This is a genomic window from Pseudooceanicola nanhaiensis (assembly GCF_020171315.1).
Lineage (GTDB): Bacteria > Pseudomonadota > Alphaproteobacteria > Rhodobacterales > Rhodobacteraceae > Pseudooceanicola > Pseudooceanicola nanhaiensis_A.
On the sequence record NZ_JAIUZP010000007.1, the window covers coordinates 57,451 to 114,125 of the forward strand.

49 protein-coding genes (1 of these 49 running past the window's edge) are annotated in these 56,675 nt (G+C 67.6%); 29 read left to right on the plus strand and 20 right to left on the minus strand.

What is annotated here, in order from left to right; all coding sequences use genetic code 11:
• The first annotated feature begins 10 nt into the window (after window positions 1–10).
• From LCM32_RS12680 to LCM32_RS12710, 7 genes are all read left to right on the plus strand, one after another.
• Window positions 11–781 (plus strand): ABC transporter ATP-binding protein, encoded by a 771-nt coding sequence (locus tag LCM32_RS12680; protein WP_224821448.1) that lies wholly within the window; start codon window positions 11–13, stop codon window positions 779–781.
• Window positions 778–1,503, plus strand: coding sequence for an ABC transporter ATP-binding protein (locus tag LCM32_RS12685; RefSeq protein ID WP_224821449.1), 726 nt, complete (start codon window positions 778–780; stop codon window positions 1,501–1,503). The genes LCM32_RS12680 and LCM32_RS12685 overlap by 4 nt, the downstream gene beginning before the upstream one ends.
• A gap of 91 nt (window positions 1,504–1,594) precedes the next feature.
• Window positions 1,595–2,626 carry a branched-chain amino acid ABC transporter permease gene (locus LCM32_RS12690; RefSeq protein WP_224821450.1) on the plus strand — a complete coding sequence of 344 codons (1,032 nt, stop codon included), beginning with the start codon at window positions 1,595–1,597 and terminating at the stop codon, window positions 2,624–2,626.
• Complete coding sequence (locus LCM32_RS12695) at window positions 2,623–3,681, plus strand: branched-chain amino acid ABC transporter permease (protein ID WP_224821451.1); 1,059 nt, start codon at window positions 2,623–2,625, stop codon at window positions 3,679–3,681. The genes LCM32_RS12690 and LCM32_RS12695 overlap by 4 nt, the downstream gene beginning before the upstream one ends.
• Window positions 3,682–3,729: 48 nt before the next feature.
• Complete coding sequence (locus LCM32_RS12700) at window positions 3,730–4,899, plus strand: MFS transporter (RefSeq protein WP_224821452.1); 1,170 nt, start codon at window positions 3,730–3,732, stop codon at window positions 4,897–4,899.
• Between the two features lie 191 nt (window positions 4,900–5,090).
• Window positions 5,091–6,113, plus strand: a complete 1,023-nt coding sequence (locus LCM32_RS12705; RefSeq protein ID WP_224821453.1) for an aspartate-semialdehyde dehydrogenase — start codon at window positions 5,091–5,093, stop codon at window positions 6,111–6,113.
• 302 nt (window positions 6,114–6,415) lie between these two features.
• Window positions 6,416–8,032: a DUF4139 domain-containing protein gene (locus LCM32_RS12710; protein WP_224821454.1), complete on the plus strand. Its 1,617-nt coding sequence runs from the start codon at window positions 6,416–6,418 to the stop codon at window positions 8,030–8,032.
• Between the two features lie 167 nt (window positions 8,033–8,199).
• Here the strand turns inward: LCM32_RS12710 and LCM32_RS12715 are convergent, their stop codons facing one another.
• A complete protein-coding gene (locus LCM32_RS12715) occupies window positions 8,200–8,850 on the minus strand; it encodes a carbonic anhydrase (RefSeq protein ID WP_224821455.1) in 651 nt (216 codons plus the stop codon).
• Window positions 8,851–9,030: 180 nt separating this feature from the next.
• On the opposite strand from LCM32_RS12715, the gene LCM32_RS12720 reads away from it, so the two are divergent.
• Window positions 9,031–9,414, plus strand: a complete 384-nt coding sequence (locus LCM32_RS12720) for a hypothetical protein (protein WP_224821456.1) — start codon at window positions 9,031–9,033, stop codon at window positions 9,412–9,414.
• A 109-nt stretch (window positions 9,415–9,523) separates the two neighbouring features.
• On the opposite strand, the gene LCM32_RS12725 is transcribed toward LCM32_RS12720, so the two are convergent.
• From LCM32_RS12725 to LCM32_RS12740, 4 genes are all read right to left on the minus strand, one after another.
• Window positions 9,524–9,850, minus strand: coding sequence for a DUF3775 domain-containing protein (locus tag LCM32_RS12725; protein ID WP_224821457.1), 327 nt, complete (start codon window positions 9,848–9,850; stop codon window positions 9,524–9,526).
• 151 nt (window positions 9,851–10,001) lie between these two features.
• Complete coding sequence (locus tag LCM32_RS12730; protein WP_224821458.1) at window positions 10,002–10,745, minus strand: SDR family NAD(P)-dependent oxidoreductase; 744 nt, start codon at window positions 10,743–10,745, stop codon at window positions 10,002–10,004.
• 59 nt (window positions 10,746–10,804) lie between these two features.
• On the minus strand, window positions 10,805–11,560 hold the full coding sequence (locus LCM32_RS12735; RefSeq protein WP_224821459.1) for a DUF1365 domain-containing protein: 756 nt from the start codon (window positions 11,558–11,560) through the stop codon (window positions 10,805–10,807).
• Window positions 11,561–11,568: 8 nt separating this feature from the next.
• On the minus strand, window positions 11,569–12,870 hold the full coding sequence (locus tag LCM32_RS12740; RefSeq protein WP_224821460.1) for an NAD(P)/FAD-dependent oxidoreductase: 1,302 nt from the start codon (window positions 12,868–12,870) through the stop codon (window positions 11,569–11,571).
• 294 nt (window positions 12,871–13,164) lie between these two features.
• Between LCM32_RS12740 and mutL the strand changes: the two genes are divergently transcribed.
• Window positions 13,165–15,093: a DNA mismatch repair endonuclease MutL gene (mutL, locus tag LCM32_RS12745; RefSeq protein ID WP_224821461.1), complete on the plus strand. Its 1,929-nt coding sequence runs from the start codon at window positions 13,165–13,167 to the stop codon at window positions 15,091–15,093.
• A complete protein-coding gene (locus tag LCM32_RS12750) occupies window positions 15,090–16,322 on the plus strand; it encodes a DNA recombination protein RmuC (protein ID WP_224821462.1) in 1,233 nt (410 codons plus the stop codon). Before mutL ends, LCM32_RS12750 begins: the two co-directional genes overlap by 4 nt.
• A 90-nt stretch (window positions 16,323–16,412) precedes the next feature.
• Here LCM32_RS12750 and LCM32_RS12755 read toward each other — a convergent pair whose 3' ends face one another.
• From LCM32_RS12755 to LCM32_RS12765, 3 genes are all read right to left on the minus strand, one after another.
• Window positions 16,413–17,066 carry a ChrR family anti-sigma-E factor gene (locus LCM32_RS12755; protein ID WP_224821463.1) on the minus strand — a complete coding sequence of 218 codons (654 nt, stop codon included), beginning with the start codon at window positions 17,064–17,066 and terminating at the stop codon, window positions 16,413–16,415.
• 9 nt (window positions 17,067–17,075) lie between these two features.
• Window positions 17,076–17,642, minus strand: a complete 567-nt coding sequence (locus LCM32_RS12760; RefSeq protein WP_224821464.1) for a sigma-70 family RNA polymerase sigma factor — start codon at window positions 17,640–17,642, stop codon at window positions 17,076–17,078.
• 189 nt (window positions 17,643–17,831) lie between these two features.
• Window positions 17,832–19,052, minus strand: a complete 1,221-nt coding sequence (locus tag LCM32_RS12765) for a urate hydroxylase PuuD (RefSeq protein WP_224821465.1) — start codon at window positions 19,050–19,052, stop codon at window positions 17,832–17,834.
• Window positions 19,053–19,251: 199 nt separating this feature from the next.
• On the opposite strand from LCM32_RS12765, the gene LCM32_RS12770 reads away from it, so the two are divergent.
• Together LCM32_RS12770 and LCM32_RS12775 are read left to right on the plus strand one after the other, a co-directional pair.
• A complete protein-coding gene (locus tag LCM32_RS12770; RefSeq protein ID WP_224821466.1) occupies window positions 19,252–20,145 on the plus strand; it encodes an MBL fold metallo-hydrolase in 894 nt (297 codons plus the stop codon).
• 26 nt (window positions 20,146–20,171) lie between these two features.
• A complete protein-coding gene (locus LCM32_RS12775; RefSeq protein WP_224821467.1) occupies window positions 20,172–20,552 on the plus strand; it encodes a rhodanese-like domain-containing protein in 381 nt (126 codons plus the stop codon).
• 316 nt (window positions 20,553–20,868) lie between these two features.
• Here the strand turns inward: LCM32_RS12775 and LCM32_RS12780 are convergent, their stop codons facing one another.
• Both LCM32_RS12780 and LCM32_RS12785 read right to left on the minus strand, forming a co-directional pair.
• Window positions 20,869–22,191 (minus strand): ammonium transporter, encoded by a 1,323-nt coding sequence (locus tag LCM32_RS12780; RefSeq protein ID WP_224821468.1) that lies wholly within the window; start codon window positions 22,189–22,191, stop codon window positions 20,869–20,871.
• A gap of 30 nt (window positions 22,192–22,221) precedes the next feature.
• Window positions 22,222–22,560, minus strand: a complete 339-nt coding sequence (locus LCM32_RS12785) for a P-II family nitrogen regulator (RefSeq protein ID WP_222490693.1) — start codon at window positions 22,558–22,560, stop codon at window positions 22,222–22,224.
• 261 nt (window positions 22,561–22,821) lie between these two features.
• On the opposite strand from LCM32_RS12785, the gene LCM32_RS12790 reads away from it, so the two are divergent.
• A complete protein-coding gene (locus LCM32_RS12790) occupies window positions 22,822–25,086 on the plus strand; it encodes a transglycosylase domain-containing protein (RefSeq protein ID WP_224821469.1) in 2,265 nt (754 codons plus the stop codon).
• A gap of 195 nt (window positions 25,087–25,281) precedes the next feature.
• Here LCM32_RS12790 and LCM32_RS12795 read toward each other — a convergent pair whose 3' ends face one another.
• Window positions 25,282–25,899 carry a phospholipid-binding protein MlaC gene (locus LCM32_RS12795; RefSeq protein ID WP_224821470.1) on the minus strand — a complete coding sequence of 206 codons (618 nt, stop codon included), beginning with the start codon at window positions 25,897–25,899 and terminating at the stop codon, window positions 25,282–25,284.
• Window positions 25,880–26,716 (minus strand): VacJ family lipoprotein, encoded by an 837-nt coding sequence (locus LCM32_RS12800; protein WP_224821471.1) that lies wholly within the window; start codon window positions 26,714–26,716, stop codon window positions 25,880–25,882. The genes LCM32_RS12795 and LCM32_RS12800 overlap by 20 nt, the downstream gene beginning before the upstream one ends.
• Before the next feature lie 255 nt (window positions 26,717–26,971).
• On the opposite strand from LCM32_RS12800, the gene LCM32_RS12805 reads away from it, so the two are divergent.
• From LCM32_RS12805 to LCM32_RS12835, 7 genes are all read left to right on the plus strand, one after another.
• Window positions 26,972–28,711 carry a type I secretion system permease/ATPase gene (locus LCM32_RS12805; RefSeq protein WP_224821472.1) on the plus strand — a complete coding sequence of 580 codons (1,740 nt, stop codon included), beginning with the start codon at window positions 26,972–26,974 and terminating at the stop codon, window positions 28,709–28,711.
• The gene (locus tag LCM32_RS12810; RefSeq protein WP_224821473.1) at window positions 28,708–30,015 is read left to right on the plus strand and encodes an HlyD family type I secretion periplasmic adaptor subunit; all 1,308 of its coding nucleotides are present in this window, start codon (window positions 28,708–28,710) and stop codon (window positions 30,013–30,015) included. The genes LCM32_RS12805 and LCM32_RS12810 overlap by 4 nt, the downstream gene beginning before the upstream one ends.
• Window positions 30,016–30,104: 89 nt before the next feature.
• The gene (locus LCM32_RS12815; RefSeq protein WP_224821474.1) at window positions 30,105–30,566 is read left to right on the plus strand and encodes a RidA family protein; all 462 of its coding nucleotides are present in this window, start codon (window positions 30,105–30,107) and stop codon (window positions 30,564–30,566) included.
• 3 nt (window positions 30,567–30,569) lie between these two features.
• Window positions 30,570–31,337 (plus strand): glycerophosphodiester phosphodiesterase family protein, encoded by a 768-nt coding sequence (locus LCM32_RS12820; protein WP_224821475.1) that lies wholly within the window; start codon window positions 30,570–30,572, stop codon window positions 31,335–31,337.
• 76 nt (window positions 31,338–31,413) lie between these two features.
• Entirely contained in the window at window positions 31,414–32,601 is a 1,188-nt protein-coding gene (locus tag LCM32_RS12825; RefSeq protein ID WP_224821723.1) for a GNAT family N-acetyltransferase, read from the plus strand.
• Complete coding sequence (locus LCM32_RS12830) at window positions 32,601–32,897, plus strand: 4a-hydroxytetrahydrobiopterin dehydratase (protein ID WP_224821476.1); 297 nt, start codon at window positions 32,601–32,603, stop codon at window positions 32,895–32,897. Before LCM32_RS12825 ends, LCM32_RS12830 begins: the two co-directional genes overlap by 1 nt.
• On the plus strand, window positions 32,894–33,763 hold the full coding sequence (locus tag LCM32_RS12835; RefSeq protein ID WP_224821477.1) for a mechanosensitive ion channel family protein: 870 nt from the start codon (window positions 32,894–32,896) through the stop codon (window positions 33,761–33,763). The genes LCM32_RS12830 and LCM32_RS12835 overlap by 4 nt, the downstream gene beginning before the upstream one ends.
• A 4-nt stretch (window positions 33,764–33,767) precedes the next feature.
• Here the strand turns inward: LCM32_RS12835 and LCM32_RS12840 are convergent, their stop codons facing one another.
• The gene (locus LCM32_RS12840) at window positions 33,768–34,364 is read right to left on the minus strand and encodes a GntR family transcriptional regulator (RefSeq protein ID WP_224821478.1); all 597 of its coding nucleotides are present in this window, start codon (window positions 34,362–34,364) and stop codon (window positions 33,768–33,770) included.
• 158 nt (window positions 34,365–34,522) lie between these two features.
• Between LCM32_RS12840 and LCM32_RS12845 the strand changes: the two genes are divergently transcribed.
• Window positions 34,523–35,095 carry a hypothetical protein gene (locus LCM32_RS12845; protein ID WP_224821479.1) on the plus strand — a complete coding sequence of 191 codons (573 nt, stop codon included), beginning with the start codon at window positions 34,523–34,525 and terminating at the stop codon, window positions 35,093–35,095.
• A gap of 345 nt (window positions 35,096–35,440) precedes the next feature.
• Here the strand turns inward: LCM32_RS12845 and LCM32_RS12850 are convergent, their stop codons facing one another.
• Complete coding sequence (locus LCM32_RS12850) at window positions 35,441–35,929, minus strand: peroxiredoxin (RefSeq protein WP_224821480.1); 489 nt, start codon at window positions 35,927–35,929, stop codon at window positions 35,441–35,443.
• A 93-nt stretch (window positions 35,930–36,022) separates the two neighbouring features.
• Here LCM32_RS12850 and LCM32_RS12855 point away from each other — a divergent pair, with 93 nt between their 5' ends.
• The 3 genes from LCM32_RS12855 to LCM32_RS12865 all read left to right on the plus strand — a co-directional run bounded on the left by LCM32_RS12855 (window position 36,023) and on the right by LCM32_RS12865 (window position 38,470).
• Window positions 36,023–37,243, plus strand: a complete 1,221-nt coding sequence (locus LCM32_RS12855) for an NAD(P)/FAD-dependent oxidoreductase (protein ID WP_224821481.1) — start codon at window positions 36,023–36,025, stop codon at window positions 37,241–37,243.
• A complete protein-coding gene (gene rsmD / locus LCM32_RS12860) occupies window positions 37,243–37,800 on the plus strand; it encodes a 16S rRNA (guanine(966)-N(2))-methyltransferase RsmD (RefSeq protein WP_224821482.1) in 558 nt (185 codons plus the stop codon). Before LCM32_RS12855 ends, rsmD begins: the two co-directional genes overlap by 1 nt.
• A gap of 361 nt (window positions 37,801–38,161) precedes the next feature.
• Window positions 38,162–38,470, plus strand: a complete 309-nt coding sequence (locus LCM32_RS12865; protein WP_224821483.1) for an I78 family peptidase inhibitor — start codon at window positions 38,162–38,164, stop codon at window positions 38,468–38,470.
• A gap of 3 nt (window positions 38,471–38,473) precedes the next feature.
• On the opposite strand, the gene arfB is transcribed toward LCM32_RS12865, so the two are convergent.
• The 5 genes from arfB to LCM32_RS12890 all read right to left on the minus strand — a co-directional run bounded on the left by arfB (window position 38,474) and on the right by LCM32_RS12890 (window position 43,097).
• Window positions 38,474–38,887, minus strand: a complete 414-nt coding sequence (gene arfB, locus LCM32_RS12870) for an alternative ribosome rescue aminoacyl-tRNA hydrolase ArfB (RefSeq protein WP_224821484.1) — start codon at window positions 38,885–38,887, stop codon at window positions 38,474–38,476.
• A gap of 325 nt (window positions 38,888–39,212) precedes the next feature.
• Window positions 39,213–39,836 carry a queuosine precursor transporter gene (locus LCM32_RS12875; RefSeq protein WP_224821485.1) on the minus strand — a complete coding sequence of 208 codons (624 nt, stop codon included), beginning with the start codon at window positions 39,834–39,836 and terminating at the stop codon, window positions 39,213–39,215.
• Window positions 39,837–39,925: 89 nt separating this feature from the next.
• Complete coding sequence (locus tag LCM32_RS12880) at window positions 39,926–40,747, minus strand: esterase-like activity of phytase family protein (protein ID WP_224821486.1); 822 nt, start codon at window positions 40,745–40,747, stop codon at window positions 39,926–39,928.
• A 74-nt stretch (window positions 40,748–40,821) separates the two neighbouring features.
• The gene (gene mepA / locus LCM32_RS12885) at window positions 40,822–41,679 is read right to left on the minus strand and encodes a penicillin-insensitive murein endopeptidase (RefSeq protein WP_412070687.1); all 858 of its coding nucleotides are present in this window, start codon (window positions 41,677–41,679) and stop codon (window positions 40,822–40,824) included.
• A gap of 71 nt (window positions 41,680–41,750) precedes the next feature.
• A complete protein-coding gene (locus LCM32_RS12890; protein ID WP_224821488.1) occupies window positions 41,751–43,097 on the minus strand; it encodes an MFS transporter in 1,347 nt (448 codons plus the stop codon).
• A gap of 198 nt (window positions 43,098–43,295) precedes the next feature.
• On the opposite strand from LCM32_RS12890, the gene LCM32_RS12895 reads away from it, so the two are divergent.
• The 3 genes from LCM32_RS12895 (at window position 43,296) to yaaA (ending at window position 46,580) form a co-directional block, all read left to right on the plus strand.
• A complete protein-coding gene (locus LCM32_RS12895) occupies window positions 43,296–43,589 on the plus strand; it encodes a YggT family protein (RefSeq protein WP_222490964.1) in 294 nt (97 codons plus the stop codon).
• Window positions 43,590–43,738: 149 nt separating this feature from the next.
• Window positions 43,739–45,781: a DNA helicase RecQ gene (recQ, locus tag LCM32_RS12900; RefSeq protein WP_224821489.1), complete on the plus strand. Its 2,043-nt coding sequence runs from the start codon at window positions 43,739–43,741 to the stop codon at window positions 45,779–45,781.
• A gap of 31 nt (window positions 45,782–45,812) precedes the next feature.
• On the plus strand, window positions 45,813–46,580 hold the full coding sequence (gene yaaA / locus LCM32_RS12905; RefSeq protein ID WP_224821490.1) for a peroxide stress protein YaaA: 768 nt from the start codon (window positions 45,813–45,815) through the stop codon (window positions 46,578–46,580).
• Window positions 46,581–46,803: 223 nt separating this feature from the next.
• Here the strand turns inward: yaaA and LCM32_RS12910 are convergent, their stop codons facing one another.
• A complete protein-coding gene (locus LCM32_RS12910) occupies window positions 46,804–49,017 on the minus strand; it encodes a response regulator (protein WP_224821491.1) in 2,214 nt (737 codons plus the stop codon).
• A gap of 206 nt (window positions 49,018–49,223) precedes the next feature.
• Here LCM32_RS12910 and LCM32_RS12915 point away from each other — a divergent pair, with 206 nt between their 5' ends.
• A complete protein-coding gene (locus tag LCM32_RS12915) occupies window positions 49,224–54,662 on the plus strand; it encodes an alpha-2-macroglobulin family protein (RefSeq protein WP_224821492.1) in 5,439 nt (1,812 codons plus the stop codon).
• Window positions 54,652–56,675, plus strand: the 5' portion of a protein-coding gene (gene pbpC / locus LCM32_RS12920) for a penicillin-binding protein 1C (protein WP_224821493.1). 16 nt of this gene lie beyond the right edge of the window; 2,024 of the gene's 2,040 nt are visible here — the first part of the coding sequence; its start codon is at window positions 54,652–54,654; the stop codon falls past the right edge of the window. The genes LCM32_RS12915 and pbpC overlap by 11 nt, the downstream gene beginning before the upstream one ends.

The window sequence follows — 56,675 nt, forward strand, 5'->3', positions numbered from 1 at the left end:
CGGTCCCCTCATGACGCACGAGATCCTCTCGACCCACGACCTGACGGTCCGGTTCGGCGGCCACGTCGCCGTGGACCATGTAACCTGTGCCTTCCGCACCGGCGAGCTGACGGCCATCGTCGGGCCGAACGGGGCGGGCAAGACGACCTATTTCAACCTGATCTCGGGGCAGATCCCGGCCTCCGAGGGGCGGGTGGTTCTGGCCGGGCGGGATGTGACCCGCGCCTCTGTCTCGGCCCGCTGTCACGCAGGGGTCGGGCGGGCGTTCCAGCTGACGAACCTCTTTCCCGATCTCACGGTGCTGGAGAATGTCCGCCTCGTGATCCAGTCGAAGGCGCGGCGCGGCTTCTCGATCCTCTCCACCGCCGCCTCGCAGGTCGCCCTGACCGAGCGGGCCGAGGCGGTGCTGGACCGGGTGCGGCTGACCGCGCAGGCGGGCCAGAAGGTGAGCGCGCTCTCCCACGGCAACCAGCGCAAGCTGGAGGTGGCGTTGCTGATCGCCCTCGATCCGCTGGTCTACATGTTCGATGAGCCCACCGCGGGCATGTCCGTGGACGAGGCCCCCGTGGTGCTGGACTTGATCGCCGAGTTGAAGGCGCAGAAGGACCGGACGATCCTGCTGGTCGAGCACAAGATGGATGTGATCCGCACGCTGGCCGACCGGATCATCGTGCTGCACAACGGGGCACTGGCCGCCGACGGGGCGCCTGCGGAGGTCATGGCTTCGGACGTGGTGCAGGAGGCCTACATGGGCCGCGATCTGGCGGAGCTGACCGCATGAGCGATCCGATTCTACGTCTCGAGGGCGTGCAGACCGATATCGCCCAGTATCACATCCTGCAGGGTGTCGACCTCGACGTGCCGCGCGGCAAGGTGACCATGCTCTTGGGGCGCAACGGCGTGGGCAAGACCACGACGCTGCGCACGATCATGGGCCACTGGCGGGCCAAGGCCGGGCGGATCACCTTTGACGGCGCGGACATCACCGCGCGGCCCACCCCGGCCATCGCGCGATCCGGCATCGGCTTCGTGCCCGAGAACATGGGCATCTTCGGCGACCTGACGGTGGAGGAGAACATGGTGCTCGCCGCTGTTTCGGGCCGGATCGACCCGGCCCGGCGCGACTGGATCTTCGAGGCCTTCCCGCCGCTGCGCACCTTCTGGAAGGGGCCTGCGGGGACACTGTCGGGCGGGCAGAAGCAGATGCTCTCCATCGCGCGGGCGATGATCGAGGAGCGCAAGCTCTACCTGATCGACGAGCCCACCAAGGGGCTGGCCCCGGCGATCGTGACCACCATGGCCCGTGCCCTGCGGGAGCTGAAGGAGGCCGGTGCCTCGATCCTGTTGGTGGAGCAGAACTTTGCCGTGGCCCGCGCGCTGGGCGATCTGGTGGCGGTGATGGACGACGGGCGGGTGATCTGGACCGGCGAAATGGCGGAACTGGCCGGGGATGCCGGGTTGCAGGAACGGCTGATGGGGCTGTCGATGGAGGGCGGACATTGAAGATTTCATGCCTCCGGCGGGGATATTTGGGAACAGTGGATGAGAGGGGCTGCGCGTCGCTGCGCGGCCTTGCCACGGGGGAGGGCGCCGCATGAGCCTTGCACCGGATCACGCGCCGACCATGGCGCGGAAAGGTCTGGCCGAGCGGCTGGCCCCATGGGCGCCGGTGCTGCTGGTGCCGGTGATGGTCCTGCTGGGCTACCTCGCGATCCCGGCGACCTCGTCGTGGTTGACCCTGACGGTGAGCGGGCTGGCGATGGGGATGATGATCTTCATCATGGCCTCGGGGATGACGCTGGTCTTCGGCCTGATGGACGTGATCAACTTCGGCCACGGGGCCTTTGTCTCCATCGGGGCCTTCGTGGGCGTTTCGGTGCTGATCTGGCTGGGCGGCATGGCCGGCGCCCCGTCGCTGGTGCTGAACCTGCTGGCCATGGGGGCGGCGGCCATCGCCGCGATGGTCGTGACCGGCGGTGTCGGCTGGGCCTTCGAGAAGGTCATCGTGAAGCCGGTCTATGGTGCGCATCTCAAGCAGATCCTCGTCACCATGGGCGGGCTGATCGTGATCGAGCAGCTGATCGTCGTGATCTGGGGGCCGGAGGAGATCTTCATCCGCCGCCCCGAGACGCTGCAGGGCGGGCTGACCTTTGCTGGCGCGGCCATCGAGAAATACCGCCTGCTGGCCGTGGGCGTGGGGCTGGTGCTGTTCCTCGCCATGCGCTTCGTACTGCGCCGGACCAAGATCGGGCTGATCGTGCGCGCGGGCGTCGAGAACGGCGAGATGGTCGAGGCGCTGGGTTACCGGCTGCGGCTGGTCTTCGTGGGCGTCTTCATCGCGGGCTCGGCTCTGGCCGGTCTGGGTGGCGTCATGTGGGGCATGTACCAGGAGCTGATCACCGCCCACATGGGGCAGGAGGTGATGATCCTGATCTTCATCGTAGTGATCATCGGCGGGCTCGGCTCGGTCGAGGGGTGCTTTATCGGGGCGCTGCTGGTCGGGCTCTTGCAGAACTACATCGCGTTTCTCGAGCCCAAGGTGGCGCTGATCTCCAACATCGGGCTGATGGTGGCGATCCTCATGTGGCGCCCGATGGGCATGATCCCGGTGGTGAAGGCAAAATGATCGCGACGCTTCTTTCGGGCGATGCGCCCCGGTCCCGCGTGCTCTCGGTGCTGCTGCTGGTGGTGCTGGTCTGCCTTGCGCTGGCGCCCTTCCTCTTCCCCGGTACGCGGTCGCTGGATACGGCGGCGCGGATCTGTGTCTTCATCCTGCTGGTGGCCTCCTATGACCTGCTGCTGGGCTACGGCGGGATCGTCAGCTTTGCACATACGATGTTCTTCGGCATGGGGGCCTATGGCGTGGCGCTGTCCTGCGAATTCCTCGGACGCAGCTGGGGGGCGCTGGCCTTCGGCATCGGCGCAGGAATCGTGGCGGCCATCGCCACGGCCTTCCTGATCGGGCTTTTCTCGCTGCGCGTGAGGGCGATCTTCTTTGCCATGATCACGCTGGCCGTCGCCTCTGCCGTGGCGGTGCTGGTGAGCCAGCTGTCGCAGATCACCGGCGGCGAGGACGGGCTGAACTACCAGATCCCGCGCGCTCTGACGCCTGCGTTCAAGTTCATGGAGGAGCCGGTCTTCGGCGTGCGGATGAACGGCAAGCTGCTGAACTACTACGTGGTTTTCGTAGGGGCGCTGGTGGGCGTGCTCTTCCTGCTGCGCGTCGTGAATTCGCCCTTCGGCCGGGTGTTGCAGGCGATCCGCGAGAATGACTTCCGCGCCGAGGCGATCGGCTATCGCGTGGTGCAGTACCGCGTCGCCGCCACCTGCCTGAGCGCCGCCATCGCGGCCTTTGCCGGGGCGCTCTACGCGATCTGGCTGCGCTATGTCGGGCCCTCCACCGTGCTCTCGATGGAGATCATGCTGGATATCCTGCTGATGGTCGTCATCGGGGGCATGGGCACGATCTATGGCGCCGTGCTGGGGGCCACGCTTTTCGTCGTGGCGCAGAACTACCTGCAGGAGCTGATGGGGCTGGCTGAAGGCGCCTTCGAGGGGCTGCCGCTCTTGCCCGCGCTCCTCTCGCCCGACCGCTGGCTGCTCTGGCTCGGGCTGCTCTTCATCCTCTCGGTCTATTTCTTTCCGACCGGAATCGTGGGAAGGCTGCGCGACGGGAGATAGAGGAGGAACGCGCGCACCGGCCAGCCGGGGCGTCGCGGGAGGAAGATCATGCGTATCGGATTGGCCCTGCTGTGCTTCGCCTATGTGCTGAGCCAGTTCTACCGCACGTTCCTTGCGGTGCTGACAGGCCCGCTGGCCGAGGACATCGGCGCGGGGCCCGAGGATCTGGCCCTGGCCTCAGGGCTCTGGTTCCTCGTCTTCGCGGCGATGCAGGTGCCTGTGGGCTCCGCGCTGGACCGGGTCGGGCCGCGGCGCACGGCCGCGGTCCTGCTGCTGGTGGGCGGCGCGGGCGGGGCGCTGGTCTTTGCCGTGGCGCAGGCGCCCTGGCATGTCTCGCTTGCCATGGCGCTGCTGGGGGTTGGCTGCGCGCCGGTGCTGATGGCGGCCTATTACATCTTCGCCCGGGTCTATCCGCCCGCGCTCTTCGCCTCGCTGGCGGCGGCGGTGCTGGGGATCGGGACGCTGGGCAACCTCTTTGCCGCCATGCCGGTGACCGCTGCTGCCGAGACGATCGGCTGGCGCGCGACCATGTGGGTGCTGGCCGGCATCAGCGCGCTTACGGCGCTCGGCATCGGGGTGCTGGTGACGGATCCGCCGCCCGCGGAGCAGGGCGCCGGGGGCTCCTTCCTCGATCTCTTCCGGATCCCCGCGCTTTGGCTGGTGTTTCCCATCGCCATTGCGAATTACGCGCCCGCCGCCGGGGTCCGGGGCCTCTGGATCGGGCCCTACCTGCGCGAGGTCTATGGCGCCGCACCTGCCACCGTGGGCTGGGCCGCCACGGCCATGGGGCTGGCGATGATCGCGGGCAGCTTCGCCTACGGGCCGGCGGACCGCTGGTTCGGCACCCGGAAGTGGGTGATCTTCACCGGCAATGCGGGCGCGCTGCTGGCGCTCGTGGCGCTGATCCTGCTGCCGCCCATGGGCACATGGAGCACCACGGCGCTCTTTGCCTTGCTGGGCTTCTGCGCCGCCTCCTACCCGCTGGTCATGGCCCATGGCCGCGCCTTCGTACCCGATCACCTGGCCGGGCGCGGCGTGGCGCTGCTGAACCTCCTGGCCATCGGCACCGTGGGGCTCACGCAGGTCGCCAGCGGGCGGCTCTACAGCCCCGGGATGACCCCGCCCGAGGCGGCCTTCCAGCCGGTGTTGCTGCTCTACGCGGGGCTGCTGGCCCTGGCGCTGGCGATCTATCTGCTGGCGCGCGACCGGACCGACTGAGCGGCGGAGCAGGGCCCCCGATTTGACTTCCCGCCCCTCCGGCCCATTTTCTTGCCTCAAATATCCCGGGGGGTGCGGGGGGCTGGCCCCCCGCGCTCTCCTCAACATGCGTGGGTCCTGCGATGCGCCCTTCCTTCACTGGCGCCTTCGCGGTATAGACCCGCGTCCCAATGCGAAAGGAGTCTATCCAGATGGGCTACAAAGTCGTCGTCGCAGGTGCCACGGGTAACGTGGGCCGCGAAATGCTGAACATCCTCGCCGAGCGGGAATTCCCCGTCGACGAAATCGCAGCACTTGCCTCGCGCAGGTCGCTTGGCACCGAAGTCAGCTTTGGCGAGAAGACACTGAAGACCCAGGATCTGGATACCTTCGACTTCACCGGCTGGGACATCGCGCTCTTCGCCGTGGGCTCGGGCCCGACCAAGGAATACGCGCCGAAGGCCGCCGCCGCGGGCTGCGTGGTGATCGACAACTCGTCGCTCTACCGCTACGACCCCGATGTGCCGCTGGTGGTTCCGGAAGTGAACCCCGAGGCCGTGGACGGCTACGCGAAGAAGAACATCATCGCGAACCCGAACTGCTCGACCGCGCAGATGGTCGTGGCGCTGAAGCCGCTGCATGACCGCGCGAAGATCAAGCGCGTCGTGGTCTCGACCTACCAGTCGGTGTCCGGCTCGGGCAAGGAAGGCATCGACGAACTCTGGGATCAGACCAAGTCGATCTACAACCCGACCCAGGACTACGAGCCCAAGAAGTTCACCAAGCAGATCGCCTTCAACGTGATTCCGCACATCGACGTCTTCATGGAAGACGGCTCGACCAAGGAAGAATGGAAGATGGTCGCCGAGACCAAGAAGATCGTGGACCCGTCCATCAAGGTCACCGCGACCTGCGTGCGCGTGCCGGTCTTCGTCGGTCACTCGGAATCGATCAACATCGAGACCGAGGAGTTCCTCGACGAGGACGAGGCTCGCGACATCCTGCGCGAGGCCCCCGGCATCATGGTGATCGACAAGCGCGAAGACGGTGGCTACGTCACCCCGATCGAATGCGTGGGCGATTACGCGACCTTCATCAGCCGCATCCGTCAGGACAGCACCATCGACAATGGTCTGAACTTCTGGTGCGTCTCGGACAACCTGCGCAAGGGCGCGGCGCTGAACGCGGTTCAGATCGCCGAGACGCTGGGCAAGCGGGTGCTGAAGAAGGGCTGATCCGCGGGATCGGTTCTCTGAAAGGTTTCAGGAAAGGGCGGCGCCTTGCGCCGCCCTTTTCGCGTGCCGCGGCGGGCAGGGGGGCTGTCTGCCCCCCGTCGCGTGCCGCGACTCCCCCCGAGGATATTTGGGAACAGTGGATGGGGTGGGTGGTTTCCTGCCGGATGACGCCGGGGCTGCGGTACCGCTGTTGACCGGGGCGCGGGGGGCTCCCACAAAAAGGTCATTTGATTGTGATGCGGTGGCGGCGGAAGGCTGGCCGTTACCCTGATGGAGAGGTCTTCATGCGTTCTTTTCTGATTTTGCCCCTGATTTTACCCCTGCCCCTGCTGTTTCCCCTCGCCGCGCTGGCAGAGGATTTTTCCGTCTCCGGCACCATCGACGGTGTGACGGTCTATCCGGACGGGGCCAGTATCACCCGCGCCATTCCCTATTCCGTGCCCGCCGGCAGCCATCGCCTGATCGTGGCCGAGATCCCCGAGATCGCCGCGGGCCTGCAGGCGCGGCTGACCGGCGCGGGGGCGGCGACCCTCGGTGCGCTCAGCTATCGCAGTGACCTTGTGCCGCCGCGGACCGCGGAGGACAGCGCGGCGCTGGCCGCCGCCAAGGCCGAGGTGGAGCGGCTGGAGGACGTGGTCCGGGGCCGTGAGGACGCAGTGGAGACGATCCGGCTGGAGGTGCGCGCGGCGCAGGCGCGGATCGCCTTCCTGAGCGGCCTGGGGCAGGCCGATGGTGTCGGCGCCTCGGGAATCGAGGCGCTGCGGGCGCTGTCGCAGATGGTCGGCGAAGAGGTTCTCAGCGCCGCGCAGACGGCGCTGGCGGCCGAGCAGCGCGCAGCGGCGGCCGAGCGGGACATGAAGGACGATCGCGAGGCGCTGGAGGATGCCCGGCAGGCACTGGCCGCGCTGGAGACGGAGCGCGAGGACCGGGTCTATCTGACCGTGGCGCTGGAGGCGGAGGCGCCGTCCGAGGGCGTGCTGGAGCTGACCTACACAACACCGCAGGCGGGTTGGCAGCCGGCCTATGGCTTCCACCTGACCACCGGGGACACCCCCGCGCTGGAGGTGGAACGGGCGGCCTACGTGCGGCAGGACACGGGCGAGAACTGGGAGGGGGTGGCGCTGGTCCTCTCGACCAGCCGGCCCTCCGGCCAGTCGGCACCGGGCTACCTGACGCCGGAACGTCTCTGGGCGCAGGACCCGGATCAGCTGGCGCGGGCTGCCTCGGCGGGCAGCATGAAGATGCTGGACGTCGCACCTGCCCCGGTGATCGCCGAGATGACGGCCGCGGGCAGCTATGACGGGCTGACGATGCAATACAGCTATCCCCAGCCGGTGGATATCGCCAGCGGGGCCGACAACCTGCGGCTGGCGCTGGACCGGCTCTCCATGACGCCGGAGGTCTATGCCGGGGCCGTGCCGCGGCTGGATGAGACGGCCTACCTGATGGCGCGGATCACCAATACATCGGGCGAGATCCTGGCGCCCACGGATCTTGCGGATTTCTACGTCGACGGGGCCTTCGTCGGGCAGAACTGGCTCGATCTCGTGGCCGCCGGGGACGAAGTCGAGCTGGGCTTCGGTCCGATCGACGGGTTGCGGCTGGAGCGTGTCATCGACGGGCGCAGCGAGGGCGGGCGCGGCTTCGTCTCGCGGGCGAACGGCCGGGACGAGCGCGTGACGATCACGCTGCGCAACCTCACCCCGCGCGACTGGACCATCGAGCTGACCGACCGGGTGCCCTATTCCGAGCAGGACGACGTCAAGGTGACATGGGAGGCGGCGCCTGCCCCCGCGCGGCAGGACATGGACGGGCGGCGCGGCCTGCTGGGCTGGGACATCGACCTGCCCGCAGGCGAGAGTGCCGAGGTCACGCTGGACAGCAACGTGAGCTGGCCCAAGGAGAAGGTCCTGCGCTGAGGCAGAGAAGGGGCGCCGCGTAAGACGTGGCGCCGGCCATCTGGATGGCAGGGAAGTGACGAGGAACCCGGGCAGGCCCGCGCAGGCACGGGCGGGCGATCAGGTCTCGCGATCGGGCGCAGGCGCGCCCGACCGCAACGCGCGGGTCCGGGTCCGGGTCTGTCAGGTCAGACGGTCTTGAACGACTTGTCCGCGGGCACGTATTGCTCCACCCCGCCTTCGCCGATGTCGTTCCACAGGCCGTGGAGCGTCAGGTCGCCGGAGTTCACCGCCGCCTCGACGAAGGGGAAGGTCATCAGGTTCTCGAGGCTGACGAGCACCGCTTCCTTCTCCAGCGCGCGGCGCTGCTGGTCGTAGTCGGGCAGGTCCTTGACCCGCTCGTAGCCGGGGCGCAGCAGGTCCATCCAGCGACCGACGAAACTGGATTTCTCTTCCAGTTCCGGCGCGTGGCCCGAGCACATGTCGAGGCAGCCCTGAACGCCGCCACAGTTCGAATGGCCCATGATGACGATATGCGCCACCTTCAGCGCGGTCACCGCGTATTCCACCGCGGCCGAGGTGCCGTGCTGGTTGCCATCGGGCTCATAGGGCGGCACGAGGTTGGCGATGTTGCGGTGGATGAAGAACTCACCCTGATCGGCGCCGAAGATCGAAGTCACGTGGACCCGGCTGTCGCAACAGGAGATGACCATCGCGCGGGGGCGCTGACCCTCGTCCGCCAGTCGCTTGTACCAGGACTTGTTCTCGGAGAATGTCGTGGCTTTCCAGCCGTGGATCCGCTGGACGAGATAGGACGGCAGGGGCTTGGCGTGTTGCATGGGATATCCTTCTACGGGGGCCTTGGCGAGGCTCTGGCGCAGAGCTTATAGGATGCCGCGCGGCGGAGTGAAAATAATTTGCCGCGAAATAAAGAGAAAGCCCGGCTTTGCTGCAATGTTTTGGGAAGACCTGACCCGCATTCTGCGCCTGCCGTGGGGGCGATCAGGTGGAAGGCTGCGATGGTGGGAAAGGTTCTGAGTCTGTCACAGAGGGAGCAGATCGGTGTCGATCCGCTGCGGCTGGACCAGCTCTATGGGCAACTTGGGGAAACCGGCGCGGAAGAGGTGATCTGCCGCGCCATGGAGGAACTGGCCCTGCGGCTGACGCGGGCGGAACGGATGTACCGGCAGGGCCATCTGACCGAACTGCGCAAGGGCGCGCGGGCGCTTGCCGCCATCGCGGACCAGATCGGCATGACGGGCCTCTCCCTCGTGGCGGATGACGTGAAGACCTGCGTCGATACCGGGGATACGGTCGCCCTGGCCGCGGTCATCGCGCGGCTGATGCGCGTGGGCGAGGGCTCGCTGACCGAGGTCTGGGATATGCAGGACCTGTCACTCTAAAGCGGGTCCGCCAGCACCGCCCGAAGGGGCCGGTTGCCGGGGCACCGACCGGGGGGCCTGCGACAACGTGACTGGGCCTGTGACGGTGACGGGACAGGAGCCTGCGGGCTTACACACCCCGGATCAGGTCATCCTCGTCCTCGGACGCGTCGAGCCCAAGCTCGGCCAAGCCGTTTTCCAGATGATCGGAGAGGTGCGGCGTGCCCAGCAGGTAATCCACCGTGGGGGTCGTGGCCTCGTTCTTCGCGGTCTCGATGGCTTCCTCCAGATCGTCGGAGGTGAAGCTGTCGCGGCCGATCCACATGACCGCCACAAGGCTGGCGGCCTCGTCCTCGTTCAGGTCCTCGAGGAAGCCGCGCAACTCGCTCTCGGCCCGGTCCAGTTCGCGGGCCATGAGGATCACCTGGGCAATCTTTCTGACGGAAATCTCTAGCATGATACCCTCCTACACCGGGTTCCTCCGGGCGACGCGGCACCGGACGTGGGTATCATGATAGCAGATTGCGGCGCAGACTTTGATATTTCGCAAATCCCAATGCGATATGCAGCTTTCCCGCGCCGCATCTGCCCGCGCGGGGCCTGCCCGGTCACGGGTTGCGGGCGAAGACCGGGAAGTAGAGCCAGCTTGGCAGGAAACGCCCGAAGCGGAACAGCAGCGAGAAGCCGAAGGGGAAGGACCGCGAGAAGGTGTCACCGCACATATGCTCGAACACCTCGTGGGCGGCCTTCTCCGGCTCCATGATGGCGGGCATGTCGAAATCGTTCTTGGCGGTCAGCCGGGTCTTGATGAAGCCCGGGTTCACCAGCTGCACCTTCACGCCGGAATTGCGCAGATCCGCATGCAGGCTCTCTGCCAGCCCCATGAGACCGGCCTTGGTGGCCACGTAGGGCGCGGCACCGGGCAGGCCGCCAAAGGCGGTCAGCGAACTGGTGATCACGATATGCCCCCGGTCGCGGGCCACGAAGGTCGGCAGCACGGCCCCCACGGCGCGCATGGCGCCGGTGAAGTTCACGTCGGCCATCGCCTCGGCCTGTTCGGGATTCCAGTCCTTCGCGCCGAAGGGCCAGTAGACCCCGGCAAGGTAGACCATGCCGTCGATCTCGCCGATGTGGTGCGCGGCGGCTTCCAGCGCGGCGCGGTCGGTCACGTCGACGGGGAAGATCGAGGCGCGCCCGGGCAGGCTGTCGGCCACGGCCTGCAGCGCGGTCTCGTCCCGGGCCGAGAGGATCACTTCCGCCCCCACGTTGCTCAACTGCCGCGCAAGCGCCGCGCCAAGGCCGTCGCTGGCTCCGATGAGCCAGTAGCGTTTGCCGGTCCAGTTCTCGAACATCGGGTGTCTCCTCAGCTGCTGTATCCCCCCTGAAACGCCGGGGGGCGGGGCCCGGTTCCCTAGCGGGAGACCTCCGCGGCGGGCGGTTCGGGGCGCCGGCGGTAAATCGCCCCCTTCAGTTTCAGCTTCAGCGCCTGCCAGAAGATCAGCGCCAGTACACGGCGCGAGCCGACGGGGCGGCGCAGGCAGGCGGCGAGGATCCCGCGGCTGGTGAGCGGCTTGCGCGGCCCGGTCAGCGTGGCAATCAGCCCGCCGTTGCCGGCGGTGAAGTCGATGCGGATGCCGATCCGGTCGGGGCGAATGTCGAAGCGGAAGTCATAGCCGCCCTCGATCGGCTGGAACGGCGAGACGTGGAAGATCTTGCGCGCCTTCAGGCTGTCGGCGGCGGTGATCGGGCCCAGATCGTCACGGTGCACGAGGTAGGAATGCCGGTCGCCGAAGGTGTTGGAGACCTCGGCCACCACCACCCGCAGCCGGTCCTGCGCGTCATGGCAGAGCCAGAAGGACACCGGGTTGAAAACATGGCCCAGCAGGCGCGGCTGCGCCAGCAGCAACACCTTGTCGCCCCCCGGCAGCCCGTGCGCGCTCAGCACCTCGCGCAGCCATGCCACGCCACGCCCCTGTTTCGGCGCGCCGCCATGGTCGCTGTCCCGCAGCCCGGCCAGATTGGCGCGGTTGCGCGAGAAGAGGCGCGGGCGGTCATAGTCGGCTTCTGGGTCCACCAGGACATAGTCGATGGAATAGCGGAAGGCATTCTCCACCGCGCCCTTGCGGCCGTGCCATGTATGGCCGGGGATATGTTCGGGCCGGGTCATCGTGGCGCTCACTCTGCGGCGACCGCGCTCTGGGCCGCCCGCGCGGCGATCCCATCCGCCACCGCATGGGCAGAGGCAAGGCCGTCCTCGTGGAAGCCGTTGCGCAGCCAAGCACCGCAGAACCACGTCCGGTTCGCCCCGTTCAGCTGGCGCAGCGCCTCCTGCGCCTGCAGCGCTTCGAGGTCATAGACCGGGTGGCGCAGGATGGTCTCGTCATAGATCAACTCCTCCCGGATCGGGCGGGTGGAGTTGAGCGTGACGAAATGCGGATCGTCCATCGGGATCGGCTGGAGCGAGTTCATCCAGTAGGTCAGGTCGATCTCGTCGCCGGGCTTGCCCGCGACCTCGGTGTAGTTCCACGACGACCACGCCCCACGCCGTTTCGGCATGATCGAGGCATCGGCATGCAGGACGACGCGGTTGGGCTGGTAGCGGATCGCCCCCAGCAGGCGGCGTTCCTCGGGCCCGGCGTCGGCCAGCAGGCGCAGCGTGTCGTCGGAATGGGTCGCCATGACCACCTCGTCGAAGACCTCCCAGGCGCCGTTTTCCTGCCGGATCTCGACGCCCAGAACCGTGCGGCTGACGGCGCGGACGGGGGCGCCCGTGCGGATCTCCACGCCGCGATGGCGCATCGCCTCTTCCAGCCGTTGGACGTATTCGACCGAGCCACCCTTCACCGTGTACCACTGGTGCTGGCCGGTGTGATGCAACAGGGCGTGGTTCTCGAAGAACTGGATCATGGCGCGGGCCGGGAAGTCGAGGATCTTCTCCTTGGGCGTGGACCAGATCGCGCCGGAGAGCGGCAGCAGGTAATAGTCCCGGAACCACGTGCCCATGCGCATCTTGCGCAGGAAGTCGCGGATCGAGAGGTGATCCTCCTGCGCCATCTCCAGCGCGGTGGCGTTGAACCGCATCACGTCGCGCAGCATGGTCAGGAAGCGCGGATCGAACATGTTCTTCTTCTGGGTGAAAACGGCGGCGAGGTCCTTCAGCCCGTACTCCAGCCGCCCGCCCTTCAGAGAGGCACCGAAGCTCATGGAGCTTTCGCAGATCGGCACGTCGAGGTCCTCGAAGAGATCGACGAGGTGCGGGTAGTTCGCCTTGTTGAAGACGATGAAGCCGGTGTCCACCGGCTGATCGCCGCGCTTGCCCGCCATCAGCGTGCGGGCGTGCCCGCCGAGGCGCGGCGCGGCCTCGATCAGCGTGACATGGTGGTGGCGCGACAGCAGGTAGGCCGCCCCCATTCCGGAGATGCCGGCGCCGATGACGGCAATGCGGCGCGCGGGGCCGGTCGGGGTCTGGGTGTCCATGTCATCCTCACTCAGGTCTTTGATCCTGTTACGATGACAGGGGAAAGATGGATCGAAAGTTTCTCTGTCCCGCCCGGCCTTTCTGCGCGGGGGCGTATGGCGCGGCACCCGCGGCACGCGGGCAAGAATTTTAAGCAAAATTCTTGCGAAAATTCTTACTCAAGAATTTTCGGCGCCCGTAGCAGGCCGTGGCGCAGGGCCCGCCGCGGTGCGGGGCGCGCGGGGGGGCATTCCGCGCGGTCTCGGGCAAAACCCGCGTGGCAGAATCGAAATCCCCATGCTAGATTTGGGGTCATGTTGCGACCTGATCCCAAGATAAGCGAAAATCGCCCCGTCATCCGCCAGCTGGATGAGGCGGCGATCAACCGGATTGCCGCCGGTGAGGTCGTGGAACGGCCTGCCTCCGCCGTGAAGGAACTGGTGGAAAACGCGCTCGACGCGGGCGCGCGGCGGATCCATGTCACCATCGCGGACGGCGGCAAGACCCTGATCCGGGTCGAGGATGACGGCAGCGGCATTGCCCCCGCCGATCTGCCGCTGGCTCTGGCCCGCCACGCCACCTCGAAGATCGACGGCTCCGACCTGCTGGCGATCCATTCCTTCGGCTTCCGGGGCGAGGCACTGCCCTCGCTCGGGGCGGTCGGGCGGCTGCGCATCACCTCCCGCGCCAAGGGCGAGGAGGCGGCAGAGATCACTGTCACCGGCGGTCGCATGGGTGAGGTCCGTCCTGCCGCGCTGAACGGCGGCACCGTGGTCGAATTGCGCGATCTCTTCTTTGCCACGCCCGCCCGGCTGAAGTTCCTGCGCACCGACCGGGCGGAATCCCAGGCCGTGACCGATGTGGTCAAGCGCCTCGCCATGGCCGAGCCCTTCGTGGGCTTCACCCTGACCGACACCTCGAACGACGCCAGCCGCACCGTCTTTCGCGCGGATGCCGAAAACGGCGATCTCTTCGACGCTTTGCACCAGCGGCTGGCGAATATCCTCGGCCGCGAGTTCGCCGAGAATGCGCTGAAGATCGACGCCACCCGCGAGGGGCTGCACATGACCGGCTACGCCGCCCTGCCGACCTATTCGCGCGGCGCGGCGGTGGCGCAGTATCTCTTCGTCAACGGCCGCCCGGTGCGGGACAAGCTGCTGACCGGCGCCCTGCGCGCCGCCTATTTCGACGTGCTGTCCCGCGACCGTCACCCGGCGGCGGCGCTCTTCCTCGACTGCGATCCGCAGCTGGTGGACGTGAACGTGCACCCGGCGAAATCCGAGGTGCGGTTCCGCGATCCGGGGCTGGCGCGCGGCCTCGTCGTCTCGGGCCTGCGCCATGCTCTGGCCGAGGCCGGGCACCGCGCCTCCTCCACCGTGGGCGGGGCGACGCTGGGCGCCTTCAGGCCCGAGCCTGCGGCCGACCACACGGGCAGCGCGCGGATCTACCAGATGGATCGCCCCTCGCTCGGCGCCCGCGGGGCGAGCTACTCCGGTCAGGCCCCTGCCGACTGGACGCCCGCGCCCGCCTATCCCGGCCGCGCCCCGGTGGAGATGACGCAGGCCTTCGCCGAGCCCGCCGCGCTTTTCGACGCGGGCACCTCGGCCCGGGTGGAGCCCGTCATCGAGGATGTCCCGCAGGCGGATCACCGCCCGCTCACCGCCTATCCCCTTGGCGCGGCGCGGGCGCAGGTGCACGAGAACTACATCATCGCCCAGACCGAGACCGGCATGGTCATCGTCGACCAGCACGCCGCGCACGAGCGCCTCGTTTACGAGAAGCTGAAGGCCCAGATGGCCGAGAACGGCGTCGCCGCGCAGGCCCTGCTGATCCCCGAGATCATCGAGCTCTCCTCCGGCGACTGTGCCCGGCTGATGGAAGTGGCCGAGGACCTCGCCCGCTTCGGCCTGACGGTGGAGCCCTTCGGCGGCGATGCCATCGCCGTGCGCGAAACGCCCGCGATCCTCGGACGGGTCGACTGCAAGGCGATGATCCTCGACATCCTCGACGAACTGGAGGATCAGGGCGACAGCCAGACCCTTCAGGCGCGTATCGAGGCGATCCTCTCGCGGGTGGCCTGCCATGGCTCGATCCGCTCGGGCCGCCGGATGCAGGCCGAGGAAATGAACGCCCTGCTGCGCGAGATGGAGGCCACGCCCCTCTCGGGACAGTGCAACCACGGGCGCCCCACCTACGTGGAGCTGAAGCTCTCCGACATCGAACGGCTATTCGGACGGACATGATCGACATCGCAGGCCACACCTATTCCCTCGGCGATCCGCTGGTGATCGCCGCCCTTGCCGGTGGCGCGCTGCTGCTGCTCATCGTGATCCTGCTGATCGCGGCGCTGAAGGCCGCCGGCCGCTCTGCGCAGGCGGCCGAGCCGCTGATCTGGCAGATGGACCAGCTGGGCCGCGCCGTCGAAGGGCTGGGCCGCGGACAGGAGCAGCTGGCGGGCACCGTCTCGGCGGTGTCCAACGCGCAGGCTCACGGGCAGGCACAGACCCTGCAGGCGATGGAGCATCGGCTCTCGGCGGTGACGCAGGCGATGAACGACCGGCTGCACCAGAACGCGATGCACAACGCCCGCGCCCTCGCCGAGATGCAGGAGAAGATGAACGCCCAGCTTCAGGGCGGCTCCGAGAAGACGACGAAGTCGCTGGCCGAGTTGCAGATGCGGCTTCAGGCCATCGACCGCGCGCAGGAGAACATCACCAAGCTGTCGGGTGACGTGCTCTCGCTGCAGGACATCCTGTCGAACAAGCAGACCCGCGGGGCCTTCGGGGAAATCCAGCTGAACGACATCGTCTCCAAGGCGCTGCCCTCGGACAGCTATTCCTTCCAGACGACGCTGTCGAACGGTAAGCGGGCGGACTGCATGATCCACCTGCCCAACCCGCCGGGCCCGATCGTCATCGACAGCAAGTTCCCGCTGGAGGCCTACGAGGCCCTGCGCCGTGCCGAGACGCCGGAACAGGCCCGTGCCGCGCAGCAGCAGCTGCGCACCGCCGTGCGCACCCACATCAAGGCGATTTCTGAACGCTACATCCTCGAAGGCGAGACGGCGGATGGCGCGCTGATGTTCCTGCCCTCGGAGGCGGTCTATGCCGAGCTGCACGCGAACTTCCCCGAGGTGGTGCGCGAGGGCTTCAACGCCCGGGTCTGGATCGTGTCCCCGACCACCTGCATGGCGACGCTGAACACCATGCGGGCGATCCTCAAGGACGCGCGGATGCGCGAACAGGCGGGTGCGATCCGCAGCACGCTGAAGCTGCTGCACCGGGACGTGGAGCTGGTGGTGGAGCGGGTCGGCAAGCTGCACACCCACTTCGGTCAGGCCCGCGCCGACCTCGAGGGGATCGGCACCGCGGCGGAACGCGCCGGCAAGCGCGCCGCCAAGCTCGACAACTTCGATTTCGAGGAACTGGCCCCCGAAGACAGTCAGGTCGTGCCGCTGAAGCGACCGGAGTGACGGTGGCGCGGTCGCGGCCGCAATGAGTTGGAAACGCAAACGCCCGCATCCTCCGATGCGGGCGTTTTCCTGTCCGGCGGTCCGATCCGGTTAGATCTTGAAGAACGGCTGCGCCAGTCGCGGCAGCCATGCGTTGAACCTCAGGGGCGCATCGGTGGCGGCGAGGCAGATGCAATCCTCGCCGATATCCGCGACCGGCGTGTGGTTCAGCTCCTCGTCGGCGACTTCCACGTCGCCGGGGCCAAAGCGGTCATCCTCGTCGGTGAAGGCGCCCTGCAGCACCAGCGTCAGCTCCATCCCACGGTGGCCGTGATCGGGCATGGCCGCGCCGGCAGGGATATAGAGCAGCCGGGCCGAAGCGCTCTTGGAGGTGGGCAGGATCGCCTGTTTCACCCCCATGCCCACGGGGCGCCAGCGGACGGCTTCCACGTCGCCGCCGACATAGTCGCGTAGCGGGCCGGGCAGCGTCCCCGATGCGGCGCGCGCCAAGCGCGGCTCCGGTGTTGCATCCAGACGGGCCAGAACCGCATCCAGCGCGCCAGCCTCCATGGCCGAGATGCCCGCGGCCTCCATACCCTGTGCTTCCAGCACGGCCCCGCCGAGCGATTCCAGCGCCTCCAGCCGGGCGCGGCAGTCGTCGCACATCGACACATGCGTCGCGACGACAAGAGAAAACGCCTCGGGCAGGGTGCCCGCGGCATAGCCCATCAGCAGGCTTTCGGTCAGGTGATGCTTGATCCCCATCTGGCTACCTCATGACCCCATGGCGTGGCGCAAGCGGTCCAGCGCCAGCCGGATACGCGACTTTATCGTGCCAAGCGGCAGCCCCGTTGCATCCGCGATCTCGCGGTGGGACAGGTCGCCGAAATAGGCCTGTTCGATCAGTCGCCTCTGTTTCTCGGGCAGCGCCGCCATGGCCCGGCCCAGCTTCTCACTCTCCTGTTGCAACTCCAGCACGTCATCGGCCTCCGGCTCTGCCTCCGGACCCCATCCGAGGTCCTCCGGCTCCGGCCGCCGCTCCTTGCGGGCGATGTCGATGCGGCGATTGCGGGCGATCGTGAAGATCCAGGTGGCGACGGAGGCCCGCGAGGGATCATACATCGCCGCCTTCCGCCAGACCGTGACAAGCACATCCTGCGCGCAATCCTCGGCCACCGCAGGTTCGGCGCCCCCCTTGATCAGGAAGGCCTTCACCCTCGGGGCGAAATGGGCAAAGAGCGCGGCAAAGGCTGCCCGGTCCCCATCATCGCGGATTGCCCGCATTTCAGCGACCCAGTCACGCTGGGATCGCGTCGCGCCTGTCTGTGCACCGGTCGTCATGCGCCCATGAAGACCCGCCCGCAGGGCAGGTTGCAAGGGCTCATTCTCTGATCGCGCATCGAGCAACATATCCGGTGTACGGGACCGCGCGCAGAGTGGATCACTCCCGCTTTCATCTTTCCGGAAATACTCACCTGCGCCCCCTCAAAGCCCGCGATCCCGCCCGAGACGGGGTGCCCGCGGCGGGTATCAGTCGTTCGCAGCCTTGTACCATGCCATGATCAACTGCCGTTCTTCCGGCTCGATGAAGGAGAGGTTGGCGGGCGGCATCGCATGGCCGAGCCCGGCCTGAAGATAGATCGCATGGGCATTGCGCGCGATCTGGTTCGGGGTCTCCAGCCGCACGCCCTTGGGCGGCCAGAGCAGCCCGTCCCACGCGGGCTCCGCGGCATGGCACATGGAGCAGCGGCCCATGACGATGTCGGTGACCTCGTCGAAATGATCGGCCTGCGCATAGCGCAGCGCGGCGCCGCTGGCCTCTTCCGGCTCCTCCGCGCGGAACATCGGCGCGGTGGAGAGCCACATGATGATCACGAAGAGCACCGCCGTCGCCAGCCAGGTCCAGCGCGGATTGCCTTTGCGGGCGTGGATCGTGTTGAAATAATGCCGGATCGTCACGCCCATGAGGAAGACGAGGCTGGCGATGATCCAGTTGTACTCGCTCGCAAAGGCCAGCGGGTAGTGGTTCGACAGCATCATGAAGAGCACGGGCAGCGTCAGGTAGTTGTTGTGGGTCGAGCGCTGCTTGGCGATCTTGCCGTACTTCGGATCGGGCTTGCGGCCCGCCTTCAGGTCCTCGACCACGATCTTCTGGTTCGGAATGATGATGAAGAAGACGTTGGCCGACATGATCGTCGCGGTGAAGGCGCCCAGGTGGATCAGGGCCGCCCGGCCCGAGAAGACCGAGGTGTAGAAGTAGCTGAGCGCAACGAGGATCACGTAGAGGAAGATCATCAGCCGGGTGTTGTCGTCGCCGAACTTCGATTTGCAGATCGCGTCATAGGCCAGCCAGCCCCCGGCCAGCGAGATGAGCGAGATCAGGATCGCCTGCCACGGGGCCAGGTCCGCGACACCCGGGTCGATGAGGTAGAACTCCGCGCCCAGGTAGTAGACCAGGAACAGCATGGCAAAGCCCGAGAGCCACGTGGCATAGCTTTCCCATTTGAACCAGATCAGGTCGCCGGGCATCTGCGCCGGGGCCACGAGGTATTTCTGGATATGGTAGAAGCCGCCGCCGTGGACCTGCCATTCCTCCCCATCCGCGCCGGAGGCGAGGTTGCGGTCCCGGTGCAGCCCGAGGTCGAGCGCGATGAAGTAGAAGGACGACCCGATCCAGGCGATCGCCGTGATCACATGGACCCAGCGTACCGCGAATTCCAACCAGGCCCCGATGGCCGCCAAATCGTACATGCAACTGTCCCCGCTTGCGGTCTTTTCCTCAGGCTAACCACGGGCGGCGGGTTCCGGCAATCCGCCTGTTATGCGGCTCACGCTGCGGCAGCGTTTCGTTTCGTGCCCGGACGCGGATTCGGGGCGGATTTGAGCAACCGGGCCTTGGAATGCCGTCACATAGGTCTATCTGAATGTGAGCTTCGAAAGGAGGATACGGATGTTCACGAAGGAAAGCCCTTCCCGCGGGCCGGGATCGCCCCGGGTCGTCGGGTTCTACGACAAGCCGAGCGGTTCGGCCCAGTACGTCGCCATCGACGACGCCACGAAGACCTGCGTGCTGATCGACGTGGTGCAGGACTTCGACACGCGGTCTGTCGGCACCGGCTTCACCGCGGCGCAGGAGATCCTCGATTTCGTCCGCGCAGAGGGGCTGGAGGTCGCCTATGTGATGGACACCCATCCCCATGCCGATCACCTCATGGCCTCGGCCTGGCTGAAAGAGCAGACCGGCGCGCCCAATGTCATCGGTGCCAAGGCGGCCGAGATCGCAGACCTCTGGCGCGGCATCTACAACCTGCCCGAGGCTTTCGACGTGACGCGCGACTTCGATCACCTGCTGGAGGACGGCGCGACGCTGACCTTCGGCGGGCTGGAGATCCGGGTGATGCTGTCGCCGGGGCATACGCTGGGCTCGGTCACCTATGTGATCGGGGACGCGGCCTTCGTGCATGACACGCTGATGCAGGCCGACGTGGGCTCGTCCCGCGCGGATTTCCCCGGTGGGTCTGCCGCGATGCTCTGGGACTCGATCCAGGCGATCCTCTCCCTGCCGGAGGACACGCGGCTGTTCATTGGCCACGACTATCCCCCCGTGGGCGACCGCAAGGACCCGGCGTGGGAGGCGACGGTGGCCGCGCACAAGGCCGGCAATCCGCATATCGCCGGCAAGAGCCGTGAGGCGTTCATCGCCCTGCGTGAAGAGCGCGACGCGACGCTGCCGCTGCCCGACCGGATGCTTTACGCGCTGCAGGTGAACCTGCGCGCCGGGCGCCTGCCGCCGCCGGAAGCAGACGGCCGCAGCTACTTCAAGATACCCGCCAACCGGTTCTGAGACCGACATTCGAGGACGAAGACGACATGAAGACGGAAGAGATCAACGGCGCGACGATCGAGACCTGGGATGTGGCCGAGGTGGCCGCAGCCCTGAAGGCCAACGAGATCGTGCTGATCGACGTGCGCACGCCGCAGGAATACATGTTTGAACATATCGAGGGGGCGCTGCTGATGCCGATGGCCTTCTTCGACGCGTCGAAGCTGCCCGGGCAAAGCGAGAAGCGCATCGTCCTGCACTGCGGCTCGGGCGTGCGCTCGGGCAAGATGGCGCAGGCGGCGCTTGCGGCGGGCTTCGACCGGATCGCGCATATGGGCGGCGGTTTCGGCGCCTGGAAAGAGGCCGGACAGCCCTACATGGGCACCGATATGGCGACAGGGGCGCCGAAACGCGTCCCGGCAAGCTGAGGGTCTGACGAACCGGGCAGGGGCGCGGCCGTCGTGCCCTTGCCACCGGCACGACCTCGAGGGCGCGCACCCAAGAATTTTCGAAAATTCTTGGTAAAATTCTTCGAAGAATCTTACCCGCCTTCTGGCGGTCGTTCCGCGGGATATCCCGGAAAATTCGAATTTTCCGGACCGGAATTTTTGAAAATTCCGAGGAGTGCCTGACTGTTTGCGCGTGTGCGCGAGGGCGGTGAGCCAGAGGTGGGCAGCGGAAACGAAAAGCCCGGGCGCGAACGCCCGGGCAGGTCTTGCTCTAGACTGTAGCGGAAGGAGGTGCTCAGCCTTTCGAGAACTCGGGGTAGGCTTCCATGCCCAGTTCCGCCATGTCGAGGCCGGTGATCTCGTCTTCTTCCGAGACGCGCAGGCCCATGATCATGTTCAGGATGAACCAGACCACTGCCGAGGCGACGACGGTGAAGATGCCGACCACGACGATCGAGTACAGCTGGGTGCCGAGCGACGCGTCACCGTTGGTGATGACGACGGCGATGGTGCCCCAGATGCCGCAGACGAGGTGAACCGGGATCGCGCCGACGACGTCGTCGATCTTCAGCTTGTCGAGCAGCGGAACCGTCAGGACGACGAGGATGCCGCCGATGGCGCCGATGATCGTTGCCGCGCCCAGACCGGGGGTCAGGGGCTCTGCGGTGATCGAGACGAGGCCAGCCAGAGCGCCGTTCAGCACCATGGTCAGGTCGACCTTCTTGTACATCAGCTGGGTCAGGATCAGCGCCGCGATGGCACCACCGGCTGCTGCCGTGTTGGTGTTGGCGAAGATGCGCGAGATGTCAGCCACGTTGCCGGCGGTGTCCATGTAGAGCTGCGAGCCGCCGTTGAAGCCGAACCAGCCGAGCCACAGGATGAACGTACCCAGCGTGGCGAGGGTCAGGTTCGAGCCGGGCATCGGAACGGTGCGGCCGTCTTTGAACTTGCCGATACGCGGGCCGAGGATCAGGGCACCGGTGAGGGCGCACCAGCCGCCGACCGAGTGCACGACGGTCGAGCCTGCGAAGTCGAGGAAGCCTGCTTCGTTCAGGAAGCCGCCGCCCCATTTCCAGGACGCCTGGATCGGGTAGATCAGGGCGGTCAGGATGACGCAGAAGATCAGGAAGGGCCACAGCTTGATGCGCTCGGCCAGGGTGCCGGAAACGATCGAGCAGGTGGTGGCGCAGAACATCAGCTGGAAGAAGAAGTCCGAGCCGACCGAGGCATAGGTGAGGTCGGTTTCGGTGTCTGCCAGGCCGACGGGCTCAAGCGAGGTGGCCGAGAAGGCACCCAGAACCATGTCGATGGACCAGCCGTCGCCCGGGTACATCAGGTTGTAACCGATGAGGTAGTACATGATGGCGGCGATGGCGAAGAGCGCGATGTTCTTCGTCAGCTGCATGGCGACGTTCTTCTGACGCACGAGGCCGGCCTCGAGCATCGCGAAGCCACAGCCCATGAACATCACCAGGAACCCCGCGACGAGGAACATGAAGGTGGTGAAGATATAGCCGATTTCTTCCATCGGCGGCGTGGTGTCCGCCTCTTGTGCAAGGCCGAGGCTCGGCGCTGCGATCAGCGCGGCCGCCAGGCCAAGTTTGGTCCACGATTTCATTTGCATTTCCTTATTCCCCTGTCCCGCGGTTCAGAGCGCGTCTGCGTTGGTTTCGCCGGTCCGGACGCGGACCGCCTGTTGGATATCCAGCACGAAGATCTTGCCGTCGCCGATTTTCCCGGTCTTGGCCGTGTTGGTGATGGTCTCGACGACCTGATCCGCCATTGCCGCGCTGACCGCGATCTCGAGCTTGATCTTGGGAACGAAGTTCACCGCGTATTCCGCACCACGGTAGATTTCCGTGTGGCCGGACTGCGAGCCGAACCCCTTGATTTCCGTAACCATCATGCCGCGGACGCCGATCTCGGTCAGCGCCTCGCGGACCTCCTCGAGCTTGAACGGCTTGATTGTCGCAATGATCAGTTTCACTGTGATCCCCTTCCTTGTCGCGGGCGCTCCCCGCGCCTGTTAGCAGGGTCACTAAGCCGGTACGGGGCAGATTCAGGAAGTTTGAGTTGGGTGTTTGGCAGGCATTTTCGCTGCCCGTTGCACGAATACTGTGCAGACTCCGAAATGTGACCAAAAAGTGAGCAGATCAAAAACACTTCATTTTCTGCGGTGCGGCTCTACATTTCCACGTCGGGCCTGTAGTGTATGGCGCAAACCCCAAAAGAGGTCGGGCAGTCAGGCATGAGTGAATCAGGAAAACGCAAGCCACTTGTGGCGGATCGGCGCTATGGCGCTTCCGGCGCAGGGCGTGGATCGAAGCCGCCCAAGGGGCCCGCGCCCCGCAAGGGCGGAGGCGGTTCCGGCGGCAATTCCGGCGGCTCGGGTGGGGGCAAGAAGCCTGCACCGCGCAAGCCCGCGCCCAAGGGCAAGGCCCCGGCCCGCAAGCGAAATCCCATCGTGGCGGCGGTGACCGGCCTGGTCGGCTGGGTGCTGCGCATCATCTGGGCGCTGACCTGGCGGCTGACCGCCGTGGTGGTCCTGATCATCGGTGGTTCCGCACTCTATATCTGCCTGACGCTCCCGCCTGCGGACGAGATGCTGGACGGGCGGGCGCGCGGTTCCGTCACCATGCTGGACGACGAGGGACAGGTCTTTGCCTGGCGCGGCGACCAGTTCGGCGGGGTCGTGACGGCGGAAGAAGTTTCGCCGCACCTGCGAAATGCCATCGTCGCGACCGAGGACAAGCGGTTCTACAAGCACTGGGGTGTCTCGCCGCGCGGCATCGCCAGCGCGATCAAGATCAACCTCAGCGAAGGTCGCGGCCCTCTGCAGGGGCACGGCGGGTCGACGATCACCCAGCAGACGGCCAAGCTGCTCTGCCTCGGTCAGCCCTACGATCCGGAGATCTGGGCGAACGAGACGGCCTACGAGGCCGATTGCCGGGAAACCACCCTGTGGCGCAAGGCCAAGGAGGCGGTCTATGCCCTCGGCATGGAGATGCGCTACTCCAAGGAAGAGATCCTCACGATCTACATGAACCGGGTCTACCTCGGCGAAGGCGCGCAGGGCTTCGAAGCCGCGAGCCAGCGGTACTTCGGCAAATCCGCCGCCAACGTGACCCCGGCAGAGGCGGCGATGCTGGCCGGCCTGCTGGTGGCGCCGACGCGCTATGCGCCGACCAACAACCTCGAACGCTCGCGCAACCGGGCCGCGGTGATCGTGCGCCTGATGGAAGATCAGGGCTATCTCTCGGCCTCTGCCGCGGACAACGCCGTGGCCCATCCAGCCGAGCTGAGCCAGGCGGCCGAACGTCAGGCGGGGGGCTACTTCGCCGACTGGGTGATGTCGTCGGGGCCGGAGTTCCTGACCCGCAAGACCACCGAGGACGTGGTGATCCGCACCACGCTCGACCAGCGGATCCAGAAGGCCGCCGAAGACGCGATGAAGTACATCTTCGAGGAGAAGGTGAAGGAAGGCTCCAAGGCGCAGGCCGCCATCGTGGTGATGAGCGCCGACGGCGCCGTGCGGGCCATGGTCGGCGGGCGCGATACCAAGGTGAAGGGCGTCTTCAACCGGGCCACGCAGGCGCTGCGGCAGACCGGCTCGTCGTTCAAGCCCTTCGTCTACGGCACCGCGCTGGAGATGGGCTTCAACTACAACGACACGGTTCAGGACGATCCGCTGACGATCAACATCCCCGGCTCCGGCCCGTGGAGCCCGGAAAACTACGACCACAAGTACCGGGGCACCGTGACGCTGGAAGAGGCGCTCAAGAAGTCGCTGAACATCCCGGCAGTGCGGGTGGCGGAGGCCGTGGGCCTCGACAACGTGCGCCGTGTGGCCGCCGATTTCGGGATCCAGAGCGATCTGGCCGCCGGTCCGGCCCTGGCCCTCGGCGCATCGGAATCGACCCTGATCGAGATGACCGGCGCCTATGCGGGGATCCTGAACGGCGGCTCGGCCGTGACGCCCTATGGCCTCGTGGAGCTGCGACGCCAGTCCGACGACACGCCCCTGATGGTGACCGAAGGCGGCATCGGCGAGCGGGTGATCCGCGAATCCGCCGCGCGCGAGCTGATCTACATGATGAACCAGGTGGTGAAGAGCGGCACCGGCGGTCGCGCCGCGCTCGACGACCGCGAAGTGGCGGGCAAGACCGGGACGACCAGTTCGACCCGCGATGCATGGTTCATCGGCTTCTCGGCTGATTACGTGGCCGGGGTCTGGATGGGCTATGACGACAACACGCCGCTTACGGGCGTGACGGGCTCGGGCCTGCCCGCGGAAATCTGGCATGAAACCATGGTGCGCGTGCACGAGGGCCTGCCGGTGCACGAACTGCCTATGCTGCGCCCCGAGCCGACCCAGGCCCGCGATGTCGAGGGCCGTCCGAGCGCCTCGACCGGCGGCGGCAGCTCTGGCGGTGGTGGCGGCGGTGGCAATCCGCTGGGCCAGGTCGAGAACGCGATCGAGCGGGTGCTCAAGGGGATCCTCGGCCTGCGCTGAGGCACCGGTAGAGATCATCGGACAGGGGCGCCACTGGCGCCCCTTCGTCTTTCAGGGCAGGCCATTCGGTGCGCCCTAAACGCACGTGCCGGGGATCGGGTCAAAGCGTGGCAGGCGGCCCCAAGAGGGACGGGCCAAAGAAAAAGGGCCCGCCCCGATGGGCAGGCCCTCTTCCGATCTCTGTGGGGCGGTGCCTCAGCCCGCGCGCTTGAGCTGCGCAGTCAGCTTGGCGATGTCGCCGCCGTTGGCGTCCAGCATCGCGCCGATCTCGGTACGCTCCGTCAGGCGCATCGAGACGCCCTCGATCACCATGTCGAAGAACCGGTTGCTGCCGGAACGGTCGGAGACGAAGAACTTCACCTCGAAAGGGGCCTCGCCGCGCAGGTAGGCGGTGGCGCTGACCTCGGTCCAGGTCTTGACCTGCTTGGCCTCGTTCACCTCGATCCGGCCACCGATGAACTCGCGGAAGCGCTTGCCGTACTTGCGCGAGATATAGCCGCTGAAGGCATCGGTGAAGGACGCCAGCTGCGCGTTCGAGAAGCTGCGCGCATCGGCCCCGAGCGTGGAGCGGGCGATGACGTTCACGTCGGCATAGCGTGCGAAGATACGCTCGAACTGGGCGATCATCTGGGCTTCGGACGCGCCGGAGCCGATGACCTTGTTGATCTCACCGACGAGGCCGTCGACGAGGGATTTCGCCTGTGCGTCGGTCAGCGCGAAGGCCGGAGCGGCGATGGCGGCAAAGGCCGAGGCCGCGATGCCGGCCAAAACGGTCCGGCGCGAGGGGCGGGAATTAAAGCGATGGAGCGTCATAGGGGTCCTCGTAGTAAGGGTCCGCTGTGGCCGCCGGGGCGGGAGCAGCCCCCGCAGCCGTTTCGGTGTAGGGATCGCCATAGGGGTCATCATAGGGATCCGCTCCGCCTCCTGCGCCGCCGTCGACGGAATATCCGAGTTCGTAGCGGCGGTTCTGGAGGTAGAGAATGCGCGCCTGCGCGTAGCTGTCGGCGCTGTCATAGAGGAGATCGTCATAGGACGACGCATAGCGCCCGCGGTTGCTGAGCTGGGTCAGACCCCAGCCAACGGTCGAGACGTAGGACTCGGGCGGGCTGAGCGCGAAGCCGAGCGGATCGGTGAAGAAGTCCACCGCGCGCCCCCAGGCGTCCCGCGTCGTGGAGGGGCCGAGAAGCGGCAGTTCCACGTAGGCGCCTTCACCGAAGCCCCAGACATGAAGCGTCTCGCCGAAATCGGTCTCCTTCGGGTCGACCCCGAAGAGATCCTGCGCGGCATCGCCCACGCCGCCCACGCCGAGGGTGCTGTTCACCACGAAGCGGAAGGTGTTCCGCGCCGCATCCGCGATATGGAACTGCAGCAGGCTGTTCACCACGTAGCCCGGCAGCCGGAGGTTCTCGGCGGCGTTGTTGACAGCCAGTTCCAGCCCGTCCGGCATGACCTTGGAATAGGTCGTGCCGACCGGCCGCAGGAAGATGCGGTCAACGGATTTGTTGAACTCGTGGGTCTGGCGGTTGCCGCTCTCGTAGGGGTCATAGACCCCGCCGCGCGTCACCTCGTCTTGAGGGGCGGCACAGGCGGTGAGCAACAGAAGGGCGGGTATGGCAAGAATACGATGCAAGGCGGACTCTGATCTCGACGCGGACGTCTGTATCTAAATGGACGCGGAACAGTTATCACAGGGGTACAGCGAAAACCGGCGGGCGTCTCGGGCTTATGCGCGAAATACGGCGATTCCCCGCTTACTCGGTGAGGGTTTGAGGGCGCCCTGTGACATAGTTGCGACGCGGCTTGAATTGAAGCCCGTTTTCTGGAGATATGTCAGTCACAGTGCTGGTAAAGCGTTTTTTATGCATTTGCTGAAAGATCATTTTTTATGACCAAGCCACTTCTCTCCACCGCCCCGGGTCGCGCAGAACTCCGCAAGGCGCGCAGCAGGAGCAGAGGCCTGTTGTGGAGCGTTGCGCTGTTCTCGACTTTCGTGAACCTCCTGATGCTCACCGGGCCTCTCTACATGCTGCAGGTTTACGACCGGGTTCTGGGGTCGCGATCCGTCGAGACCCTTGTCGCGCTGACGATCCTCGTCGCCTTTCTTTTCCTGCTCATGGGCTTTCTGGACGCGCTGCGCGGCCAGCTCCTCGCCCGGATTGGCGCAAGGACCCACCGGGCCCTCGACGAGCGGGTTTTCAAGGCCGTTCTGAAGCGCGGTTCGAGCGACCGCAATGACCCGTCGGCCACTGGCCTGCGGGACCTCGATTCCGTTCAGGGCCTGATGGGCTCGCCGGTTGTCGGCGCCATGTTCGACCTGCCCTGGACCCCGCTTTTCCTGTTCGGGATTTCCCTCTTCCACCCCTGGCTCGGCATCCTCGCCCTGGCGGGCGGTGCTCTCCTCATTGTGATCGCGGGCATCAACCAGGTGGTGACATCTGCATCGCAGCAGCGCGTCATGGCCACCCAGAGCAGCGCGACGATCCTTGCAGAGCGTCTGCGCACCGATGCGGAAAGCGTTCAGGCCATGGGGCTGGGCGACAACGCCTATCACCGCTGGCACAAGATTCGCGGCGAGGCGCTCGAGGCCGAGGTGACCAACGCGGATCTCGGCTCCGGCTTCACCGCGTCGAGCCGGTCTCTGCGCCTCTTCCTGCAATCGGCGATGCTGGCGCTCGGGGCCTACCTCGTGCTGCAACAGCAGGTCACCCCCGGTGCGATGATCGCAAGCTCCGTCCTGATGGGGCGTGCCCTGGCGCCGGTCGAGCTGCTGCTCGGCCAGTGGCGTCTCGTGCAGCGCGGGCGGCGTGGCTGGCAGAACCTTGCCGTGCTGCTGACCGTCGTCCCGCCGGAGCGGCCCCGCACCGAACTGCCGGTGCCGAAGGCCCATCTCGAAGGGATCCAGGCCACCGTCGCCGCCCCCGGGGAGAAGACGCCCAACCTGCGCCTTGTCTCCTTCGAGGTGCTGCCGGGCGAGGCCCTTGGCGTCATCGGCCCGTCCGGGGCCGGCAAGTCGACGCTGGCGCGCGCGATCACCGGCACCTGGCCCACCGTAGGCGGCAAGATCCGCCTCGATGGGGCCGCGCTCGATCAGTACACGCCCGAGGACCTTGGCCGCTACATCGGCTACCTGCCCCAGAAGGTGCAGCTGTTCGACGGCACGATTGCCGAGAATATCGCCCGTCTGTCGCCCACCCCGGATGCCGAGAAGGTCGTCGCGGCGGCGCGGCTTGCCGGGGCGCATGAGATGATCCTGCAATTCCCCGATGGCTATGACACGCCGGTCGCGATGTCCGGCGGACGGCTGTCCGGCGGTCAGATCCAGCGGATCGGGCTGGCGCGGGCGCTCTATGACAGCCCCGTCGTCCTCGTGCTGGATGAGCCGAACTCCAACCTCGACAACGAGGGGTCGGAGGCGCTGAACGAGGCCATCCGCGCCACCAAGGAAGCCGGCGGCGCGGTGCTGATCATGGCGCACCGCCCGGCCGCCATCAAGGAATGCGACAAGCTCCTGATGCTGGTGAACGGGACGCGCGCTGCCTTCGGGCCCAAGGACGAGGTCCTGCGCCAGATGGTGCAGAACCACGAAGAGATTAGCCGAAACGTCGGCGGGGGAGGCCTGCGATGAGCAAGGGCAGCAAGACATTCAGTGGCCGGACCCAGATCGCGCTCGGCGTGATCGCGCTTCTGGTGCTGGTCGGCGGGTTCGGCACCTGGTCGGTCAAGACCCACATCAACGGCGCGATCATTGCCTCCGGCCAGATCGAGGTGGAACGCAACCGGCAGGCCATCCAGCACCCGGACGGCGGCGTGGTCGAAAGCCTGCTGGTCTACGAGGGGGACGCGGTCGAGGAGGGGCAGGTGCTCCTGCGCTTCGATGCAAGCGAACTGCGCTCGCAGCTCGCCGTGACGGAGGCCCGGCTGTATGAATACCTCGCCCGTCTGGGGCGCAGCACGGCAGAACGCGACGGCGCCGACACGATCGACTTCGCGCCCCTGCTGCTGGAAGCCGCGGCGCGGGATCCGGAAGTGGCCGAGGTGGTCGATGGTCAGCGGCGCCTGCTGGAGGCGCGCAACGACACGGTGGTCAGCCAGGTCGAACAACTGGAGAAACGCAGCGCGCAGATCTCCAACCAGATCGACGGCGTTCTGGCGCAGCGTACCGCGCTGAGCCGCCAGCTCGACCTGATCGAGCAGGAACTGGGCAACCAGCGCTCGCTGCTGGATCGGGGCCTCGCAGAGGCGAGCCGGGTGCTCTCGCTCGAACGGGAGCAGGCGCGTCTTGAGGGCGAGGTTGGATCGCTGACCGCGCAGAAGGCCCAGTCCGAAGGCCGCATCACCGAGATCGACCTTCAGATCATCTCGCTCCAGACCGAGCGGCGCGAACAGGCGATCAGCGACATCCGCGACCTCCAGTACAACGTCCTCGAACTGGCGGAGAACCGGCGCAACCTCGTGACGAAGCTGTCGCGGCTGGAGATCACGGCCCCCGTGGCCGGGGTGATCTATGGCCTTGGCGTGCATGGCGAACGCGCGGTGGTGCGGGCCGCGGACCCGGTGATGTACATCGTGCCGCAGGATCGGCCCCTCGTCATTGCCGCCCGGGTGGAGCCCCGCGACATCGACGCGGTGCACCCCGCGCAGGATGTCTACCTGCGGTTCTCGGCCTTCGATCAGCGCCGCACGCCGCAGCTCGTCGGGCATGTGACGCAAATCTCGGCAGATGCCTTCACCGACGAAGCCTCGCGGACCAGTTTCTACCGCGCGGAAATCGTGCTGAGCGAAGGGGAGCAGGATCGCCTGCCCGAGGGCACCGTGCTGATCCCCGGGATGCCGGTCGAGGCCTATATCCGCACGGATGAACGCACGCCGCTGGCCTATCTGATCAAGCCCTTCTCGGATTACTTCGTGCGGGCCTTCCGCGAAAGCTGATCCCCGCGGGGCCTTGCGGGGCCCCGCCTTTGCGGTTGCATTCCCCGTCTCCGGGAGTAGCGTCACGGCAAATTCCCCAGGAGACCCTCATGACCGATATCGAATCCAAACTCGCCGCCATGGGCGAAAGCCTGCCCGACGCCCCCGCACCGGCGGCGAACTACGTGCCCTTCGTGATCTCGGGCAACATGCTCTTCGTTTCGGGCCAGATCTCGGCCGATGCCGAGGGTCCGATCAAGGGCAAGCTGGGCGCGGACATGGACGTGGACGGCGGTGCCAAGGCGGCGCGGCGCTGCGGCCTGTCGCTGCTGGCACAGGTCAAGGCGGCCTGCGGCGGCGACCTTTCCAAGCTGAAGCGCGTGGTCAAGCTGACCGGCTTCGTGAACTCCACCGCCGATTTCACCGACCAGCCCAAGGTCATCAACGGCTGCTCCGACATGATGGTCGAACTGCTGGGCGACGCCGGCCGGCACTCGCGCTCGGCCGTTTCGGCTGCCGCGCTGCCGCTGGGTGTCGCCGTCGAGATCGAAGGCATCTTCGAGCTCGCCTGACCCATGCCAGCCACCCGCACGGCCCTGCCGGAGGCGTTCCTGACGACGCCGATCGCGCATCGGGCCTATCACGACCGGGCGCAGGGCCGCCCCGAGAACAGCCGCGCGGCCATCCACGCGGCCATCGCCGCGGGTTACGGGATCGAGATCGACCTCCAGCCCTCTGCCGATGGCAAAGCGATGGTGTTCCACGACTATGACCTCGCCCGTCTTACCGGGGCCGAGGGCATGATCCGGATGCGCAAGGCCGCCGATCTGGCAGAGCTGCCGCTGATCGGCGGAGACGAAGGCATCCCGAGCTTTGCCGAGGTGCTCGAGATCGTCGCGGGGCAGGTCCCGCTGCTGGTCGAGATCAAGGATCAGGACGGGCTGCTGGGCCCGGGTGTCGGCGCGCTGGAGGCCGCCGCGGTGGACGACCTCAAGGGCTACAAGGGCCCGGTCGCGCTGATGTCCTTCAATCCCAACTCGGTGCGGACCTGCGCCGGGCTGGCGCCGGAGATCCCGCGCGGGCTGACCACCTGTTCCTTCCGCCCCGCCGACTGGCGCGGTGTGCCGAAACAGCGGCTCGACCGGCTGGCGGGCATCCCGGACGCGGACCCTGTGGGCGCGAGCTTCATCAGCCACGAGCACACGGACCTCGACCGGCCCCGCGTGCAGGAGCTGAAGGACCGCGGCCTCGCGATCCTGTGCTGGACGATCCGCTCGGCCGAGGCCGAGGCGCAGGCGCGGCGGATTGCCCAGAACGTGACCTTCGAAGGCTACGCCGCCTGACAGATCGCCGGTGCCCGCCCCCGTGGACTTGATCCGGGGGGCGGGCACCACAGATAGATCGGGGATGCAGCAGGACATGACACAGGCCGAGGTCGAGATTCAGGCGCATGCCTCGCTGGCGCAGATCGCGCCCGAGGCGTGGGATGCCTGCGCCTGCCCTGAGGTCGCCGATGGCGGGCGGCCCCATGATCCCTTTACCACCTACCGGTTCCTGAAGGCGCTGGAAGACAGCCGCTCCGTCGGACCCGGCACCGGGTGGGAGCCGCTCTACCTCACCGCCCATATCGGCGCGGAGATGATCGCGGCGGCCCCGCTGTATGCCAAGAGCCACAGCCAGGGCGAATATGTCTTCGATCACAGCTGGGCCCATGCCTTCGAGAATGCGGGCGGGCGCTACTACCCCAAGCTTCAGATGGCCGTGCCCTTCACCCCGGCGACGGGCCGCCGCCTGCTGGTGCGGCCGGGCTTCGAGGCAACGGGGCAGGCCGCGCTGATCCAGGGCGCGGTGCAGCTGGCTGCGAACAACAACCTCTCGTCGCTCCATGTCACCTTCTGCACCGAAACAGAGGCGGAGGCAGGCCGCGAGATGGGGCTGATGACGCGCATCGGCCAGCAGTTCCACTGGATCAACGAGGGCTACGGCAGCTTCGACGATTTCCTGGCCTCCCTGTCCTCGCGCAAGCGCAAGACCCTGCGCAAGGAACGCCAGCGGGCCAATGCCTTTGGCGGCGAGATCCGGATGCTGACCGGGGATCAGATCGAACCGCACCATTGGGATGCCTTCTGGGCCTTCTATCAGGACACCGGCAGCCGGAAGTGGGGCAGCCCCTACCTGACCCGCGCCTTCTTCGACTGCGCCCACGAGAGCCTGCGCGACGACATGCTGCTGGTGCTGGCCGAGCGTGACGGCCGCCCGATCGCGGGCGCGCTGAACCTGATCGGCCGCGAGGTGCTCTATGGCCGCTACTGGGGCGCGCTGGAACACCATGAGTTCCTGCACTTCGAAGCGTGCTATTATCGCGCCATCGACTACGCCATCGAGGAGGGACTCGCGCGGGTCGAGGCCGGGGCGCAGGGCGAACACAAGCTGGCGCGCGGCTACCTGCCCGCGCCGACCCATTCCCTGCACTGGGTGGCGGATCAGGGCTTTGCCCGCGCCGTGCAGCAGTTCCTGACCGAGGAACGCCGCGCGGTGGAGGAGGACATCGAGATCCTGACCGCCTATGGCCCCTTCCGCAGGGAGCAACAGGAGGAACAGGACTGATGACCGAACACCTGAGCGAAACTGCCCGCAAGAGCCTGATCGACCCGCTGCTGGAAAACGGCTGGACGCTGGAAGAGGGCGCGGAGGTGCTGACCAAGACCTTCACCTTCGAGGATTTCACCGAGGCCTTTGCCTGGATGACGCGCGCCGCGCTCTGGGCCGAGAAATGGGGCCACCATCCGGACTGGTCGAACAGCTACAAGACCGTCATTGTACGTCTGACGACACATGACGTCGGCGGGCTCAGCGCGCTCGACGCGAAACTGGCCCGCAAGATGGATCAACTGACCGCATGAACCTTGACCAACTGCTGACGACACCGATCTGGGGCGACCGTTCCCTTGGCGATCTTCTGACCCTCGACACCATGGCCTCCCTCGTGGGGTCGCTGGTATCGGCGCTGGTGATCCTCTTCCTGGGGATGCTGCTGGCAGGCTGGGCGAACCGGCGCATCACCAACCTTGCGCGGCGCTACCAGCGGCTCGATGACACGCTCTTCAACTTCCTCGGCTCGATCACGCGCTACGCGATCCTCGCCTTCGCGGTGATCTTCATCCTCAACACCTTCGGCATCCGCACCACCTCGCTGGTCGCGGTCGTCGGTGCTGCCGGCCTCGCGGTCGGCCTGGCATTGCAGGGGACGCTGTCGAACGTCGCGGCGGGGGTGATGATCATCCTCTTCCGGCCGATCAAGAACGGTGACTTCGTCGAGGTCGGCGGAGAGAGCGGCACGGTCAAGGACATCTCGCTGAACTTCACCGAACTGGCCAGCCTCGACAACGTGCAGATCATCATTCCGAATTCGCAGGTCTGGGGCAACACGATCACCAATTACTCGGTCTATCCGACGCGCCGTGCGCAATGGACCTTCGGGGTGGGCTACGGGGCCAATCTCAAGAAGGCGGAAGAGATCATCCTGGAGACCATCAAGGCCGATCCCCGGTCGCACGCAGAGCCCGCGCCCTTCATCCAGGTCACCAACCTTGGCGACTCCTCGGTGGATTTCATGGTGCGCTTCTGGTGCGATGCCTCGGAGTATTTCGGCTACAAGGCCGACATGACCCGCAAGGTGAAGGAAGCCCTGGACGCCGGCGGAATCGAGATCCCCTTCCCCACGCGCACGGTGCATCACGTCAACGACGCGTCCGCGCCGCGGGACTGAACGGTCAGAAGGGCGCGTCGGCGAGGGCGAGCATCAGCTGCCGCCGCGTCGGCTCCGCGGGCACGGCGGCCATGGTGGCGCGCCAGTCCGCGACGACAGGCTCTGGCGTGTCCGCGAGGTCGCGCATGCGCCAGCGAAGGTGCCGCCAGTGGGCGGCGCGCAGGGCATCGGCGAGGATGCGGTCGCTGACCAGCTGCGACAGGATTTCCAGCAACTCGCTGCGCTGCGAGAAATAGACCGGCGCGATCCGGTCCTCGGGGGCTGCGGCCTGCCGCTGCACCGTGGCCAGCCGCGTCGCGTCCAGATCCGGCAGGGGCACGTCGGAGGCACATTCGCCCGCGCCCCGCAGCAACGAGCGGAAGACGGCGAAATCCATCGGGCGCTGTTCGGGCAGCAAGGGCGAGACGATCGTCCCGATGCCCGATCGCGTCTCGACCAGATGTTCATAGGCCAGTTTCTGCAGCACCTGACGGATCGGCGTGCGCGAGACTCCGAACTCGGTCGCCAGCATGCCTTCGTGCAGGATCATGTCTTCCTGCTCGGCGCGCTGACAGATCCGTGACCGGACAATATCCGTGATCTCGGATGTCTCCTTGCGCATGTCTAGTTCCGTCTTTAGGGCTTTGAGGGCTGGTAAAGGTCCGCTCCGATTGGCCGTGAGGACGGGTGATTGTCAAGAGCCGGAGGACCGGAACCCCCCGTCGCAGGGGGAAACTTGCCGAGCCGCGGAATGTTTTCGCTATTCGCTGGAGTTGTGCAATGACCAAATCGACTCATCCTGTGCTTGAGCCGCCGCTGCGCGCGAAGGTCCCGGTGCCCGGGGGCGGATACTGCCTGATGTCGGGCTATCCCGGTCTGGAAGTCGGGCTGGATGGCGAGGCCTATCTGGATCCCGACGCGGCCGAAGCGGCGCTGCAGGACATGCTCGCCCATGGGGCGAATACGCTGATCATCCTCGCCGAGGCGCCCGAACTGCCGGAGGGGAACCACAACATGCTGCGCGGTCTGGTTCCCGAAGGGCTGGAGCTTCACTTCCTGCCCTGCCGGGATTTCGAAGTGCCCGATGCCAGTTTCAAGGAGCGCTGGAACGCCCTGCGCCCGACCCTCGAAAAACGCCTTGCCGCTGGCGGGACCATCGCTATGGCCTGCCAGTACGGCGCCGGACGGAGCGGGCTTCTCACCGCGTTGGTTCTGATCGAAGAGGGCGCGACGCCCGAGGCGGCCATCGCCACGGTGCGGCGCCACTTCCACGAGGCCGTGGAAAGCGAGATTCAGGAGAACTGGCTGCTTGCGCAGGTTCCGGGCAAAAAAGGCACAGCAAACTTATCTTAGCGATACGTTTGTGCCGAGAATCGTTGACTTAAAGCCTGTATACAGGCATTTAGGTCTGGAAGCACCGCATGGCCCAGCATCCAATCGGCCGTGAAGCGGACAACGCATCGGTGCTCCGAAGGAAGGGTAGAAGCAGGCCGGGCGAATACGTCCGGCCTTCGCCGTTTCAGGACCTTGTCCCAGTCTCAAATGAGCCTGTACCGGCCCTGTGCCCCATCGCGTGCGCCCGGGTCGTTCTGCCGCCGCAGGACAGCCTGCGGGGCCCGGTCCGAGGGGTACCCGACGCCCCGTTGGGGCCGGGGATCGTGGCGGCCCGGTGCAGGGCACCGGCCGCCACGGGAGCGCTCAGAGCGCCGCGACCATCGACTTGCCGCCAGAGATGTCGCAGGTGCCCGGGCTTTCCTCGAGGTGCAGCACGGTGACTTTGCCGTCCTCGACCGCCATCGCATAGCGCTTGGAGCGGTTGATCAGGCCTGCCGGTGGGGCGCTGAACTCAAGCCCGATCGCGGTGGTGAAGGCGCTTTCGGGATCGCAGAGCATGGTGATGCCTGCCTCGCCTGCACCGGTGTCCTTGCTCCAGGCGCCCATCACGAAGGGATCGTTGACGCTGACGCAGATGACCTCGTCCACGCCCTTGGCCTTCAGGTCGTCCATGGCGGCGATGAAGCTGGGCACATGCGCGGTGCTGCAGACGCCGGTATAGGCGCCGGGCAGGCCAAAGATCACGACCTTGCGCCCGGCCAGCTTGTCGGCAAGGGCCACGGGTGCGGGGCCTTCGGCGGTGGGCGCAATGAGGGTCGCGCCGGGGAGCGTATCGCCTTGGGAAATGGTCATCTGTCCTCCATCGGGATGAATTGTGTTTTGCCTGACGACGGTTGTAGAGTGCCGGCGCCGTACGACGATGACAGAACAGGAGGTTTAGTCCGGATGGAACAGGAAAATCGCCATATCGTTGTCGTCGGGGCCGGACAGGCCGGGGCTGCGCTGGTCGCGCGCCTGCGGACACAGGGCTACGGCGGGCCGATCACGCTGATCGGGGCCGAGAGCGTGCCGCCCTATCAGCGGCCGCCGCTGTCCAAGAAATACCTGCTGGGCGAGTTCGCACTGGAGCGGCTCTTCCTGCGCCCCGAGGCGTTCTACGAAGAGCATGACATCTCCCTGCGCCTCGGCACCATGGTCGAGGGGGTCGATACCGAGGCCAAGACGCTGCTGCTGGCCGGGGGCGAGGTGCTGGGCTGGGACGAGTTGGTGCTGACCACCGGTTCCCACGCGCGGCGGCTGCCCGCGGCCATCGGGGGCGATCTGCCGGGCGTCCACGTGATGCGCGATCTGGCGGATGCCGATGCGCTTGCCCCGCAGATGCAGCCGGGCCGCCGGATGGTCATCGTGGGTGGGGGCTACATCGGGCTGGAGGCCGCCGCGGTGGCCGCCAAGCTTGGGCTGGAGGTGACGCTGATCGAGGCCGCGCCGCGCATCCTGCAGCGGGTCGCCTGTGCCGAAACCTCGGATTACTTCCGCGCCCTGCATACGGGCCACGGGGTCACGATCCTCGAAGGGGTCGGGCTGGAGCGGCTGACGGGCGACGACCATGTCACCGGCGCGCGGCTTGCCGACGGGCGCGAGATCGCGGCCGATTTCGTGATCACCGGGATCGGCATCGCGCCGGGCATGTCGCTGGCCGAGGCGGCAGGCGTCACCTGCGAGAACGGGATTGCCGTCGATCTGCGGGGCCGGACCTCGGAGCCCGGGATCTGGGCGGCGGGCGATTGCGCCTCCTTCCCGTTGCGGGGGCAGCGGCTGAGGCTGGAGAGCGTGCAGAACGCGATCGACCAGTCGGAATGTCTGGCCGACAACCTGATGGGGGCGGAGGCTGACTATGCGCCCAAGCCATGGTTCTGGTCGGACCAATACGACGTGAAGCTGCAGATCGCCGGTCTGAACCTCGGCTACGACCGCGTGGTCGTGCGCGCGGGCGAGGGGCTGGTGCGGTCGCATTGGTACTACGCGGGCGAGACCCTGCTGGCGGTGGACGCGATGAACGATCCGCGCGCCTACATGGTGGGCAAGCGCCTGATCGACGCGGGCAAAAGCGCGCCCGCCGAGGCGGTGGCGGACCCTTCCGTCGAGCTCAAGACGCTGCTGCGCTGATGCGGATCATTGGCGGAGAGCATCGCGGCCGGGCTTTGGCCGCCGTGGGTAAGGGCGATGCGGGGGCGCATCTGCGTCCCACCACCGACCGGGTGCGCGAGAGTCTCTTCAACCTGATCCTCGGCGGGCGGTTCGGGGATCCGGTGGAGGGTGCTACAGTGCTCGACCTCTTCGCGGGGACCGGGGCGCTGGGGCTGGAGGCGCTGTCGCGGGGCGCGTCCCATGTGACCTTTGTCGACGACGGGCGCGTGGCGCAGGGGCTGATCCGCAAGAACATCGCCCTGCTGGGCGTCGAGGATACGGCGCGGCTGATGCGCTGCAACGCGCTGCGCCTGCCGCCCTGCGAGGGTGCGGGTGCGGGGCTGGTCTTCCTCGATCCGCCCTATGGCAAGGACCTTGGCGCCAAGGCGCTGTCCGCCGCCCTGGCGCAGGGCTGGATCGCCGACGGGGCGCTGGTGGTCTGGGAGGAAAGCGGTGCCGTGACGCCGCCGGAGGGGCTGACCCTGCTGGAGAGCCGCAAGTACGGCGACACGATGATCACGCTTCTGGAGCGCTGAACCGCTGCGGCGGGGCGGGCAAAATTCTTCGAAGAATTTTGCAAAGAATTTTCGAAAATTCTTTGGCGCATGGGGCTGGGGATTGCGCCCGGTTGAAGGGGCGTCCGGGCGAGAGCTTGCCGGTTTTCTTCGAAGAAGACGGAGCGGACTTCTCGAAAAGTCCGGGGATCACAGGCGGGCGCTATGCGCGGTGGAGAGGGGGGGGGGCTGACGGCCCCCCGTACCCCCCGTGGATATTTGAGAACAGTGGATGAGGGGCATGGCGCGGGCGGGAGATCGCCCGCCCGCGGCCCTGAGGGCGGTGCATCTTGTGCTGTGCAAGGCGCGGCCCGATATAAGGGTCAGACGTGGAAGGAGCCTCATGATGAAGACGATCGTTGCTGCCGGTCTGGTGTTGGGTGTGACGGCAGGTGCCGCACTTGCCCATGATCGCCATGACAACCGGCCCCTGAACTGGCCCTCCTCGCCGCAGGCGCAGTCGACCTGTGGGGCGGACCTCTATTCGTCCAAGCTGCAGGGCAAGCCCTATCGCGGTCAGTTCTTCCGTGAACATGACGGCCCGATCCGGGTGCTGAAGCCCGGCGACATGATGACCATGGATCACAATCCCCGGCGGCTGAACGTCATCCTCGACCGGCGCGGCAACATGGTGGGCGTGCGCTGCGGCTGAGCCTCAGCGGTCCCAGCCGCGTTTCTCCTTCACCTCGCCGCGGGCCTTCTTGTCGTCGAGCCGGCGGCGCTTCTGGCTGAGGGGCACACGGGTGCGGACCCGCTTCTTGGGCACGACGAGGGCCTGACGGATCAACTCCGCCAGCCGGTCGCGGGCGATGTCGCGGTTGCGGGCCTGGCTGCGCTCCTCCGAGACCTGAAGCACCAGCGCGCCCTCCTTTGTCCAGCGCCGCCCGGCGATGCGGCGCAGGCGGGTCTTCACGGCAGGCGAGAGCGAGGGCGAGCGTTCGGCCTCGAAGCGCAGTTCCACCGCGGACGAGACCTTGTTCACGTTCTGGCCGCCGGGCCCGCTGGCCCGGACGAAGATCTCGGTGATCTCCCAGTCCTGAATCGCGATGTCATCGGTGATGCGCAGCATGGCCGCCTCCTTTCGCGGCAGATCTAGGGCCGCAGGGGCGGTTGGGCAAAGGGTTTCGGCCAGACCACGGGCCGAAAGGCGGGGGGGCGGACATGGAAAAGGGCCGCTCCCGGAACGGAGCGACCCTCTCTCGAGATTAGGAGGCGGGGCTGGTTAGGTATCCCACCAATCCGGTCGGTCGGCTGCCAAGGGCTGCCTCAGCAAACGTCCTTCCGAACTGTTCCAACACCTCTCTCCAATACCTCAATAGACACTAGAGCACCTCCTTTCTGAATGTTTCCGATACTCGAATCGTCTCACATATTTCGTGTATCGCAAAACGTTTTTACGCAGGTCTTGTGGTCAAACCGTTCACAATTGCCTTGAACGGTGCAAGAGCGATCACGGCGAGCGCGAGCTTGACCATCCAGTCCGCCACGCCGAGCGAGACCCAGAGCGGCACCACCGGACCCACGCCCAGAAGCGGCAGCGCCTCGTTGGCCCAGCTGACGTCATTGGAGGGATCGAGGAAGATCAGCTGCGTCGAGAAGGCGATCACGGAGAAGAGCGCGGTGTCCAGCGCCGAGCCCACCAGCGTCGAGGCCAGCGGCGCCTGCCACCATGCGCCGTCGCGCAGGCGGTTGAAGATCGCGATATCGGTCAGCTGTGCCACGAGGAAGGCGGTGCCAGAGGCAAGCGCCACGCGCAGCGTCACCAGCGGGCCGAAGTCGCCTTGGATCTGGGGGCCGATCAGCGAGCAGACAACGCCCACCACGAAGCCGGCGACCACCACCTTGCGGGCGGGTTTCACGCCGTAGACGCGGTTCATCACGTCGGTGACGAGGAAGGCGAAGGGATAGGTGAAGGCCCCCCAGGTCAGCCACTGACCGAAGAGGAATTGCACCAGGATGTTCGAGGCCACCACGATGGCGGCCATGGCAAGAATGCCAGGCAGGTATTTGCGGTTCATGTTTTGAGCCCGTTTTTTAGACAAGGTAGCGGCGACTTGTGCCCGGGTGGGGCGCGGTTGCGTGCCCCCGGCGGGGGAACGGGCGGCGTCTAAGGGGTTTTTTCCTTGCTGGCAAGGGGGGCAGGGTCTGGCAGCAGGTATTCCACCACCTCCGAGCGCTGGACCCAGAGGTAATTGTCGTCGGCGACCATGGTCAGCCGGAGCCTGCCTTCGCCGTCGCGCCAGACAGAGAGGCCTTCGAGGTTGTCGTGGGCCCCGGGCGCGGTTTCGAGCAGGGTTTCGGCCCCGTGATCCCCGGGCAGCGCAAGGTCGAAGCGCCGCACGCGTGTCCGGAAACTCAGCCGGGAGAAGCCGCGCTCCAGCAGGTAGAACTTGCCGTCGGGGCCGATCGCGGCCTCTGCCGGCAGGAAGCCGTCGTTCAGGAAGGGGAGCGTGGCAACCTCCTCCCAGCGGCCATTGCGCAGGCTCCAGACCGGGATGCGCCCGGTGTCGGTGAGGTGATCCTCGGGCAACGTGAAGACACGGCCCTCGGCGTCCACTGCGACGGATTCCAGCGCGCCGTTGTAGGGCAGCGGCGGGAAGTCCCCGCGCTTGGTCAGGGAGATGGGGGTGCTGCCCGGGGCGTCGTAGATCCAGACCCGGGGCAGCTGTTCGAAGGAGACGGCGATCTTGCCCTCGGGCGTCATTGCCAGCCCCTCGGCGTCGAAGTTCTTGCGCGTCAGCGGCGCGCCCTCGGGGTCGAGAAGCGGGTCCATGGTCAGGGCGCGGGCGGCCGTGAGGCGCCCGTCGCTGTCCCGGTCCAGCCGGCCGGTGAACATGTAGCCCCGGTCCGAGATCGCGACGAAGAGCGTGCCGCCCGCCGTCACCTCAAGGCCCGAGAACCCGCCCAGGTTGGGAACCTTGCCGCGCATGACCACCTCCGACGACAACACCGCCGGTCCGTCCGGCGGTGTTGTTGGGGCGCAGGTGGTCAGCAGCAGGAGCGTCAGCGCGACTGCAGGACCGAGACGCATTGCTGGGGCAGGTCGGCCAGCGTCAGCTGGCGCTTCGGCTTGGGCTTGGGGGCGTTGGGGTCGGGCGGCGGCGGGTTCAGGATATTGTCCACCCAGGCCTGCGCATCGGCGCAGCCGTCACCGGGCGGGGGCGCATCCTGTTCGACGCAGCCGCGGGCCCCGGAGGGGCAGTTCAGCCGCACGTGGAAATGATAGTGATGCCCGTACCAAGGCCGGATCTTGCGCAGCCAGGCGCGGTTGCCGGTCTCGTCCTTGCACATCTGCACCTTGGCGCCGGGGAAGACGAAGATCCGCGCCACGCGCGGGTCGCTGGCAGCGGCTTTGAGGATCTGGTGGTGCTGGGGCGTCCAGTTTTCGTTCACGAAGGCCCCGGCCGACCGGCGGGTCGAGATCGACGAGAGGTTCTCGCGCTCGGTCCGGGTCAGGTTCAGGCGCTGGGGCGGGAGCATCCAGATGTCGGCGTCCAGCCCCATCTGGTGCGAGGCATGGCCCGAGGTCATCGGCCCGCCGCGCGGCTGCGAGATGTCCCCGATGTAGAGCCCGGCCCAGCCCGGCTGCTTCGCGGCGAAGGACGAAAGGTCCTTGAGGAAGTCGATCATCTGGGGCTGGCCCCAGTTCCGGTTTCGCGACAGGCGCATGGTCTGCCACGTGGGGCCGGTGTCGGGCATCATGTAGGCGCCGGACTGGCAGCCCTTGGCGTAGGAGCCGAAGGGCGCGCTGTCCTGCCACGAGGGCTCGGCCTTGGCGCCGAACAGCTGGCGCGCCTCGACCCCGCGCCATTCCGCAGGCACGTTCGTCTGCGCGGCGGCGGGGCCGGAGAGGAGGATCAGCGGGGCAAGGATGAGCGAGGCAAGCCGCACAGCGTGGCGGCGGGTGGGGATCGGGGTTCCCGCGCTGCGGATCAGGCGGGCGGTGCGTCGGAACATGGGCGGTCTCCCTCCGGGTCAACCCAGCGTAGCAGGGCAAGGCCGATAAGGAAAAGGGCGATCAGCGGGGTCACGCCGATCGGCTGGCTCTGGCTGATGGCGGTTGTCACACCGATGAGCGTTGGCGCGAGGAAGGAGGTCGCCTTGCCCGAGAGCGCATAGAGACCGAAGGCCTCGGTCATGCGGTCCGGATCGGCCTGGCGCACCATCATCGTGCGGCTGGCCGACTGGATCACGCCGCCCGCCGCCCCGATCACCGCACCGAGCGCGAAGAAGAGGATATCCGGCAGGGCCGAGCCTTCGGGCACCGGGATGAAATAGACGCTGGTGGGCGAGATCACCACGATCGACACCGCCACGAAGGTGAGCAGCAGGATGCAGGTGCGGATCACCGGCTTGGGGCCGAAGCGTTTGTCTGCCATGCCCCCCAGCCAGGCGAAAAGCGCGCCCGAGATGATCGAGAGGATGCCGAAGATGCCGATCTGCATGATCGACCAGCCAAGCACGCCCGAGGCATAGATGCCGCCGAAGACATACATGCCGACAAGCGCGTCGCGGTAGAACATGGAGGAGGCGAGATAGGCAAAGAGCGAGGGCCGCCGCGGCAGGCTGCGGAGCGTCCCGCCAAGACCCTTCAGCGCGGCCATCACCGCACCGCGCGGGGCTTTCGCCGGTTTCGGATCGCGCACGTAGAGGAAGAAGGGCACCATGAAGACCGCGTACCAGATCGCGGTCAGCGGCCCCACGGCGCGGGTGCCTTCGCGCATCGCGGGGTCGAGCCCGAGGATCGGGGAAATGCCGATCATCGTGCGCCCGGTCGCCGGGTTCTCCTGCAGCAGCGCCAGCATCAGCACCAGCGCCAGCAGCCCGCCCACATAGCCGAAGGCCCAGCCATTGCCCGAGATCCGTCCGACCTCCTCGCGCGGGCCGAGGTCGGGCAGCATGGAGTTGGTGAAGATCGTGGCGAATTCCATGCCGATCATGCCGATGGCAAAGAAGATCAGCGTGGAGACGAGGTTGAAATCGCCCGGCACCGCCCACCAGAGGGCATAGGCCCCGACAAAGTACATGGCGGAGAAAACCCAGATCCACCGCATCCGGTGCCCCGACACATCCGAGATCGCGCCGAGGATCGGGGCCAGCACCGCGATGCAGAAGCCTGCCGCCCCGATGCCGAAGCCCCAGACCGACTGTGCCGCGGTCCCGTCGCCCATCAGTTCCTTGACGTAGGGCGCAAAGATGAAGGTGATCAGCAGCGTGTTGTAAGGCTGGCTGGCCCAGTCGAAGAAGAACCAGCCCCAGATGCGTTTGCGCAGCGACATCGTTTTCCCCTGACTGGCCTGCCGTTCACGGGCGATATGACCGGGAAGCGCGCCGCATGACAAGGCGCTTGGCCTGCTGTCTTCCGCCCGCGCGTGGCCCGTGACCCGCCTGCGTCAACCTAAACCACGCGTCGCACTTGTGCTTTCGACCCGCTGCCCCTAGGTCTGATCCGAACCCGAGAGAGAGGACCCCGGCCCATGATGACGATCTACAACATCCTGCAATTCCTGCTCAGCGTGTTGTGGTTCTTCGTGCTGGCGCACGTGATCATGAGCTGGCTGATCGGCTTCGACGTGCTGAACCGCCGGCAGGCCATCGTCTCCCAGATCTGGGACGGCCTGAACCGCATCCTCGAGCCGATCTACCGCCCGATCCGCAACATCCTGCCCCCGACCGGCGGGCTGGACCTTGCGCCGCTGATGGTCTTCATCGGTATCATGCTGATCCGCATCGTGCTGGACACGAACCGCGGCTTCTTCATGGGCTACTGAGCGGCCCCGCCCGCCCTGTCCGTTCGCCCCTCGATCGCGACGCGCCAGGCCCATGGCCGCCGCTTCCCCGGCGGCCCCAGCCTTGTTCACCGATTCTTAATGTGGGACAGTCCCTGCTGAGAGCGGATTAACCACAAAAGACAGGCCCGATGCAGGACGCTGCCCCCCTTCTGCGCGAGATTTTCGGATTCTCCTCCTTCCGTCCGGGACAGGAAGAGATCGTGCAGGCGGTCGCGGGCGGGGCCGATGTGCTGGCCATCATGCCCACCGGCGGCGGCAAGTCGCTCTGCTACCAGCTGCCCGCGCTCATGGGCGAGGGGATCACCGTCGTGATCTCTCCGCTGATCGCGCTGATGCGCGATCAGGTGCGCGCCCTGCGCGAGGCGGGGGTCGAGGCGGGGGCGCTCACCTCCGGCAACACGCCGGAAGAGACGGATTACGTTTGGGAGACGATCGAACAGGGGCGGCTGAAGCTGCTTTACCTCGCCCCCGAACGGCTTGCCTCTGAAGGGGCCATGCGGATGCTGCGCCGGATCGGTGTCACCCGCATCGCCGTGGACGAGGCCCATTGCGTCAGCCAGTGGGGCCATGACTTCCGCCCCGATTACCTGCGCATCGGCGAGCTGCGCCACGCGCTGGACGTGCCCGTCGCAGCCTTCACCGCCACGGCGGATGCCGAAACGCAGGAAGAGATCGTCCGCCGCCTCTTCCCGCAGGCCGCGCCGCAGACCTTCCTGCGCGGCTTCGACCGGCCGAACATCCACCTCGCCTTCGGGGCCAAGGACAGCCCGCGGCGCCAGATCCTCGACTTCGCCGCCGCCCGGAAGGGGCAGTCCGGCATCGTCTATTGCAGTTCCCGTGCCAAGACCGAGGGGCTTGCGCAGGCCCTGCGCGAGGCGGGGCACAGTGCGATCCACTATCACGGCGGGATGGAGGCCGAGGATCGGCGCATCGCCGAAACCCGGTTTCAGGCCGAGGACGGGCTGATCGTCGCCGCCACGGTGGCCTTCGGCATGGGCGTGGACAAGCCCGACATCCGCTGGGTCGCCCACGCCGACCTGCCGAAAAGCATCGAGGCCTATTACCAGGAGATCGGCCGCGCGGGCCGCGACGGGGCGCCCGCCGAGACGCTCACGCTCTACGGCCCCGACGACATCCGCCTGCGCCGCACCCAGATCGATGAGGGGCTGGCCCCGCCCGAACGCCGGGCCGCCGATCATGGGCGCCTCAACGCGCTGCTGGGGCTGGCCGAGAGCCTGTCGTGCCGCCGCGTGGCCCTGCTGCGCTACTTCGGCGAGGCGGCGGAGCCCTGCGGCAACTGCGATCTCTGCGACCGCCCGCCCGAGGTCTTCGATGGCACCACCGCGGTGCGCAAGGCGCTGTCGGCCATCCTGCGGACCGAGGAATGGTTCGGCGCCGGGCATCTGACCGACATCCTCATGGGCACCGACACCGACCGCATCCGCCAGAAGCGGCATGATCAGCTGCCCACCTTCGGCGTGGGCAAGGAATACTCCAAGCGCCAGTGGGGCGCGATCTTCCGCCAGATGATGGGCCACGACCTGATCCGCCCCGATCCCGAACGCCACGGCGCGCTGCGCATGACCGATACCGCCCTGCCGATCCTGCGCGGGGAGGAGAGCATCGAACTGCGCAAGGACGTGATCACCGCCGCCAAGGATCGCCGCCCCGCCGTGCGGACGCTGGTCTCGGAGGAGGACGAGCCGCTGCTCTCTGCCCTCAAGGCCAAGCGGCGCGCGCTGGCGGAGGCGGCCAAGCTGCCCGCCTACATGATCTTCAACGATCGCACCCTGATCGAGATGGCTGAGAGCCGCCCCGCCACACTGGACGAGATCGCCCGGGTGAACGGTGTGGGCGGCAAGAAGCTGGAGCGCTACGGGGCCGAGTTCCTCGCCGTGATCGCGGGCGAGGTGGCCGAGATGCACCCCCAGCGGATGAAGCTGGCGGGCCGGGCCTCGGGCGATCTCTACGACCGGCTGATGCAGGCGCAGGCCGATCTGGCCCGCGGGCCCGACGGTATCGACAAGCCGCTGTCCTGCTCCGCCTCGCTGCTGGCCAAGGTGGCGGAATCCCGGCCACAGGATGAAGCGGCACTCATCCGCATCCTCGGCGACCGCAGGACGGAACGTTTCGGCGCGGCCTTTCTGGACCTCCTGCGCGAGGCAAGCTAGATATCGCGGCGTTGCTGCAAGAGGTATCTAGATGCTGATCGTCGTTTCCCCCGCGAAGAAGCTGGACTGGTCCGAGCGTGATGTCGCGCTGACCACGCCCGACATGCTGGACGCCGCCAACGATCTGGCGGGCGTCATGCGGGAGAAATCCGCCGACGACATCGCCAAGCTGATGAAGCTCTCGGCCGACCTCTCCAAGCTGAACCGCGACCGGTTCCAGAGCTACGAAGAGGCCCCCGGCGCCGAGGCGCTGCGTCCTGCCGCGCTGGCCTTCGCGGGGGATACCTACCAGGGGCTTGAAGCCGCCTCGCTCGATCCGGAGGAACTGGATTGGGCACAGGATCACCTGCGCATCCTCTCGGGCCTCTACGGTGTGCTGCGCCCGCTGGATGGCATCCAGCCCTACCGGCTGGAAATGGGCACGCGGCTGAAGACGGCGCGGGGCAAGTCGCTCTACGACTACTGGGGCACGCGCCCGGCAGAGGCGCTGAAGGCGCAGGCGGCGGAGATCGGCACCGGGGTGCTCGTGAACTGTGCCAGCCAGGAATACTTCGGCGCGGTCGACCTAGACGCGCTCGGCCTGACCGTGATCACGCCCACCTTCCTCGAACGGAAGGGCGGGCAGGAGAAGGTCATCAGCTTCTACGCCAAGCGCGCGCGCGGCGCGATGGCGCGTTATGTCGTCACCCACCGGCTGACCGATCCGGCGGCGCTGAAGGATTTCGACACCGGCGGCTACAGCTTCGATGCGAAGCAGTCGACCGAGACGAAACCGGTCTTCGTGCGCAACGCCGAGTAACCTGCGCCGCTTGTTGTCTGGTGCCTCCCTCGCAGGCGGCGCCCAAAATTCTTGAACCAAGAATTTTGCGAAGAATTTTCCTTAAAGTTCTTCGGCGTGGGTCTCACCGTCCGTCCGTCGGTTTGACTGGCGCGTCTTCCTCTCTGCCTTGCCCGTTTTCTTCGAAGAAGACGGACCGGAAAATTCGAATTTTCCGGGCAGCGCCGGGGAGGTCGCGCAGGTTTCAGGCGCTTTCGGCCTGGCTTGGTTCCGTGGCGAAGGGCGGCCGGCACTCGGCCGGTTGGTAGCGCCTAATCTGCTCGCAGAGCAGCGCCTTGCGCAGCGGCTTCGTCAGGTAGTGGTCGAGCCCGGCCGCGAGGATCGCCGTCTCGTCGCCTTCAAGCGCATGGGCGGTCAGCGCGACGATCGGCACATGGTGTCCCTGCTCCCGCGCGCGGATCCGTGCGGTCGCCTCCTTGCCGTCCATCCCGGGCATCGAGATGTCCATGAAGATCAGGTCCGGCGACAGCTCGGCAGAGCGGGTCACGGCCTCCTGCCCGTTGGCCGCGAAATGCAGCGCGATATCGGCGTCTTCCAGCATCTTGCGCAGCACGAGCTGGTTGGTGCGGTTGTCCTCGGCCGCCAGCACGACCATGGGGCGGCGGTCGTCCGCGGGCAGGGCCGGGGCCGGCGCGGGCAGGGGGGCGGTGCGGCGGTGCAGGGGGCGCCCGTGGATCAGGTTGTCGATGGCGCGGTAGAGGTCTCGCCGGGGCATCGGGCGTTGGAAGATCGCCGCCAGCGTCCGGCTGGCCGGGTCCAGCACCGCGTCGTCGAGCGCGGAGGAGAGCAGGATCACCGGCACCCGGCTGCCGCGGGCGCGCACGGCCTCGGCCAGTTCCAGCCCGTCCATGGCGGGCATGTTGTGATCGGTCACGATCAGGTCGACACCGTCATCGAGACGCGCCAGTGCCTCGGCTCCGCTGGCGCAGGGGATCGGCTGGGCGCCCATCGCCTCCAGCTGGCGTTCGAGGATCGTGCGGTTCACCGCCAGATCGTCCACCACCAGCACCCGGCGCAGCCCGTCGGGCAGGCGGGGCGGGCTGGCGGTCTCCTCCTCGGGTTCGGCCACGGGCAGGGTGATCTGGAACCCGAAGGCCGAGCCCCGCCCGACCTCGCTGTCGACCCAGATCCGCCCCTTCATCAGCCCGATCAGCCGCTTGCTGATCGCCAGCCCCAGTCCGGTGCCTTCGAACAGGCGGTTGGAGGCATCCTCGACCTGGCTGAACTCGGTGAAGATGCTGGCGATCTTGTCCTCGGGGATGCCGATGCCGGTGTCCTCCACCGTCAGGTGGATATGCACCTCCTCTTCCGTGCCGGCTGTCAGTCCGACCACGCGGATCAGCACGTGGCCCTTGGCCGTGAACTTGATCGCGTTGCCCACCAAGTTGGTGATCACCTGCCGGAGCCGCCCCGGATCCCCGATATAGCGGGTAGGCAGGAAGAGATCGTAGTCCACCAGCACCTCCAGCCCCTTCTGCCGCGCGCGGGGCTGGAGCAGGGTGACGACCTCGTGGATGCAGCGCTCCAGATCGAAGGGCTCGGGATGGAGCGCCAGCTTGTCGGCCTCGATCTTGGAGTAGTCGAGCACGTCGTTGATGATCACCAGCAGCGCCTCGCCGGAGGAGCGGATCGTGTCGACGTAGAGCTGCTGGTCGCGGGTCAGCTCGGTATCGCCCAGCAGTTCGGCCATGCCGACGACCCCGTTCATCGGGGTGCGGATCTCGTGGCTCATGTTGGCGAGGAAGGCGCTCTTGGCACGGTTCGCGGCCTCCGCCCGGGTGCGGGCCTCGCGCAGCTGTTCCTCGTAGCGGACCGACTCGGTGATGTTGAGGGCAAGGCAGACCACGTCGCCCTCGTGGCCGCGCTGGTCGATCATCTTGATGTACTGGCCGTTCCACAGCCGCAAGACGATCTGTTCGGGCACCGGGGACTGCCAGCGGGTGATCATCATCCGCCGCCACTCCTTCGGGGTCATCTCCCCGATGTCGACGATGCCTTCCTCGGTGATCAGCTGCAGCAGCCGGATGTAGGTGACGCCCGGCGCGACCTCCTCCAGCCCGTCGAACACCGAGAGCCAAGCCGCGTTGGCGGCGATCATCCGGCTGTCCCCGTCGAAGAAGGCAAAGCCGCCCTCGATCGTCTCGATCGACTGCCAGAGCCGCCGCTCTGCGATCTCGACCTTCTGGTGGGCGGCGCTGAGGTCCAGCTTCACGCGCCTGTTCTCGTCCCGGACGGTCTGGACGGCGGCGCGGGTCTCGAAAATCTCCTCGCTGAGGGCGCGGGCATGGCGGCCGAGCTTGCGGTTCGCGGCGTGGAGCTCCGCCTGTTTCTGCTCCAGCAGCCGTTCTGCCGCCAATCGTGCCCGCCGTTCCTCGGACAGCTTGTTTGCCAGACTCACGTAAGCCTCCGCTCCCAGAGATCCCCCCTCTGGCAAGGGTGCGGGGAAGCGGTAAAGAAACTGTTGAGATTGGCGTGACCGGCATGGCGCCGCTTGTCAGGTCGCGCGGGCGCGTGCCACGGTGACGGCGTCAGTTTGCAGTCAGCCATTCAGTGACCGGGGCGGGGATCATTTCCGATCTGAACCCGCACCGGGAGGAGGTCATCATGGTCCGTCGTTTTCTTGCCGCCCTTGTTCTTGCGCTCCCTGCCGCCGCGCCGCTCGCCGCGCAGGAGGCCCTGCCCGAGAGCCGGATGCTGCTGACGCGGGACGTGGATTTCCCGGGCAATGACCTTCAGGCGCTCTTCGACACCACGTTCGAGGCCTGCCGGAATGTCTGCGCGGCAACGACGGGCTGCACGGCCTTCACCTACAACACCCGCTCCAACGCCTGTTTCCCGAAATCCGCGGCCTCCACGCCGGTGCCCTACGACGGGGCCTATTCCGCCCGTATCCTGCCCGTCAGCGACGCGGCGCGGCAGCGGGCGGCGGCGCTGCGCGGCGATCTGGCCTTCCTCGAGGAGGCCAGCATCGCGGAGGCTGTCGAGCTGGCAGCAGACATCAGCTGGATCCACCCGGCGGGCCAGTTCACGGCCGAGGCGCTGCTTCAGGCCGCGCGGGACCGCGAGGCGGCGGGGGATCTGCTGGCGGCGATGCGCTTCATGGGCGGCGCGGTGGCGGCGACGGATGCCTCGGACCAATGGGCTGACTATGCCCGTCTGGGGTTGAGCGCGCCCGGCGGCAATTACAGCGAGACGCAGAAGCTGCGCCAGCGGGCGCTGGGCGGTGCGATCAACGCCTATCTCCGCGCGCCGTCCAATCCCGCGCGGGTCACGGCGCTGGTGGTGCTGGCACAGGCGCTGGAGGCGAACGACCGCTCCCGCGACATGATCCCGGCGCTGCGTCTGGCGGAAGCGATCCAGCCGCGCGATGACGTGATGGCGCTGCTCGATGTTGCCATCGAACGCTATGGCTTCCGGCTCACCGACAACCGGGTCGAGAACGAACTGGCCGAGCCGCGCATCTGCGCTGACTTCTCCGAACCGCTGGACGAGACGCAGGTGAACTACGCCGATTACCTGCGCCTGCCCGATCCGGGCATGGCAGTGGAGGCGAGCGGGTCACAGCTCTGCCTCAGCGGCGTCCAGCATGGCGCGCGTTACACGGTGACCTTCCGTGAGGGCCTGCCCGCTGCCAGTGGTGAGACGCTGGCCCGCGACGTGGAGCTGCGCGTCTATATCCGCGACCGCGCCCCGCGGGTGACCTTCCCGGGCCGGGCCTACGTGCTGGCCAATGCGGGCGATATCGCCCTGCCGGTCGAGACGGTGAACACCGATGCGCTGGAGTTGAAGCTCTACCACGTGACCGACCGCAACCTGCTGCGTCTGGTGCAGGACAGTTTCTTTGGCCAGCGTCTGTACTTCTATGAAGAGCGGCAGCTGGAAAACGATCTGGCCGAACTGGTCTGGGACGGCACCGGCGAGGTCGCCTCGGAGCTCAACCGCGACATGACCACCCGCCTGCCCATGGGCGCCGCGCTGGAGGGCCAGCCCGCCGGGGCCTATGCGCTGACTGCCCGGGTGAAGGGGGCCGAGGAGGACGGCGCCATCGCCACCCAGTGGTTCGTTCTGACCGATCTGGGCCTGACCTCCCTGTCCGGCACCGACGGGCTGCATGTCTTCCTACGCGGTCTCGGCGATGCGCAGGCCAAGGCGGGGGTCGAGGTTTCGCTGCTCTCGCGCAGCAACCGGGTGCTGGGCACGGCCACGACGGATGAGACCGGCTATGCCCGCTTTGCCCCCGGCCTGACTCGTGGCAGCGGCGGCGCGGCCCCGGCCATGGTCATGGCGCGGGAGGGCGAGGCCGACCTCGCCTTCCTCTCGCTCACCGATCCGGCCTTCGACCTCTCCGACCGGGGGGTGGAGGGCCGCCCCGCCGCGCCGCCGATCGACGTCTTCCTTGCGACCGACCGGGGCGCCTATCGCGCGGGCGAGGTGATCCACGCCACGGCACTGGCGCGGGATGCGTTGGCCGGGGCGATCGAGGGGCTGCCGGTGACGGCGATCCTGTCGCGCCCCGACGGGGTGGAATACGCGCGCCAGACCTCGACCGCGGGCGTCGCGGGCGGCCATGTCTTCGACTTCCCCGTCGGGCCCGCCGCGCCGCGCGGAACGTGGACGCTGGAGGTGAAGGCCGACCCCGAGGCCGAGGCACTGGCCAGTGCCAAGCTGCTGGTCGAGGACTTCCTGCCCGAGCGGATCGATTTCACCGCCACCCTGTCGGACAGCCCGCTGCGCCCCGGGGACCGCGCCCCGCTGGCCGTGTCGGCGCGCTATCTCTTCGGTGCCCCCGCCGCGGCGCTGGAGGTCGAAGGACAGGTCGTCCTGCGCCCGGTGCGCAGCCTGCCGGACCATCCCGGCTATCTCTTCGGCGCCCATGACCGCGCCACCTACCCCGAGTATCAGAGCTTTGGCGGCACCCGGACCGAGGCCGATGGCGCCGCGCTGGTCGAGGTGACCCTGCCCAGCTTCTCCGAGCCCTCCGACCGGCCCGTCATGGCCGAGGTGGTGACCCGCGTGCTGGAAGGCTCCGGCCGCCCGGTGGAGCGGCGCGCCGACCGGCTGCTGACGCCGGATCACGCGATCATCGGCATCCGCCCTGCCGCCGAGGGTGTGGTGGCCGAGAATTCGCAGGCCGCCTTTACCCTGATCGCCGTGGGCGATGGCGCGGCCCTGCCGGTGCGCTGGACCGTGAACCGCGTGCGCACTCGCTACCAGTGGTACCAGCAATACGGCGACTGGAACTGGGAGCCCTACACCACCCGGTCGCAGGTCGCCTCGGGCGAGGCGGTGCTTGGGGCGACGCCGGTGCAGGTCTCGGCCCCCGTGGAATGGGGGGAATACGAGATCGTGGTGGAGCAGATCGGCGGGGCCACGCCCGCCCGCTCCTCGGTCGATTTCTACGCCGGATGGTATGCGCCCGCCGACAGTTCCACCACGCCCGACATGCTGGAGCTGTCCCTCGACGCGGCGGGCTATGCCGTGGGTGACACGGCGCAGCTGCGTATCGTGCCGCGCTCTGCGGGGACGGCGCTGGTGACGGTGATCTCCAACCGGCTGATCGAACGCCGCGCCGTGGCGGTGCCCGAGGGCGAGAGCGTGATCCCGCTGGAGGTGACCGAGGACTGGGGCGCCGGGGCCTATGTCACCGCCGCCCTGCTGCGCCCGATGGACGTGGCCGCCGGACAGACCCCGGCCCGCGCCCTCGGCCTTGCCTATGCCAAGGTTGATCCGGGCGAGAAGGCCCTCCGCGTCCGCGTCGATGTCCCGGCTCAGGCCGATCCGCGCGGGCCGGTGACGGCGACGGTGGCTGTGGACGGCATCGCGGCGGGCGAGACCGCCCATGTGACGCTGGCGGCGGTCGACCTCGGCATCCTCAACCTCACCGGTTTCAAGAGCCCCGATCCGCAGGGCCATTACTTCGGCCAGCGGCGTCTGGGGATGGAGATCCGCGATCTCTATGGCCGCCTCATCGACAGCGTGAACGGCGCGATGGGGCAGGTCCGCTCGGGCGGGGATGCCGGATCGTCCCGGCTGCAATCGCCGCCGCCGACCGAGGAGCTGGTGGCCTATTTCTCGGGCCCCGTCACCGTGGGGGCCGATGGCACCGCCGAGGTCACCTTTGACCTGCCGGAGTTCAACGGCACCGTGCGCTTCATGGCGGTGGCCTGGACCGACAGAGGCGTCGGCGCGGCGCAGGCCGATGTGCTGGTGCGCGATCCCGTCGTGGTCAGCGCCACGCTGCCGCGGCTGCTGGCGCCCGGCGATACCTCGCGCCTGCTGCTGGAGATCACCCATGCTACAGGCCCCATCGGGCGGGCCGCGCTCTCCGTCACCGCCGAGGGGCTGACGCTGGACGCGGGCGCGATCCCGGCCTCCGTCAGCCTTGGGGAGAAGGATACCGTCACCCTCTCGATCCCCGTGACCGCCGATGGCGTGGGGGATCAGACCCTGACCGTCGCGCTCACCACGCCCGGCGGCAAGGTCCTGACCAAGCCGCTGACGCTGGGGGTGCGGCAGAACGATCCGCCCGTCTCGACGACGCAGCGGTTCGACCTCGCCGAAGGCGGGACCTTCACGCTGGATGCCAATGTCTTTGCCGGGCTGCGCCGCGACACCGGGCAGGCCATCGTCTCTGCCGGGCCCCTCGCGCGGCTCGACGCGCCCGCGCTGCTGGCCGCGCTGGATCGCTACCCCTACGGCTGCACGGAGCAGGTGACCTCGCAGGCGCTGCCGCTGCTCTACCTCTCCTCCGTGGCCGAGGCGATGGGACTGGCCTCGCGCGACCGGGTGCAGGAGCGGGTGGATCAGGCCATCGACCGCATCCTTGCGCGGCAGGCCTCCAACGGGGGCTTCGGGCTCTGGTCCGCTTCCTCGGGGGATGACTGGCTCGACGCCTATGTCACCGATTTCCTCAGCCGCGCGCGGCAGGAGGGCTACAGCGTGCCCGACACCGCCTTCCGCATGGCGATGGACAACCTGCGCAACCGCGTGAACTACGCCGAGAGCTTCGACGAGGAGCGCAAGGGCGGCGAGGCGCTGGCCTATGCGCTCCTCGTGCTGGCACGTGAGGGGGCGGCCAACATGGGCGACCTGCGTTACTACGCCGACGTGAAGGCCCCGGCGCTGGCCACGCCGCTGGCGGCGGCGCAACTTGGCGCGGCGCTGGCGCTCTACGGCGATCAGACGCGGGCCGACCGGATGTTCGGACAGGCGCAGCGGATGCTCGACAGTCTGCCGGTCAGGGGCGATGCGCGGCTCTACCGCGCCGATTATGGCACCCATCTGCGCGATGCGGCGGGCCTGCTGACACTGGCGGTCGAGGCGGGCTCGCAGGCCGTCGATACCGCGGCGCTGGCAGGCGTGGTGGGCGATGTCTCGGGCCCGATGTCCACGCAGGAGAGCGTCTGGACCCTGATGGCCGCCAAGGCGATGATCGACGATCCCGCGGTCTCGGGGCTGACGCTGAACGGTGCGCCGGTGGAGGGGCCCTTCGTGCGCACCCTCGACGGGGCGGCCATGCTGGCCCCGCTGGAGATCGCCAATGCCGCGGGGGCGGCGACGCAGCTGACCCTGACCACCGTGGGCGTGCCCGAGGTGGCCCCGGCGGCGGGCGGCTATGGCTATGCCATCGGACGCAGCTACTACACGATGGAGGGCGCCCCGGTGGACCCGACGCGGATCGCGCAGGGCGACCGCATGGTCGTGGTCCTCAAGGTCACGCCCTTCGAGAAGACCGGCGCCCGGCTGATGGTGGACGATCCACTGCCTGGCGGGTTCGAGATCGACAATCCCTCGCTGCTGCGCTCGGGCGATATCCGGGGGCTGGGATGGCTCGACCCGGCGGTGGCCGATCACGCGGAATTCCGCGCCGACCGCTTCCTCGCCGCGCTGGACTGGAGTGGGGACGATCCCTTCACGCTGGCCTACGTGGTCCGCGCGATCTCGCCCGGCCGCTACCACCACCCGGCGGCCTCGGTCGAGGACATGTACCGGCCGCGCTACCGCGCCTGGACCGATACGGGCCGGGTGACCATTGCGGAGTAACCGCCTCTCCACCGCGCTCGTGGCGCTCGTGCTGGCCCTCGGGGCCGGGGCGGGCGCGCGTGATGGCTGGGAGGCCTGGGTCGCGGCAACGGAGCTGCCCCCGCTGGTGAGCGAGACCTCGGTCGAGGTCCGCGACCGGGCGGGGGACCTGCTGCGGGTCTATACGGTTGCGGATGGACGCTGGCGGCTGGCGCCCGGTGCGGTGGACCCGCGGTTCACCGAGATGCTGCTGGCCTACGAGGACCGGCGCTTCCTGCACCACAGCGGTGTCGACGCCCGCGCCCTGCTGCGCGCCGTGGCGCAGGCGGCGTGGCACGGGCGCGTGGTTTCGGGCGGGTCGACCCTGACGATGCAGGTGGCGCGCCTGCTGGAGGAGAGCGGCACCGGGCGCTGGTCCGGCAAGCTGCGCCAGATGCGCGTGGCCTGGGCGCTGGAGCGGCATCTGAGCAAGGCGGAGATCCTGCGCCTCTACCTGCTCCATGCGCCCTATGGCGGCAATCTGGAGGGGCTGCGGGCCGCGACGCTGAGCTACTTCGGCAAGGAACCCGCCCGGCTGACGCCTGCGGAGCGCGCCCTGCTGGTGGCCCTGCCGCAGGCACCCGAAGCCCGCCGCCCCGACCGCCACCCCGAGGCGGCCCGTGCCGCCCGCGACCGGGTGCTGGCGCGGATGGCGCGCGACGGACTGTTGCCCCCGGACGCGGTGCAGGCCGCCCTGCGCGATCCCGCACCCGCGCGGCGTCGGGTCTTCCCCGCGTTGGCGCCCCATATGGCGGATCGCGCCCGGGCCGAGGCCCCTCTGGCCCCGGTCCATGACCTGACGCTGGACGGTGCACTTCAGGCCGCGCTGGAGCGGCTCGCGCAGCAGAGCCTGCGGGGCCAGCCGGGCGGTGTCTCGCTCGCGGTGCTGGTGGCTGATCATCGCAGCGGCGCCGTGCTGGCCTCGGTCGGGGGCTCCTATTCCGAGACCGGGCAGGGTTTCGTCGACATGACCCGCGCCCTGCGCTCGCCCGGCTCCACCCTGAAGCCGCTGGTCTACGGCATGGCCTTCGACGAGGGGCTGGCCCATCCCGAGACAATGATCGACGACCGTCCGGTCAGCTTCGACGGCTATGCGCCGCAGAATTTCGACGGCAGCTTCCGGGGCGAGATCCGGGTGACCGAGGCGTTGCAGCTTTCGCTCAACACGCCGGTGGTGCAGCTGGCCGATGCGCTCGGCCCCGAGACGATCATGGCGCGGCTGCGCCGGGCGGGCGTGGCGGCCGAAGTGCCCGGCGGGCGGCCGGGGCTGGCGATCACGCTGGGCGGGCTGGGGATGACGCTGGAGGACCTCACGCGGCTCTATGCGGGGCTGGCCGAGGGCGGCGAGGCCCGTGCCCTTCACTGGCGTATGGAGAGCGCTGAGGCGCCGTCGCGCCGGTTCCTGTCGCGGGCAGCGGCCTGGCAGGTGGGCCATATTCTCGCCGGGCTCGCCCCGCCGCCGGGGGCGCCGCGCAACCGGCTGGCCTACAAGACAGGCACCAGCTACGGCCACCGCGACGCCTGGGCCGTGGGCTTTGACGGGCAGCATGTGGCGGCGGTCTGGATCGGGCGGCCGGATGGCACCCCGGTGCCCGGTGCCTTCGGGGCCGAGGCCGCGGCGCCGATCCTCTTCGAGGTGTTCCAGCGGCTGAAACCGACGCTGGACCCGCTGCCGCCGCCCCCGCCCGAGACTCTGATGCTCTCCGCCGCCGCCCTGCCGGCGCCGTTGCAGCGCTTCCGCCCGCGCGGTGCTGTCTTTGCGGCACCCGCTGATGCGCCTGTCGTGGCCTTTCCGCCGGATGGCGCACGGGTGCCGCTGGGGGCGCAGGGGCTGGTGGCGAAGGTGCGCGAGGGACGTCCGCCCTTCACATGGCTTGCGAACGGGCGGCCCCTGCTGACCGGCGCACGGGGACGGGAGGTGATCCTCGACGGGCTGGAGGCGGGATTTGCCGATCTGGCGGTGATCGACGCGGAGGGCCGCGCGGCGCGGGTGTC

Excerpts from the sequence above, each read along its gene's own strand:
- LCM32_RS12770 (WP_224821466.1), top strand. The coding sequence starts at position 19,252 with ATGTTCACGAAGGAAAGCCCTTCCCGCGGGCCGGGATCGCCCCGGGTC.
- LCM32_RS12705 (WP_224821453.1), top strand. The coding sequence starts at position 5,091 with ATGGGCTACAAAGTCGTCGTCGCAGGTGCCACGGGTAACGTGGGCCGC.
- LCM32_RS12850 (WP_224821480.1), bottom strand. The coding sequence starts at position 35,929 with ATGACCATTTCCCAAGGCGATACGCTCCCCGGCGCGACCCTCATTGCG.
- LCM32_RS12915 (WP_224821492.1), top strand. The coding sequence starts at position 49,224 with ATGGTCCGTCGTTTTCTTGCCGCCCTTGTTCTTGCGCTCCCTGCCGCC.
- LCM32_RS12790 (WP_224821469.1), top strand. The coding sequence starts at position 22,822 with ATGAGTGAATCAGGAAAACGCAAGCCACTTGTGGCGGATCGGCGCTAT.
- LCM32_RS12730 (WP_224821458.1), bottom strand. The coding sequence starts at position 10,745 with ATGTTCGAGAACTGGACCGGCAAACGCTACTGGCTCATCGGAGCCAGC.
- LCM32_RS12700 (WP_224821452.1), top strand. The coding sequence starts at position 3,730 with ATGCGTATCGGATTGGCCCTGCTGTGCTTCGCCTATGTGCTGAGCCAG.
- LCM32_RS12840 (WP_224821478.1), bottom strand. The coding sequence starts at position 34,364 with ATGCGCAAGGAGACATCCGAGATCACGGATATTGTCCGGTCACGGATC.
- LCM32_RS12735 (WP_224821459.1), bottom strand. The coding sequence starts at position 11,560 with ATGACCCGGCCCGAACATATCCCCGGCCATACATGGCACGGCCGCAAG.
- LCM32_RS12895 (WP_222490964.1), top strand. The coding sequence starts at position 43,296 with ATGATGACGATCTACAACATCCTGCAATTCCTGCTCAGCGTGTTGTGG.
- LCM32_RS12685 (WP_224821449.1), top strand. The coding sequence starts at position 778 with ATGAGCGATCCGATTCTACGTCTCGAGGGCGTGCAGACCGATATCGCC.
- LCM32_RS12855 (WP_224821481.1), top strand. The coding sequence starts at position 36,023 with ATGGAACAGGAAAATCGCCATATCGTTGTCGTCGGGGCCGGACAGGCC.
- LCM32_RS12825 (WP_224821723.1), top strand. The coding sequence starts at position 31,414 with ATGACACAGGCCGAGGTCGAGATTCAGGCGCATGCCTCGCTGGCGCAG.
- LCM32_RS12740 (WP_224821460.1), bottom strand. The coding sequence starts at position 12,870 with ATGGACACCCAGACCCCGACCGGCCCCGCGCGCCGCATTGCCGTCATC.
- LCM32_RS12775 (WP_224821467.1), top strand. The coding sequence starts at position 20,172 with ATGAAGACGGAAGAGATCAACGGCGCGACGATCGAGACCTGGGATGTG.
- LCM32_RS12750 (WP_224821462.1), top strand. The coding sequence starts at position 15,090 with ATGATCGACATCGCAGGCCACACCTATTCCCTCGGCGATCCGCTGGTG.
- LCM32_RS12760 (WP_224821464.1), bottom strand. The coding sequence starts at position 17,642 with ATGACGACCGGTGCACAGACAGGCGCGACGCGATCCCAGCGTGACTGG.
- LCM32_RS12810 (WP_224821473.1), top strand. The coding sequence starts at position 28,708 with ATGAGCAAGGGCAGCAAGACATTCAGTGGCCGGACCCAGATCGCGCTC.
- LCM32_RS12755 (WP_224821463.1), bottom strand. The coding sequence starts at position 17,066 with ATGGGGATCAAGCATCACCTGACCGAAAGCCTGCTGATGGGCTATGCC.
- LCM32_RS12795 (WP_224821470.1), bottom strand. The coding sequence starts at position 25,899 with ATGACGCTCCATCGCTTTAATTCCCGCCCCTCGCGCCGGACCGTTTTG.
- LCM32_RS12830 (WP_224821476.1), top strand. The coding sequence starts at position 32,601 with ATGACCGAACACCTGAGCGAAACTGCCCGCAAGAGCCTGATCGACCCG.
- LCM32_RS12805 (WP_224821472.1), top strand. The coding sequence starts at position 26,972 with ATGACCAAGCCACTTCTCTCCACCGCCCCGGGTCGCGCAGAACTCCGC.
- arfB (WP_224821484.1), bottom strand. The coding sequence starts at position 38,887 with ATGCTGCGCATCACCGATGACATCGCGATTCAGGACTGGGAGATCACC.
- LCM32_RS12865 (WP_224821483.1), top strand. The coding sequence starts at position 38,162 with ATGATGAAGACGATCGTTGCTGCCGGTCTGGTGTTGGGTGTGACGGCA.
- yaaA (WP_224821490.1), top strand. The coding sequence starts at position 45,813 with ATGCTGATCGTCGTTTCCCCCGCGAAGAAGCTGGACTGGTCCGAGCGT.
- LCM32_RS12680 (WP_224821448.1), top strand. The coding sequence starts at position 11 with ATGACGCACGAGATCCTCTCGACCCACGACCTGACGGTCCGGTTCGGC.
- LCM32_RS12835 (WP_224821477.1), top strand. The coding sequence starts at position 32,894 with ATGAACCTTGACCAACTGCTGACGACACCGATCTGGGGCGACCGTTCC.
- LCM32_RS12765 (WP_224821465.1), bottom strand. The coding sequence starts at position 19,052 with ATGTACGATTTGGCGGCCATCGGGGCCTGGTTGGAATTCGCGGTACGC.
- LCM32_RS12780 (WP_224821468.1), bottom strand. The coding sequence starts at position 22,191 with ATGAAATCGTGGACCAAACTTGGCCTGGCGGCCGCGCTGATCGCAGCG.
- mutL (WP_224821461.1), top strand. The coding sequence starts at position 13,165 with ATGTTGCGACCTGATCCCAAGATAAGCGAAAATCGCCCCGTCATCCGC.
- LCM32_RS12880 (WP_224821486.1), bottom strand. The coding sequence starts at position 40,747 with ATGCGCGGCAAGGTTCCCAACCTGGGCGGGTTCTCGGGCCTTGAGGTG.
- LCM32_RS12715 (WP_224821455.1), bottom strand. The coding sequence starts at position 8,850 with ATGCAACACGCCAAGCCCCTGCCGTCCTATCTCGTCCAGCGGATCCAC.
- LCM32_RS12695 (WP_224821451.1), top strand. The coding sequence starts at position 2,623 with ATGATCGCGACGCTTCTTTCGGGCGATGCGCCCCGGTCCCGCGTGCTC.
- recQ (WP_224821489.1), top strand. The coding sequence starts at position 43,739 with ATGCAGGACGCTGCCCCCCTTCTGCGCGAGATTTTCGGATTCTCCTCC.
- LCM32_RS12890 (WP_224821488.1), bottom strand. The coding sequence starts at position 43,097 with ATGTCGCTGCGCAAACGCATCTGGGGCTGGTTCTTCTTCGACTGGGCC.
- LCM32_RS12875 (WP_224821485.1), bottom strand. The coding sequence starts at position 39,836 with ATGAACCGCAAATACCTGCCTGGCATTCTTGCCATGGCCGCCATCGTG.
- LCM32_RS12820 (WP_224821475.1), top strand. The coding sequence starts at position 30,570 with ATGCCAGCCACCCGCACGGCCCTGCCGGAGGCGTTCCTGACGACGCCG.
- LCM32_RS12690 (WP_224821450.1), top strand. The coding sequence starts at position 1,595 with ATGAGCCTTGCACCGGATCACGCGCCGACCATGGCGCGGAAAGGTCTG.
- LCM32_RS12845 (WP_224821479.1), top strand. The coding sequence starts at position 34,523 with ATGACCAAATCGACTCATCCTGTGCTTGAGCCGCCGCTGCGCGCGAAG.
- LCM32_RS12720 (WP_224821456.1), top strand. The coding sequence starts at position 9,031 with ATGGTGGGAAAGGTTCTGAGTCTGTCACAGAGGGAGCAGATCGGTGTC.
- LCM32_RS12815 (WP_224821474.1), top strand. The coding sequence starts at position 30,105 with ATGACCGATATCGAATCCAAACTCGCCGCCATGGGCGAAAGCCTGCCC.
- rsmD (WP_224821482.1), top strand. The coding sequence starts at position 37,243 with ATGCGGATCATTGGCGGAGAGCATCGCGGCCGGGCTTTGGCCGCCGTG.
- LCM32_RS12725 (WP_224821457.1), bottom strand. The coding sequence starts at position 9,850 with ATGCTAGAGATTTCCGTCAGAAAGATTGCCCAGGTGATCCTCATGGCC.